This is a genomic window from Nonomuraea sp. B1E8, assembly GCF_039871515.1.
Taxonomy (GTDB): Bacteria; Actinomycetota; Actinomycetes; order Streptosporangiales; family Streptosporangiaceae; genus Nonomuraea.
Window position 1 is genome coordinate 55834 of the sequence record NZ_JBDPLS010000001.1, and the last position, 57671, is coordinate 113504.

The 57671-nt window shown below is 68.0% G+C and carries 54 protein-coding genes, 1 tRNA gene and 1 riboswitch (2 of these 56 only partly in view); of the genes, 34 read left to right on the forward strand and 21 right to left on the reverse strand.

The window, feature by feature from the left end; genetic code table 11:
* The 4 genes from ABGA98_RS00275 to ABGA98_RS00290 form a co-directional block, all read right to left on the reverse strand.
* Window positions 1-2179 carry the 5' portion of a toxin glutamine deamidase domain-containing protein gene (locus ABGA98_RS00275; protein WP_347616109.1) on the reverse strand. Its footprint begins 1955 nt before the window's first position, so the window shows 2179 of its 4134 coding nt (coding positions 1-2179); the start codon lies at window positions 2177-2179; its stop codon lies beyond the left edge, outside the window.
* A 3-nt stretch (window positions 2180-2182) separates the two neighbouring features.
* Window positions 2183-2473, reverse strand: a complete 291-nt coding sequence (locus ABGA98_RS00280; RefSeq protein ID WP_347616110.1) for a hypothetical protein — start codon at window positions 2471-2473, stop codon at window positions 2183-2185.
* Window positions 2474-2697: 224 nt separating this feature from the next.
* Window positions 2698-3192 carry a hypothetical protein gene (locus tag ABGA98_RS00285; protein WP_347616111.1) on the reverse strand — a complete coding sequence of 165 codons (495 nt, stop codon included), beginning with the start codon at window positions 3190-3192 and terminating at the stop codon, window positions 2698-2700.
* Window positions 3193-3812: 620 nt separating this feature from the next.
* Window positions 3813-5321: an alpha/beta fold hydrolase gene (locus ABGA98_RS00290; RefSeq protein WP_347616112.1), complete on the reverse strand. Its 1509-nt coding sequence runs from the start codon at window positions 5319-5321 to the stop codon at window positions 3813-3815.
* A gap of 531 nt (window positions 5322-5852) precedes the next feature.
* On the opposite strand from ABGA98_RS00290, the gene ABGA98_RS00295 reads away from it, so the two are divergent.
* On the forward strand, window positions 5853-7121 hold the full coding sequence (locus ABGA98_RS00295) for an ATP-binding protein (protein WP_347616113.1): 1269 nt from the start codon (window positions 5853-5855) through the stop codon (window positions 7119-7121).
* Between the two features lie 794 nt (window positions 7122-7915).
* Here ABGA98_RS00295 and ABGA98_RS00300 read toward each other — a convergent pair.
* A complete protein-coding gene (locus ABGA98_RS00300; RefSeq protein ID WP_347616114.1) occupies window positions 7916-8185 on the reverse strand; it encodes a dihydrofolate reductase family protein in 270 nt (89 codons plus the stop codon).
* Between the two features lie 563 nt (window positions 8186-8748).
* Window positions 8749-9150 carry a hypothetical protein gene (locus ABGA98_RS00305; protein ID WP_347616115.1) on the reverse strand — a complete coding sequence of 134 codons (402 nt, stop codon included), beginning with the start codon at window positions 9148-9150 and terminating at the stop codon, window positions 8749-8751.
* A 749-nt stretch (window positions 9151-9899) separates the two neighbouring features.
* Here ABGA98_RS00305 and ABGA98_RS00310 point away from each other — a divergent pair.
* The 3 genes from ABGA98_RS00310 to ABGA98_RS00320 all read left to right on the forward strand — a co-directional run bounded on the left by ABGA98_RS00310 (window position 9900) and on the right by ABGA98_RS00320 (window position 13905).
* On the forward strand, window positions 9900-10577 hold the full coding sequence (locus tag ABGA98_RS00310; RefSeq protein ID WP_347616116.1) for a hypothetical protein: 678 nt from the start codon (window positions 9900-9902) through the stop codon (window positions 10575-10577).
* A 71-nt stretch (window positions 10578-10648) separates the two neighbouring features.
* On the forward strand, window positions 10649-12049 hold the full coding sequence (locus ABGA98_RS00315; RefSeq protein ID WP_347616117.1) for a transcriptional regulator: 1401 nt from the start codon (window positions 10649-10651) through the stop codon (window positions 12047-12049).
* A 2-nt stretch (window positions 12050-12051) separates the two neighbouring features.
* On the forward strand, window positions 12052-13905 hold the full coding sequence (locus ABGA98_RS00320) for a DEAD/DEAH box helicase (protein WP_347616118.1): 1854 nt from the start codon (window positions 12052-12054) through the stop codon (window positions 13903-13905).
* Between the two features lie 125 nt (window positions 13906-14030).
* Here the strand turns inward: ABGA98_RS00320 and dcm are convergent, their stop codons facing one another.
* Entirely contained in the window at window positions 14031-15338 is a 1308-nt protein-coding gene (gene dcm, locus ABGA98_RS00325; RefSeq protein WP_347616119.1) for a DNA (cytosine-5-)-methyltransferase, read from the reverse strand.
* A 97-nt stretch (window positions 15339-15435) separates the two neighbouring features.
* On the opposite strand from dcm, the gene ABGA98_RS00330 reads away from it, so the two are divergent.
* Window positions 15436-15915: a very short patch repair endonuclease gene (locus ABGA98_RS00330; protein WP_347616120.1), complete on the forward strand. Its 480-nt coding sequence runs from the start codon at window positions 15436-15438 to the stop codon at window positions 15913-15915.
* A 367-nt stretch (window positions 15916-16282) separates the two neighbouring features.
* Here the strand turns inward: ABGA98_RS00330 and ABGA98_RS00335 are convergent, their stop codons facing one another.
* Window positions 16283-17224, reverse strand: coding sequence for a NaeI family type II restriction endonuclease (locus ABGA98_RS00335; RefSeq protein WP_347617680.1), 942 nt, complete (start codon window positions 17222-17224; stop codon window positions 16283-16285).
* Window positions 17225-17657: 433 nt separating this feature from the next.
* Window positions 17658-17918: a GntR family transcriptional regulator gene (locus tag ABGA98_RS00340; protein WP_347616121.1), complete on the reverse strand. Its 261-nt coding sequence runs from the start codon at window positions 17916-17918 to the stop codon at window positions 17658-17660.
* Window positions 17919-18132: 214 nt separating this feature from the next.
* On the opposite strand from ABGA98_RS00340, the gene ABGA98_RS00345 reads away from it, so the two are divergent.
* The 6 genes from ABGA98_RS00345 (at window position 18133) to ABGA98_RS00370 (ending at window position 23805) form a co-directional block, all read left to right on the forward strand.
* Window positions 18133-18315 (forward strand): hypothetical protein, encoded by a 183-nt coding sequence (locus ABGA98_RS00345; RefSeq protein ID WP_347616122.1) that lies wholly within the window; start codon window positions 18133-18135, stop codon window positions 18313-18315.
* Window positions 18312-18602, forward strand: a complete 291-nt coding sequence (locus ABGA98_RS00350; RefSeq protein ID WP_347616123.1) for a hypothetical protein — start codon at window positions 18312-18314, stop codon at window positions 18600-18602. The genes ABGA98_RS00345 and ABGA98_RS00350 overlap by 4 nt, the downstream gene beginning before the upstream one ends.
* Window positions 18599-18856, forward strand: a complete 258-nt coding sequence (locus ABGA98_RS00355; RefSeq protein WP_347616124.1) for a hypothetical protein — start codon at window positions 18599-18601, stop codon at window positions 18854-18856. The genes ABGA98_RS00350 and ABGA98_RS00355 overlap by 4 nt, the downstream gene beginning before the upstream one ends.
* Window positions 18857-19153: 297 nt before the next feature.
* The gene (locus ABGA98_RS00360; RefSeq protein ID WP_347616125.1) at window positions 19154-21553 is read left to right on the forward strand and encodes a tetratricopeptide repeat protein; all 2400 of its coding nucleotides are present in this window, start codon (window positions 19154-19156) and stop codon (window positions 21551-21553) included.
* Window positions 21554-21694: 141 nt separating this feature from the next.
* On the forward strand, window positions 21695-22543 hold the full coding sequence (locus ABGA98_RS00365; RefSeq protein WP_347616126.1) for an inositol monophosphatase family protein: 849 nt from the start codon (window positions 21695-21697) through the stop codon (window positions 22541-22543).
* Window positions 22544-22575: 32 nt separating this feature from the next.
* Window positions 22576-23805 (forward strand): hypothetical protein, encoded by a 1230-nt coding sequence (locus ABGA98_RS00370; protein ID WP_347616127.1) that lies wholly within the window; start codon window positions 22576-22578, stop codon window positions 23803-23805.
* A gap of 18 nt (window positions 23806-23823) precedes the next feature.
* On the opposite strand, the gene ABGA98_RS00375 is transcribed toward ABGA98_RS00370, so the two are convergent.
* On the reverse strand, window positions 23824-24252 hold the full coding sequence (locus tag ABGA98_RS00375; RefSeq protein WP_347616128.1) for a DUF429 domain-containing protein: 429 nt from the start codon (window positions 24250-24252) through the stop codon (window positions 23824-23826).
* Window positions 24253-24429: 177 nt separating this feature from the next.
* Here ABGA98_RS00375 and ABGA98_RS00380 point away from each other — a divergent pair, with 177 nt between their 5' ends.
* The 8 genes from ABGA98_RS00380 (at window position 24430) to ABGA98_RS00415 (ending at window position 33778) form a co-directional block, all read left to right on the forward strand.
* A complete protein-coding gene (locus ABGA98_RS00380; RefSeq protein ID WP_347616129.1) occupies window positions 24430-26379 on the forward strand; it encodes a hypothetical protein in 1950 nt (649 codons plus the stop codon).
* Window positions 26379-27815 carry a hypothetical protein gene (locus ABGA98_RS00385; protein WP_347616130.1) on the forward strand — a complete coding sequence of 479 codons (1437 nt, stop codon included), beginning with the start codon at window positions 26379-26381 and terminating at the stop codon, window positions 27813-27815. Before ABGA98_RS00380 ends, ABGA98_RS00385 begins: the two co-directional genes overlap by 1 nt.
* 87 nt (window positions 27816-27902) lie before the next feature.
* Window positions 27903-28580 carry an ABC transporter permease gene (locus ABGA98_RS00390; RefSeq protein ID WP_347616131.1) on the forward strand — a complete coding sequence of 226 codons (678 nt, stop codon included), beginning with the start codon at window positions 27903-27905 and terminating at the stop codon, window positions 28578-28580.
* Entirely contained in the window at window positions 28573-29757 is a 1185-nt protein-coding gene (locus tag ABGA98_RS00395) for a betaine/proline/choline family ABC transporter ATP-binding protein (protein WP_347616132.1), read from the forward strand. The genes ABGA98_RS00390 and ABGA98_RS00395 overlap by 8 nt, the downstream gene beginning before the upstream one ends.
* The gene (locus tag ABGA98_RS00400; RefSeq protein ID WP_347616133.1) at window positions 29754-30530 is read left to right on the forward strand and encodes an ABC transporter permease; all 777 of its coding nucleotides are present in this window, start codon (window positions 29754-29756) and stop codon (window positions 30528-30530) included. Before ABGA98_RS00395 ends, ABGA98_RS00400 begins: the two co-directional genes overlap by 4 nt.
* Window positions 30527-31495 (forward strand): glycine betaine ABC transporter substrate-binding protein, encoded by a 969-nt coding sequence (locus ABGA98_RS00405; RefSeq protein WP_347616134.1) that lies wholly within the window; start codon window positions 30527-30529, stop codon window positions 31493-31495. The genes ABGA98_RS00400 and ABGA98_RS00405 overlap by 4 nt, the downstream gene beginning before the upstream one ends.
* Before the next feature lie 38 nt (window positions 31496-31533).
* Window positions 31534-32385, forward strand: coding sequence for an SDR family oxidoreductase (locus tag ABGA98_RS00410; RefSeq protein ID WP_347616135.1), 852 nt, complete (start codon window positions 31534-31536; stop codon window positions 32383-32385).
* 262 nt (window positions 32386-32647) lie between these two features.
* Window positions 32648-33778: a cytochrome P450 gene (locus ABGA98_RS00415; RefSeq protein WP_347616136.1), complete on the forward strand. Its 1131-nt coding sequence runs from the start codon at window positions 32648-32650 to the stop codon at window positions 33776-33778.
* Window positions 33779-33958: 180 nt separating this feature from the next.
* On the opposite strand, the gene thiC is transcribed toward ABGA98_RS00415, so the two are convergent.
* Window positions 33959-35563: a phosphomethylpyrimidine synthase ThiC gene (thiC, locus tag ABGA98_RS00420; protein WP_347616137.1), complete on the reverse strand. Its 1605-nt coding sequence runs from the start codon at window positions 35561-35563 to the stop codon at window positions 33959-33961.
* Window positions 35556-35668, reverse strand: a riboswitch (TPP riboswitch). (Overlaps the previous gene by 8 nt.)
* 51 nt (window positions 35669-35719) lie before the next feature.
* On the opposite strand from thiC, the gene ABGA98_RS00425 reads away from it, so the two are divergent.
* The 5 genes from ABGA98_RS00425 (at window position 35720) to ABGA98_RS00445 (ending at window position 39129) form a co-directional block, all read left to right on the forward strand.
* The gene (locus ABGA98_RS00425) at window positions 35720-35878 is read left to right on the forward strand and encodes a hypothetical protein (protein ID WP_347616138.1); all 159 of its coding nucleotides are present in this window, start codon (window positions 35720-35722) and stop codon (window positions 35876-35878) included.
* A gap of 38 nt (window positions 35879-35916) precedes the next feature.
* Window positions 35917-36264 carry a hypothetical protein gene (locus ABGA98_RS00430; protein WP_347616139.1) on the forward strand — a complete coding sequence of 116 codons (348 nt, stop codon included), beginning with the start codon at window positions 35917-35919 and terminating at the stop codon, window positions 36262-36264.
* Window positions 36265-36277: 13 nt separating this feature from the next.
* Window positions 36278-37111 carry a universal stress protein gene (locus ABGA98_RS00435; RefSeq protein WP_347616140.1) on the forward strand — a complete coding sequence of 278 codons (834 nt, stop codon included), beginning with the start codon at window positions 36278-36280 and terminating at the stop codon, window positions 37109-37111.
* Window positions 37112-37258: 147 nt separating this feature from the next.
* Window positions 37259-38290 carry a cellulose binding domain-containing protein gene (locus tag ABGA98_RS00440; protein WP_347616141.1) on the forward strand — a complete coding sequence of 344 codons (1032 nt, stop codon included), beginning with the start codon at window positions 37259-37261 and terminating at the stop codon, window positions 38288-38290.
* Between the two features lie 107 nt (window positions 38291-38397).
* Complete coding sequence (locus tag ABGA98_RS00445) at window positions 38398-39129, forward strand: hypothetical protein (RefSeq protein ID WP_347616142.1); 732 nt, start codon at window positions 38398-38400, stop codon at window positions 39127-39129.
* On the opposite strand, the gene ABGA98_RS00450 is transcribed toward ABGA98_RS00445, so the two are convergent.
* The 3 genes from ABGA98_RS00450 to ABGA98_RS00460 form a co-directional block, all read right to left on the reverse strand.
* Window positions 39126-39788, reverse strand: a complete 663-nt coding sequence (locus ABGA98_RS00450) for a hypothetical protein (RefSeq protein WP_347616143.1) — start codon at window positions 39786-39788, stop codon at window positions 39126-39128. The genes ABGA98_RS00445 and ABGA98_RS00450 overlap by 4 nt on opposite strands.
* A 153-nt stretch (window positions 39789-39941) precedes the next feature.
* Complete coding sequence (locus ABGA98_RS00455; protein WP_347616144.1) at window positions 39942-40604, reverse strand: AIM24 family protein; 663 nt, start codon at window positions 40602-40604, stop codon at window positions 39942-39944.
* A gap of 135 nt (window positions 40605-40739) precedes the next feature.
* The gene (locus ABGA98_RS00460) at window positions 40740-41159 is read right to left on the reverse strand and encodes a response regulator (protein ID WP_347616145.1); all 420 of its coding nucleotides are present in this window, start codon (window positions 41157-41159) and stop codon (window positions 40740-40742) included.
* Between the two features lie 82 nt (window positions 41160-41241).
* Between ABGA98_RS00460 and ABGA98_RS00465 the strand changes: the two genes are divergently transcribed.
* From ABGA98_RS00465 to ABGA98_RS00510, 10 genes are all read left to right on the forward strand, one after another.
* Window positions 41242-41313 (forward strand) — tRNA-Arg (locus tag ABGA98_RS00465).
* A 649-nt stretch (window positions 41314-41962) separates the two neighbouring features.
* Entirely contained in the window at window positions 41963-42622 is a 660-nt protein-coding gene (locus ABGA98_RS00470; RefSeq protein ID WP_347616146.1) for a methyltransferase, read from the forward strand.
* Complete coding sequence (locus ABGA98_RS00475; RefSeq protein ID WP_347616147.1) at window positions 42619-43899, forward strand: pyridoxal phosphate-dependent aminotransferase; 1281 nt, start codon at window positions 42619-42621, stop codon at window positions 43897-43899. Before ABGA98_RS00470 ends, ABGA98_RS00475 begins: the two co-directional genes overlap by 4 nt.
* Before the next feature lie 222 nt (window positions 43900-44121).
* Window positions 44122-44739, forward strand: a complete 618-nt coding sequence (locus ABGA98_RS00480) for a TetR/AcrR family transcriptional regulator (RefSeq protein ID WP_132630843.1) — start codon at window positions 44122-44124, stop codon at window positions 44737-44739.
* Window positions 44740-45029: 290 nt separating this feature from the next.
* On the forward strand, window positions 45030-45839 hold the full coding sequence (locus ABGA98_RS00485; RefSeq protein WP_347616148.1) for an alpha/beta hydrolase: 810 nt from the start codon (window positions 45030-45032) through the stop codon (window positions 45837-45839).
* A gap of 154 nt (window positions 45840-45993) precedes the next feature.
* Window positions 45994-47142: a DUF3500 domain-containing protein gene (locus ABGA98_RS00490; protein WP_347616149.1), complete on the forward strand. Its 1149-nt coding sequence runs from the start codon at window positions 45994-45996 to the stop codon at window positions 47140-47142.
* Between the two features lie 222 nt (window positions 47143-47364).
* Window positions 47365-47577 carry a hypothetical protein gene (locus ABGA98_RS00495; protein ID WP_347616150.1) on the forward strand — a complete coding sequence of 71 codons (213 nt, stop codon included), beginning with the start codon at window positions 47365-47367 and terminating at the stop codon, window positions 47575-47577.
* A 225-nt stretch (window positions 47578-47802) separates the two neighbouring features.
* A complete protein-coding gene (locus ABGA98_RS00500) occupies window positions 47803-49197 on the forward strand; it encodes an MFS transporter (RefSeq protein WP_347616151.1) in 1395 nt (464 codons plus the stop codon).
* Complete coding sequence (locus ABGA98_RS00505) at window positions 49194-50408, forward strand: FAD-dependent monooxygenase (RefSeq protein WP_347616152.1); 1215 nt, start codon at window positions 49194-49196, stop codon at window positions 50406-50408. Before ABGA98_RS00500 ends, ABGA98_RS00505 begins: the two co-directional genes overlap by 4 nt.
* 120 nt (window positions 50409-50528) lie before the next feature.
* Window positions 50529-50933, forward strand: a complete 405-nt coding sequence (locus ABGA98_RS00510; protein ID WP_347616153.1) for a hypothetical protein — start codon at window positions 50529-50531, stop codon at window positions 50931-50933.
* 305 nt (window positions 50934-51238) lie between these two features.
* On the opposite strand, the gene ABGA98_RS00515 is transcribed toward ABGA98_RS00510, so the two are convergent.
* The 7 genes from ABGA98_RS00515 to ABGA98_RS00545 form a co-directional block, all read right to left on the reverse strand.
* A complete protein-coding gene (locus ABGA98_RS00515) occupies window positions 51239-51943 on the reverse strand; it encodes an IclR family transcriptional regulator (protein WP_347616154.1) in 705 nt (234 codons plus the stop codon).
* Between the two features lie 85 nt (window positions 51944-52028).
* Window positions 52029-53540, reverse strand: coding sequence for an FAD-binding protein (locus ABGA98_RS00520; RefSeq protein ID WP_347616155.1), 1512 nt, complete (start codon window positions 53538-53540; stop codon window positions 52029-52031).
* Between the two features lie 11 nt (window positions 53541-53551).
* Window positions 53552-54421: an amidohydrolase family protein gene (locus ABGA98_RS00525; RefSeq protein WP_347617681.1), complete on the reverse strand. Its 870-nt coding sequence runs from the start codon at window positions 54419-54421 to the stop codon at window positions 53552-53554.
* Window positions 54421-54843, reverse strand: coding sequence for a MaoC/PaaZ C-terminal domain-containing protein (locus ABGA98_RS00530; protein ID WP_347616156.1), 423 nt, complete (start codon window positions 54841-54843; stop codon window positions 54421-54423). Before ABGA98_RS00530 ends, ABGA98_RS00525 begins: the two co-directional genes overlap by 1 nt.
* A complete protein-coding gene (locus tag ABGA98_RS00535; protein WP_347616157.1) occupies window positions 54840-55280 on the reverse strand; it encodes a MaoC family dehydratase N-terminal domain-containing protein in 441 nt (146 codons plus the stop codon). Before ABGA98_RS00535 ends, ABGA98_RS00530 begins: the two co-directional genes overlap by 4 nt.
* Window positions 55277-56911, reverse strand: coding sequence for an AMP-binding protein (locus ABGA98_RS00540; protein ID WP_347616158.1), 1635 nt, complete (start codon window positions 56909-56911; stop codon window positions 55277-55279). Before ABGA98_RS00540 ends, ABGA98_RS00535 begins: the two co-directional genes overlap by 4 nt.
* 16 nt (window positions 56912-56927) lie before the next feature.
* Window positions 56928-57671, reverse strand: partial view of an acyl-CoA dehydrogenase family protein gene (locus ABGA98_RS00545; RefSeq protein WP_347616159.1) — the 3' portion only. 429 nt of this gene lie beyond the right edge of the window; only the last 744 of its 1173 coding nucleotides appear in the window; its start codon lies beyond the right edge, outside the window; its stop codon occupies window positions 56928-56930.

Consider the following 57671-nt stretch of genomic DNA (forward strand, 5'->3'; position numbering starts at 1 on the left):
CGGACGTCCTGACGTGCTCGTTGATGGCGGACGCGTTGAGGTACAGGCCGGAACTGCCGCCCGCCCCGTCCTGGTACGCGAGCAGGTTCGGATCGTACGGGAAGTGGCCGGCGGGGTCCCGCACGCCGACGACCTCCAGCGTCCTGAACTGTGCGGGATAGTCTCGCGCCAGGTCGTGCACGGCTTCCCGTACGCGCTCGGCGGGCACGGCGTCCAAACCCCCAAGATCCACGACCACACCGCCGACCACCTCGACGTCTACGGCGTTCGGACCCGGCGCCGGGACTGCCTCCCCCGCGCGTGAACCCAGCCGCGCGGGTGAAACAGGCCCCGACGCCGGTGCGGCTTCGGCCTGTGAGCCGTCCAGCCTCCTGGCAAGCGACTCCAGGGTCGGCACCTGGTCGATGGATCCGGAACCGCCGCCTGGCCTGCTCGTGGCTGCTGGGCTCGTTCCGGCGTCCTGGCTCCGCCGCACCTGCCCACCGTCTGTCGCGCCGGCTGCCGGGCTCCCCCCGAAGCTCTGCGGCCGCCGCACCTGCCGGCCGCCTGACCCGCCCAGCGGGACGTCGCCCGGTCCCCCGCTGTTCGAGCTGGGACCGGCTGGAGTGTTGTGGACGGCCGGGGGCGTTCCCGTCGTCGCGGGCGACGATGCTCCCTGTGTCTGAGCCGAGGCCGTCGTCGCGGGAGAAGGGGGCGGGGCACCCACGTCGAGCGGCGACGATGCCTGCGCGGCAGGACCGGACGCCGAGGCAGGCGCAGGCTGGGCCGCGAACGCGCTGGAACCCTGCGGTTCGCGGGCAGGCGCGCCGGGCGCCGGCCCGCGGTCTTCGTGTCCCGCGAGGCCGGGTGCCGGAAAGGCCGGGGCGGACGAAGGCGTGGCGGCATCGGCGCCGACCGGAACCGACGCGGAGTCGGCCGGGACCGGCGCGGGATCGGACGAGACCGGCTCGGACCCGGCCGATGGGACCGGCGCGGGGTCGGAGGTGGCGGCCGGAGGTGCGGCGGGTGGGAGAGACGGGTCCGCCGCGGGTGCGGGGCCGGCGGCCCCGGAAACGGGCGCGGCAGCAGGGCCCGCGACCCCGGGAAGCCCGGGAAGCCCGGGAACGGGCGCGGCGGCGAGGCCCGCCACCCTGGGAAGCCCGGAAGGGGGTTCGGCGGTCCCTGAAGGGCTGGGAGGAGGCCCGGAAGGGCTGGGAGGAGGCCCGGAAGCGGGGCCGACGGCCCCCGGAAGGCCGGGGAAAGACCCAGGAGCGGAGCCGGCGGACCCCGAAGGACCAGTCGACGGCGCGGTGGGGGTCGGGCCGGCGTCGAACGGGGTGACCAGCTCGCGGATGCCCGTGGCGGTGCCGATGACGGATTGGGAGACGCCCGCCCGGGCCATGTCCTCGAGCGAGACGGGCTGCCCCGTGATGAAGCCCATCACAGCGGCCGCCGCCGCGCCACCGGTGGCACCGCTGAACGCGCTGTGGCCGGCGGATCGCAGCAGCAACATCCGGCCGGCGTCGGCGATGCCGGTCTCGCCCGGCGCGCCCCTGCGGTTCATGGCGCCCTGGGTGAGGCTCTGCACCACCGACTCCATGGCCTCCTGGAAACCCTCCATGGCGGCCTTGCCGAGATCGATCCGATCGCGGTTGCCCTGGAACGCCTGTATGCCCTGGACCGCCATGGACAGACCGGCGCCCGTCGCGAAGTCGACGGCGGCGTACCGCAGCATGGCCTGCAGCAGTTGCCGGTAGATGAGCGTGATCCGCATGCGCTGCTGAGCCAGCCGGGCCGCGACCGCAGCCGCGGTGATCCCGCCGGCCCAGAGCGCGGTCACGAGCCGCACGATCGACATGACCACCACGGCCAGGGTGGCGAGGATCATCATCTGGGCGTACTCGATCTCGGTGGCGGCGTCCTTGAACTGGGTGCCCATGGCCCGGCAGAGCTGTTCGAGCCGGGCGGCCGACTCGCGCAACTCGGTCGCGCGGCTTGAGAACGCCTCGGACGAGTCGCCCTTGTTGTGCGACCTCACCTGGCCGAGGGCCTCGTCCAGGGCGGGAAGGAGCGCCTTTATGTCGTCCGCGGCGCGCAACCACGCGTCGCCGAGGCGGCGCATGGCCTCCAGGTCGACATCCGGCCACTCGCAGCCGCCGAGCCATCCGGCCGCCCATTCGGCCCAGGCAGGGAACTCCATGGATCAGGCCTTCGGCCCCATGCCGTCGTCGGTCTCCGCCGCGAGGCGACCCATATCCCCGACGCCGTCCGCCGTGCCGGACAGTTGCGTGATCACCTGGCCGAACACCTGCATCGCGACTTCGCCGTTGAGCTTGAGCGATTCAGCGAGCTGCCGGCCCGCCTCGTCGTTCCGCTCCCAGCCCTCGTTGGCGGCGATCTCCCCCTCCAGCATCGACCTGATCGTGTCGAGCTCCCCGGCCAGTGCGTACAGCCGCGCGGCGTCGCCGGACAGCCCTTCAGGCTGCACTTCCATGCGCCTGACGTTCACATTCCGCCTTTCCTCGGGTGCGTTATGGCGCCGATCCAGCGGCTCGTGTTATGTGCGGCTGGATTTCAGGTCGACTACCGGCGAAATAATGTGAACGCAGTTTCGGATTGCGGCATCAGGCCATCGTACTGTCGCTGCGCCGCAGAGCAGAATGCATCAAAAAACTTCGAAATATGGCCCGCGCCTTCGACGGAAGCACGTCCGGCCGGTCATCCCGCCCGTGGTCGGCTTCGCCAGCGGCGCAGGAAAATGATGACCACCGACGTACCGGAGATGAGAAGACCTCCGAGGATGATGATTGGCGGGATGACGTCCATCCGCTCCTCGACGGCGTCAGGAAGCCGGAACATGCCGGGCCCCACCGCGAACGTCCCCGAGTCGTCGATGGCACCGCAGGTGATCGTGTACGTGCCCGGCGGCACCGGATTGTCGGAGGTGAGGGTGACGACCCAGTCCTTGCCACCGACGGTCGTGCTCGGGCCCGGGCTGTGGTCGAGTTCGATCGCCCGGCCCGCGGAGTCCTTCACCTCGCAGAAGGTCGCGTAGTTGGGCGGCTCCCGGAAGATCGCCAGGCCCTCGCGGTCGAGCCGTACGGTCTGCTCCTGCCCCGCCCGCAGATCGGCGACGGGATCCGGCGGCACCTCCAGCAGCCACCAGAGCAGCCACAGGCCGGCCGCGACCACGACCAGAACTCCGACAGGCACCAGATACCAGCGAGCCGACGGCCGCGGAGACCTCTCAGACCGTGGGTATGCCATGCGAGGGAGATTAGCGACGCGACAGGACGGACAGGACCCTTCGCCAAAGCTGGAACACCGGGAAAATGACGTCCTGCGTCGTGCCCGCCCCTTCGACGCCGCGTCGTCCGAGGAGCGGGCCTTCGCCCGTAGCCGGGCGGGCCTACGCGGCGTCGTGCAACGCTCGGATCGCCGCGAGCACCTCGTCCCGGTTACCGGCCGCCACGCGGGCAGCCGTTCCGCTGCGGCGTCCACTCGGCGACGTGGCCGCACGCAGGGCACGTCAGCCGATGCGGCGCCGTAAACCAGCCGACCACGTACGTGTGCCCGTCCCGGTGGTCAGGATGCACGGCCACCAGCGCGCGACCGTCGCACCGCGGGCAACGGACCAGGATCTTCCTGGCGGAATGCCACAGACGGACCCCAGGATCCCGGAACCGGCGCCCGCCGTCCTGCTCACCCTCCATACGGTTCATCCTGCCGCCTGCCCGGGCCGGATGGTCGCGCCCAGGCTGTCCCACCATGCCTGCCGGACCGGCCCGGCAACAGATGTGGGACCGGCGTCAGCCCGGACGCCGGCCCGTCTACTACTGCTTGACCTTGGCGCCGGCTGCCTGGCCCGCCGGGCAGCGCAGGCCCTGGGGAGGCACGGTCAGCGAGATCAGGTACTTGTCCATCGCCGCCGTGGTGCACTCGGTCCTGCCGTAGATGCCGTGGCCCCAGCCCTCGTAGCTGAGCAGCGCGGCCTTGGGGCCGAGCTGGCGGGCCACGTTGGCCGACCACGCGTACGGCGTGGAGGGGTCGTGCCTGGAGGCGCCCACCAGCAGCGGAGCACTGCCCTTGTACCGCAGCCGGTGCTGCGGGTTGTTGACCGGGTGGCCCTGGCACCTCGGCATGTCGCCCATCGGCATCGGGTTGTACCGCATGTCCGGGGCCACCGCGTTGGCGCCGCGCATCACATCGGCGTACTCGGCGTAGTTCCGGAGCGACAGCTTGAAGTCCTCGCAGAGGATCGCGGTGGGGAATTCGGCGAACTTACCGCTCACGGGCCCGTTGCCGGGAGGGCCCGGCATGTCCTTCGGCACCGGCCCGCCGGCCAGGGCGCGCAGCACCTTGGCCTCCAGCGGCCAGTCCGGCCCTTCGTTCATCACCACGCCCAGCCAGAGGAGGTTGTGGGCGCTGACCGGGCGGTCGGTGTGGTCCGGCCAGTACAGCTTGCCGCTGTCCGCCTTCTTGAGCAGTCCCTTCCACAGCGCCCGGACGTCGCGCCCGTGCAGGACGCAGTCGGTGTCCCGCTTGCACCAGGCGACGAACTCGTCGAAGCTGTCCTGGACGGCGGCCGCCTCGCTCACCTGGAACGCCTTGGCGTTCAGGCTGTGGTCCATGTTGCTGTCCAGCACCATGGCCCGGATCCGGTTCGGAAAGAGCTCGGCGTACATCTGCTGGGCGAGCGTGCCGTAGGAGACGCCGTACGAGGTCAGCTTGTCGTCGCCGAGCGCGGCGCGGATGGCGTCCATGTCACGGGCCACGTTGGCCGAGTCGATGTGGTCGTACAGAGGGCCGGTGCGCTTGCGGCAGTCCGCGCGCAGCTTCTTGTTGAAGGCGATCCACTTGTCGTAGTCGGCCTGGCTGGTCATGACCTCGTACGGGATCTTGTTGTACACCGAAGCCGAGCAGGTCACCGAGCCGCTGCGGGCGACGCCCCGGGGATCGTAGCTGACGATGTCGAACCGCCGCTGCACATCCTCGCTGAACCCGGAAGGGCGAAGGATGTCGTTCACGCCGGAGTTGCCGGGTCCACCTGGGTTGGTCAGCAGGGATCCGATCCGCGCGGAGGGGTCGGTGGCCTTGCGCCGCGCAAGGGTCAGGTCGACGGTGGGTCCGTTCGGCTTGGACCAGTCGATCGGTACGGCCAGCGTGCCGCACTCGACGGTGGGTTCTTCCTCACACGGCTTCCAGGCGATGCCGCGTTTCCCGACTTTTTCCGTGGCTTTTCCTACGGGGACTGCCGCGTTGGCCGCCTCCGTCGTCGAGACGGTTAAGAAGGCCGCCATCACCACGAAGGCGGTGGCGAGCGTGGACAAGCTTCTCCGCACATTGCTCCAATCGTCGATCGGCGAACCTGGTCGCGCACACGGAAAGGACCGACCTCGACGTGCGCATCCGCCACCCGCGCAGGCGGGGACGGAGGCTCGTCGATGGTCGGCCCGCAGGCTGCTGAGCTGGCCTTAGCCGCTGCAGGATCGTTGATGCCCGCCTCTTTCGATCTTCCAATTCTCAAATTTAACAGGACGAAATCCTCATTTCGTCCTCGATCTTGCCTTACCGCCTTCGTGCGGCGACGGCGACCGAGCCGGCCGGGTCATCGCGGTGGTAACCCTTGGCGTGCGGAGTGGGCAGGGAGACGCCGGCCCACCGGCGAGAACGCGAAGTGATCATGCGGCCAAGCTGGCGATCCTTCTAAGGCCGCATCGATGCTGGAGGCAAGCATCCCGGGGTAGGGCCAGCCCTACCAAGGACCCTCCGCTACGGGCTTTCGACGCCACCGAGGCAAACCTCATCGACCATTCGAGGCGTTGCACGTAGATGATCTGCAGAGATCGACTTAGAATGGATGCAACCTATGGATGAGAAGGCTTGTGATGCTACTCAGGTTCAGAGGAGCCAACCACAGATCGTTCCGGGACGAGTTCGAGATCTGGCTGGCGGCGAGCAAGTTCAACCAGGGGGCACGGCGTCCCGCCGGCCTCGCCGAGGACCCTGACCTGGCCTACCTACCGGCGACAGCGATCTACGGCTCCAACGCGTCCGGCAAGTCGAACGTTCTGCATGCCATCCGCTGGATGCGCCAGGCCGTCCTCAACTCCGTCCATGGATGGTCCGCGCTCGATGGCATTCCGCGCGAACCGTACGAACTCGACCCGGCCGCCCGTTCGGACGCTTCCCTTTTCGAAGTCGACATCGTTCTCGACGGCGACCGGTACGTCTATGGCTTCGAAGTCTCCGACGAGCGAGTCGAAACCGAGTGGCTGCACGCATACCCCGGTGGACAGGCGCGCCGTCAGATCTGGTTCGAGCGCGACGCGGACGTCAGCGAGTCCTTCGCCTTCCCCGGTGAAGGGCTGAAAGGGCCGAAGGAGGGCCTCGTTTCCCAGACCCGGCCGAACGCGCTGTTCCTGACCGTCGCCGCAGCTTTCAACCAGCCCCATCTCAAACCGATCCACGACTGGTTCCGGCACAACCTCTGGTGGATCAGCCCAGGACGCGACTTCGAAGATCGCCAGAGCTTCACCCGCAAACTGCTGGACGATGCACGGCAGCGGGACCGCATCATCGGGCTGCTCAAGGTCGCGGACCTAGGAATCGTGGGAGCCAAGGTCGATCCGCTGACCGGCGAACTCCGGCTCTCGCACCAGGGGACTCATGGCGCTGTCGCTCTGAGCTATGAACGGCAGGAGTCCATGGGCACCCGATCCTGGTTCGCCTTTCTCGGCCTTCTCCTCACCACGCTGGACCACGGTGCGGCTCTCCTCGTCGACGAACTCGACACCAGCCTGCATCCCCTTTTCGCCGCCGAAGTCCTCAGGCTTTTCCAGGATCCCGCAGCCAACCCCAACAACGCACAACTGTTGTGCACGGTCCACGACGCGACCTTGCTGGGCCGCACGCACATTTTTCAGCCGTTGGAACGGGACCAGGTGCGCATCACCGTCAAGAACCAGGCCGGTGCCTCCGAGATCTATCCGCTGACCGACGCCCGTCCCCGCAAGACCGAAGCCCTCGACCGAAATTACCTGGCCGGCGCGTACGGCGGCGTGCCCAGACTGACCGTCGGCGAGATCGCGGAGACTCTTGCCAGTCCTCTCACGGAGCCGACCACGGAGGTGCGCACCTGATGGCCAAACGCGGAGCCCCTGGCGCAGCCGCACCTCCACGTCCAGGTTCGGGCCCCGCAGAAAGAACAACGTCCTGTTCATCGTCTGCGAGGGACAAACCGAGCGGAGCTACTTCCACCACCTCAACCATCGTTTCGGAGCAGAACACAACTTCCAGATCCACCTCACCCCGCGCAAGATCACCGAAGGTCAGCGCTTCGCGTCAGGCCCACCTGGTCGGCTCGGCGGAAACCGTACAACGATTCCGGCGAAACTTCGACGGACCAAGGAGTTCGCAGACTTTGAAAAGCTCGTCGAACCGCATCACTTCGAACAACTGACCAAAGAAGGCCGACAGGCAGCCGCGGTCAAGCTGGCTCACCGCCTCGTGGCCGAATGCGCGAGCGGACGTTGCGCTCCCGCTCCAGAGCCTGGCGGACCTGGCCACGCTCCTACCTGCGACATTCTTCTACGTGATCCTTCTACTGACATCTATCACATCCTTGAGGTGCTCGGCATCGTCTCCTGATGCCGCGACCTGCCCGTGCCCTCCGGTCAAGCGGCTACCCCGTCATGGCGCGCTCTGAGCAGTGACCAGTTGATCATCGCGTGCACCCTGCCCACGCCCGCTGAGCCGTTATAAGCGCCGATCACTCGCACGTGCCGGACCCCCGGCAACGGCCTTCCCTCGCCATCGCGCTTTTGAGTTACGACTTCACTTCCTCAGCTCAGGACGGTGCTTTCTCGACGCGCTCGCGGGCGGGCTGGGTGATGGGCAGGTGGGTGACGGCGATGGCGGCGGTTGACGGCTCGGCTCAGCGGCGGATGCGGTAGCGGATGTGGGTGGCCTCCGGCGTGTCGATCACACGTACGATCTGCAACTCCATGCGCGACGGCAACACCTCGAAGAGCCGCCGGCCACCGCCGAACAACACCGGGATCTGATGGATCTGCACCTCGTCCAGCACCCCGGCCTCGATCGCCCGCTGCGCCGTGTAAGCGCCGATCACGTGCACGTGCCGGTCCCCCGCCGCGGCCTTCGCCCGCGCCATCGCGCTTTCGATCCCGTCGGTCACGTACGTCACCAGAGGATAGTTCGCGACGGACGGTCGGGCGGCCGATGACTGGCCACGAACATCGGGATGCCCTGGCCGTTGTGATCACCACCCCAGTAATCGACCTAGTAACAGACGAGGTGATCCATAACGCGACTGCAGCGAGCGAGAGCCCGATCAGTGGTACGACGCCAGGGACGATCGCCCAAGGTCAGGATCAAGGAGCCTTGCGGCCTCGATCAAATGCTCCTGTGTGACTCATGATCGTGGTAACGAGCGTGGCCACGGCGATGAATGTGCCGCCGCCCCAGCCCAGCGCTCCCGCAACGGCAAATCCGCTCTCTCTTGCGACTATGAATGCAAATTGCGCGACTACTAGCGAGATGAGCATGATCATAGTCACACAGATTCCGATTCGTGATGCGCTGCTCACTATCCCCCCACTTCGCTCAGCTGATGGATATTGGAAGAACCGAAAGAGTCATGCTTCACTCGATCCCACCTGCACTTGACGAGCACTTGCAAGACGACAGGGAGAAAGAGCGACGGCTGTGAGCCCTATAGAAAAATCAGAAAATCGAACACTGCGACAGCTACTCGGGCACTGCAATTCGCAGTACCAGAGCAGCGTCATCATATAGCTTCGCCTCAATAAGTTGCTTAACAATGCGGAGGACATCACTCGTTACGCGCTCGCCGACATGGAAGAGAACCGCCTCAGCTGCCATCCTCAAACTTGCCTCCCGAAGTCGTTTTAAAATGATCGGGAGCTCGATCGAGGCACACCTCGCGCCGGCCAGATGCAGGAGCAACCGGGCATGAGCAAGATCTTCTGCTTCGATCCTCTCGACGATGTAGTCGGCCAAGCGTCTGCCATCCAGTTGCCGGTCCCCTAGGACAGGGGGGACCGGCAACTCGCGCCCGTACATGGCGTTGATTTTGCCTCCAGTGGCCGCCAACGGCGTCCCGGAAGACTCGCTCGTGTGATCACCCATGCGCATTCCCCTTCTGAGCAGCGCCGCCACCCCGACGCCCGTTGCGCTGGCGGCGGAATGCTGAAGCGTGTGCGCTCTCGAGAGCTTCAGAGTCGAAGGGCATGCCCATGCCCTTCACGACCGCCCGTGCGGATGCGATGTTGTACAGGCGCAGGCATGTCCTAAGTTCAGGGCAGCGATGGCCCCCCAGATAGCGCGAGAGCAGCGAGGGCGAGACGTTCAGATCCCTTCCGAGGTCCGCACAAGGCATCTCAGTGATAAGAGCGCGGAGCTGACGGAGCATGTGCGCCAGCCGCAAACGTTCAGGTGATAGCGACCCGTCATCCAGCTTCTTTAGCTCTCCCAACCTCATTGCATCCTCCTTGAGCTGGCATAACCGACATTTCGGGCAGGCCTGACGACGAAACCACGACACGCTTCTTACTCGCGCCGCCCGGGCCAGCGTCAGCCATCGAGAGAGATCAATACCGACCGGGACAGAGGTTTCTGGACAGGGGGCAGGCAGGAGTGGGCTGGAGGCGTAGCGAGGACTCAAGGTGTACCAGATTACAACTCCCCCGGGAGACGGTATGCCAGACATTCTGGCTAAGTCGCAGATGCCAGGGCATGTTGCCACTTGGCGGAAATATCGCGAACGGCTTGCGCAGCCGCGTCGCGGGAGCTCCAATGGAAGTCCACTTGAGGGGCGACCTAGCCTTCCTGCCCGGTCGCCCCTCCTCACCGTGCTTCCTTAAGAGAGGAGCAGCATTGTGCAGGTTCCGTCATGGAAGAACACAGAGCTGGGAACCATGAAGCGCGCCGCTTTGTGGCTGGTCCAGAGGATCGGCGAGGGCAACACCTTCACCAAGGAGGAACTGCGGAGCGACTTTCACGGGGTGGCACAGATTGACCGCCGAATGCGTGACCTGCGTGACTTCGGCTGGCGAATCGACACCAGCCGGGAGGATGCCGCACTCCGCCAGGACGAACAGCGCTTCGTCTCTGCGGGCGAGCCTGTCTGGGAACCCGGCAAGGCTACGAAGAAGAGGGAGGGACATGCAATCAGCGCAGTCCAGCGACGTGAGCTTCTCGCTAGGGCCAACTACGTCTGCCGCTCCTGCGGCATACCAGCAGGACACACTTACAGCGGCACCTACGAGACCGCTCAACTCGACGTTGCACGGCGAGCGGTTGTCTCCTCCGATGGATCTCGTAGCACTCAACTCGTGGTGGAGTGTGGACGCTGTCGCGTAGGTGGCCGGGCTCTGGAGGTCGACCTCGGCGACCTGACGGCACGTCTCAGCCGCCTCTCCGCTTTCGATCGTCAGATCCTGGCCGGCTGGATGCGCGACGGCGAACGTGAGTTCAGCGAGGTGGAAAAGCTTTGGGGTCTCTACCAGGCGCTGCCGGCGGAGTCCCAAGCTGAACTGATGGGCAGGCTTGGGTGAACTGCACATGGGAGTTGGTTACAGCCATGCCTAACATTGTTAGAGATTAGAAGCCGTTCATCAAGAAGGGAATGCAATTGCCAGTCAACTATGGCACTCCGCACCGCGCCGAGGAAAACCGCGCCTTGGTGCGGCAGCGCCTGAGCGAGGCCCACAACACAGGCGGCCTGCAGGAGACACTGACGATCGAGTGGCGCGGAAAAGCGCGTCATGTCGAGGTCATCGACATGCCTGTCGAAAACCTGGTCTACAACCCCAGCACACATCGGATTCGCGCGCAGCGCAGCTTCGACCCAGCACAAGAACAAGAACTGAACAACAACCCCTGGTCAGAAGAGAGTCAAGGTTACTTGGCGTTCCTGCTTCGAGCGCTTCCGTCAGATCCCTCGAAGCCCGATCCGGACTTTGAGACTCTGAAGGAGAGCCTACGAGAGTTCAAGCAAAACGAGCCGGGGCTAATAACCCAAGACGGCGTCCTCGTCAACGGCAACACACGCTGTGTTGCTCTCAAAGATCTAGGTGTCCAGCACATTCGCGTTGGCGTTCTTCCCGAATCATGTACCTGGGAGGACATCAGCGCTGTCGAACTATCCCTCCAGCTTCGGCGCGAGCACAAGCGAGAATACTCCTATATCAACCGGTTGCTCTCGATCGATGAGCAAGTCAGCATGGGCCGGGCGGTCCCGGACATCGCCCGGGAGTTCCGGATGAAACCAAAATCTGTTGAACGGGATATTTGGATCCTCACCACCCTACGTGATTTGATTGCACGTAGTCGTGAAGGCGATCGCCAGCTCCGCCTCATGGACTTCGAAGATCAACAGGAGAAGCTTTCCGAGCTCCACCGGAGATACCAGCTAGAGTCAGCAGCCAGCAAGGAGAGAGCTGATCTGCTCAAGGAGAATCGCCTCGCAGCAATCACATTGGGATACTCGAAGACTGATGTGCGGCACATCGAGGTTGACTTCCGCACCCGATATCTCGATCGTCATCTTTCTGAAGAACTCAGGACCTCGGCGCCAGATACGCCTACATCAACCGCCATTCCAGGGTTGAACAGAAAAGTGCGTGCCGCCAGCGCTCAGGTTACACAGGCCCGCGCCTTTACAGATATCCTTCTGAAGGCTCGGACAGAGGAAAAGAGCAACAACCAAGCTTCGCCTGTTCTACAGCATGCCAGGGAAGCTCTCGATTCCGCGCTTAAGGCAGCCGGCAAGGACAGCCTCATACGCAAGAAGCAAAGGGCTGTGTCGGATCGGATTGACGAGGCCCGAGCGGAAATTGAGCAAAGCATCACGGATCTAGTGCTGGCGCGAGCCTCGAGCAGCCTTGACGAGGAGGCTTACGACGATGCACTCGCCAGCCTGCGCGACGCGCTGGCAAAGCTGGCGGTGGAATCAGCCCGCACCATCAAAGTACCTGGAGACGGCGTGGCCTGGCTGCTGGAGGCCACCGGCGTGGAAGGCAAGTAAAGGTGGAAGAGCCCTCCCTGAGGATCTCGCTGGATGTCACCAAAACAAGAGCCCTTCTTCGTACCATCCCCAAGCATCAGAACGACTTGGCTCAGTTGGCCGCCCGCTTCACCCTCGGCAGCCGACGAGGACCTCTTGCTGTCGAAGTCGAACTCGACGACTTCTTGGTCGCGGTGGGCGAACTGGCCACGTGGCCGGCGCCGGAGAACGTCGAGTGGGACGAAGAGCTAGCTCAACTCGTCTCTAGCGTCCTTGATGACGCGGAAGCGGCCGAGGAAAAACTCACAGACGGATCCCCCGGCGGGGCCGAGTCCATTGATGCCGAGGAGGTCACCGACCTCCTCGGTCCGGATTGGGTTGCGGACCTGACACCTTTCCAGCTCAGAGACATCGGAAAGCTACTGTCACTACGTCACGGAGCGAACTTCAGTGTGCCCGGGGCGGGAAAAACACGCGTAGCACTTGCTGTGTACAGCGCAATACGCAACCAGAGCCGGATACGCCGAATGCTCGTCGTTTGCCCTAAGTCTGCCTTCGAGTCTTGGCAATATGAGAGCGCCGTCTGTTTTGATGAGCCGCTCAGAACTCAGGTCCTAGACCAGGTCCCGGACCCTGGCACAGAACTCCTGATCGTCAACTACGAGCGGCTCAGCCGCAGCCTAGGAAACCTTGCTTCTTGGCTACGGGCGTCTCCCTCCATGCTCATACTTGACGAAGCCCACCGGATGAAGCTCGGGGCCCGGGGAACGTACGGCTCTGCGTGCCTTGCCCTGGGGCCTCTCGCTCAGCGCCGGCTCGTCCTAACCGGCACACCCGCGCCTAATGGCGCACGCGATCTTGAAAATCTGCTGTCCTTCGTCTGGCCTGGCCATGGGCGGCGAGCGGTTGCGGAGGCTGTAGCCGATGGCGACCTTGCGTACGCTAGTGCCGTTTTACGTCCGTTGTTCACCAGGACAACTAAACGCGAACTCGGCTTGCCGCCATACGAACCCACAATTAGATATGTCAGATTGCCGCCGCTACACCGGGAGATTTATGACGCACTGAGAGGACGCTACTCTGCGCGCGCTGATGCGTCACGCGACCAAATCGACAACCTCGGCAGGGCTATGCTCCGCCTTTTGATGGCCGCAATCACACCGGCCCTGCTCATCGAAGGCACCAGCCGGTATGAGCCGCTCAGCTACCAGGTTCCACCACTCAAGGTCGCGCCTGATGATTCTTTGTACGATCTCCTTAAGCGTCTTCCCAGCTTTGAGATGTCTCCGAAGTACCATGAAGCCCTCACCGTCGTCAGGGAAAACGCTGCAGAGGGCCGGAAGACCATAGTGTGGTCCACCTTCGTGCGCAGCCTAACGACCCTGCAGCGCCTCCTAGCCACCTACAATCCTGCGATGGTTCATGGTGGAACGGTGGAACGTAATGAGGAAATCAGGCGCTTCAGAGAAGATCCGCGGTGCATGGTTCTGCTCTCGAACCCCGCGACCCTCGGTGAGGGCATCAGCCTCCATCAGATTTGCCATGACGCCGTCTATATCGACCGGGACTTCATGGCGGGCCGATTTCTTCAGAGCCTGGATCGTATCCACCGGCTAGGGCTTGCGCCAGATGCCGAGACACGGGTGACGATCTTGGTCACCGAAGGGACCATCGACGAAGCGGTGACCTTGCGCCTCAAGGAAAAGGTCGAGTTCATGGGCCGGATCCTTGACGATCCTGAGCTTCAACAACTCGCCGATCTTGAGGAGGAACCTTCCGCTGCAGGGGGCATGGATATGGCTGACATCCAGGCCCTCATGGATCATCTCAACGGCGCGCCCATTCAGCGGACTCCGCCGTATTCCGGACTTGCTTGAACCCCGCCGCTGACTCAAAAGGTACGCGCAGAATCCTTGCGCGAGATCACTCACAAACCACAGGGCAGGCGCTTAAACCGTCTGCCCTGTGTACACGAATCGCACAGCAGCACCAGAGCCAATCATCAGCTCACCTTAGATGCGCTGGCACGCAAATATTCATTACGAGCATGGTCAACTTGCCCAACAAAGGCCTTGAAACGTTCGAGTCTGTAGGCGAGAAGCCCTTTACTCGTCGCCCTCTTCTCGATTTCAAAGTCTCGGCCGAGCAAGCTGATACGCCTATCTATTTCGGGATCACTGAGCTCTAGCTCTGCCCTTGCCATGATTTCTTCAGCCGTGATGAAATCGTTAGCGTCACGCAGCACTCGATAGATGGGATCATGCGTACGGTCCTCGTACAATTCGCGCTTGTCGCCTGTGTGATTGAGCGCAGCAGCTATGGACTGACCCAAGGCCCTGGCAACAGGCGGAGGAAAGGCGTTACCGATCTGACGGTATTGAGATGTCTTGCCCCCGGTGAAAATCCAGGTGCCGTCATCCCAGCCCTGGAGGCGTGCAACCATTTCGCACGTGAGTTTCGGGCCATACTTAGTCATCGGCCTACGGTCGTAAGGAGGAGTATCGTAGGGAGGAGCGATATCGTGGACACCGTAAGCATCCACGCCCAATGCTTCCCACGCACGCTTGGCACGGGTTGGCCCTAGATCGGCCCCACCGTGCTTCTTCGATCCGCCGACAATCGTCGGAGCAACTTGATTGGCCTTTCTAGCCCACTCTTCGGCGCCCTCCCAGCCTCTCGATGCCATAAGATCCTTGAGTGCTTCTCCGACTGTTGGAGCCGCCACTTCAGACTTCGCCGGCCAACTGAAGTACTTAAACTCTTCCGGACGCATTGCCACCAGCACAAAACGAGGACGGAGCTGCGGAACACCGTAACTAGAGGCGTTCAATAGCGTCCACTCGGCAAGATATCCGAAGTCTTGGAGCCTATCCAGCACGTGTTGGCGATATCCCGCGAAGCGCGGCATGCTCAGTCCGCGCACGTTTTCCAGCAGGAGTGCACGCGGCTGGACTGTTTTAACCTGTTCGATTGCCCATGCGAAAAGATCACGCTCGTCGGTGGCGCCGAGTTGCTTGCCAGCGATTGTGAATGGCGGACAGGGGACCCCACCTGCGAGCAGGTCTATTCCATGGAATTCGTCGGGCTTCCATAGCTCAGGGTCCGCGACATCGCCCTCTACGACCCAGGTTCCGTCCTTGACTTTGCCCGGGTCGCTAATCGTGATGTTGCCCTCGCGAGCGTTCTTGCGAAGAGTAGCGCAAGCGTTCGGGTCAAGTTCAAATGCCAGGCGATGTGTGAAGCCTGCTTGGTGCAAGCCCAAAGCCTGGCCACCGGCTCCGGCGCAGATTTCGACAGCTTCAAGAGCCATGCGTGCACTCCTTGGGTGATCCGAGGTTGGGGCGGTCGAGCTGGCGGTTGTATCTTCCCGGAGAGGGAGTCGCACCGTTGATGGACTTGGACAAGACATGCCAGCAGGCCCCAGAGAACAGGCCCACAAGCGCGGGTTGTACCCAGCGCCCCTCAACGAGGGTCGATCGAGGAACATGCGGGCCAACCGCCGGAGCGACACCAAACCAGAGGTCATGCTCCGCAGCGCGCTGCACCGGCTGGGCTACCGCTACCGGAAGGACCTTCGCCTTGATCTCAAAGGTGTGAAGGTTAGGCCGGACATCGTGTTCACCGCCCGGAAGGTCGCGGTCTTCGTCGACGGCTGCTTCTGGCATGTTTGCCCTGATCACGGCCGGCAGCCTACAACCAATGAGTGGTACTGGACGCCTAAGCTGCGTCGGAACATGGAACGCGACCAGCTCGTAAACACCGCGCTTGAGGCCGCCGGCTGGAAGGTTGTCCGCCTGTGGGAGCACGAACCGTTGACCGCCGCCGTAGAGGCCGTGGTGGTGGCGTTGCACTCCGGAGTCGAACACGAGAGCGAGGTTAGCGAATAGAGGCGACAATGTCTTGAGGTTGGCGTGCGTCGCAGGGCAAGTCGTGGATACGGATCCTCGGAGCCTAGCGCAGGGATGGCATGCACCACGTCCACGCTGCAAGGCATGCCGCCGGAACCACCGGACGGCTGGCTCTCGCGGGACAAGGCATCAGCCGATCCGTCTTCTGCTCGCCCACGCCGCCAGAAGAGACTGACCAGGGCATCATCAGGCGCGTACCTACACGGCAGGCTGTGCAGACGACCTCCTCAGTCAGATCCAGACCGGCGAGCGGAAGATTCGGACCTCTCACGCTCACGTTGGGAGATTACCCGGTCGGCTCTGACTGGGCGCGTGAGCTGGTACGGCTGCGCTGCGCTGTCGGCCGTCAACCCGTTAGCGGTCCGATGTCGGGCAACGACGGAGCGTCCTCGACAGGATCGCCGGCCACCGCCACAACCCAATGCTCGCCGTCGAGTTCAATCGATGGCGCATCCCCGTGGTGCCACTGACGACGAGCAACTCGTACACTCACGAATTCCCCTGGGCCTGGAGCAGGCAGGCCCAACGATACTGCAGCTTGGACGTGGTTCTTATACTGTCCGAAAATGACTATACCTTCGGCGCGGAGAGCGGTACGCGAGCCCCCACGACGGCGCGCACGCCTCATATAGTCTTCCTGCATGGCAACGGTGGCCACAACGTTCCTGCTGACAAGGCGGCGCTGAGCCCGTCGAAACAACTCGTTGAGACGCTTCTGCCCGCTAGTCGACCTGAAAATCGCGTCGATGTCCTCGCTGGAGAGGCGCAGGAGGACGTTGTCCTGCAGTGGCGCGTCCTTGAAGAGCCAACGAATAGCGCTTCTTCCGTGCCTGCTCGGTGTGCGTTTCGAATCCCTGTTGGTCTTAAAGTTGAGGTTTTCCGGGGACGCGCGAAGGAGACCCGCGCTCCACTTCCCCGCCCGGTCGTTCGCCCATAGACCAAGGACAACATGCCCCAGAGCTTCCGGTGGGATCATCCACTCGGCCAGGCTCTGGGAGTACTTACAGTCCACCTCCGTATCGGCGATGCGGTAGTCGAGGAGCTTACCGTCGGCGAAGTCAAACTCACGTTGCAGGTTTATCTCGATCAGGGTACCGCAGTGGGTCTTTTCGGTCTTGTGAAGCTGTTCCCAGTGATAGCGGCCGGTGTGTTGTCCGTCGAGGAGCATGTCGAAGCTGCGCCGTATCGCCTTCCCTATCCTCGAACCGTCGGGATCGAGGGCCTTGAGGTGAGTGAAGACCTCGTCCAACTCCAAGTCGGGCGCAGACATACCCGGCAACGGCTCCATTATCACGGAAGAAATGTAGCCGGTCTCGCGGCCCAGTTGGCACTCCTCATCCAAGAAAGGCCACGCAAAGATGCCGAGGCCCAGGGTAGGGCGGGACCCGTGACTCGCTTCGCATCAGGGCGGAGATCGTGCGAAGCCTGCTGACCAGCAAGAGCACAGCGTCAGCTCCATCCAATGAGGCGATCGAGAGGACACCACCCTGGCTGACGTCTCCCGACGCAAGCTCAGCCGAGCGCTTCAACGCTGTCATGCGGCAACGTCGAGTCAGGGCACGCCCGTATCGCCAGAGCCTGCCGTCGACAGTCTCTGGACGAGCCCAGAAAGGACGTCGCCTCGCCGAGGAGCCGTCGAAATTCATCGACGGATGGATTGTCGGCTTTGACGACTTACGGACGCTAATGAGCCGCGAAGGGTCGCCGAATGAGCGACGCACCTACTCAGGCGATTCTGCCCAAGCCCCCGGATCTGCCACAAAGCTACCCATGCCACGTACGGTGAAGATCAGCCCTCGATCTCTGAGAATTACGGTCGCCTTCCGCGCGGTGTCGCGCGCAACTCCGAACTCTTGCACGAGCCGCACTTCGTAGATGGGATGCTTGGCAGGATATTCGCCAACCCGGATGCGCCTCTCTATCTCGATCGCTATCTGCGCCGACTTCGGGCTTGTCGGGTCAAACTGCCACTCATCCGCCATACACAGAACTATAGAAACCCCCTGTTCCCCGCTGGCTTCTAGGTCTGTCAGTGGACAAGGGTAGACATGGGCCTACATCTCTTCTATGGTTACGGGTCAAGCTGAGGTGTAGGCGTGCCGACAGCGAAGCGCCTGCCTGGCCAGACGACGGTGAACAAGCCAGGGCGTTGGCGCGTTACGGCAGGCTCCAGATCGGGACCCGGAGGTTCAGCCCATGCACAGTTCCATCACCGACCTGCGGTTCACTCCCCTCCTGACGGCAGAGGTCCAGGCCGTACTGGAGAGACACGGCTACCGCCTTCCCCCTGGCAACGGCCACATCCCCGAGCTCGTCATGGCGCGCGTCGACCTCGCGCTCAAGAACCTCGTCGAGATCTTCGAAGGGAGGACCTGGTGACCCGGCGGAACGAGTTCCCCGACTTCCACGGTCCGCACGTCGAGCCGCCCAGGCCGGACCGCGTCACCCTGTCCTGGTACGAGCCGGCCAACCGGGCGCCGCGCATCCGCGTCGTCTCACACACCTGTGAGTGCAAGACGATGACGTACGAGCTGTGCGCCGCCGCCGGCAAGGGCTTCGTGCGCCGTACGGACCGGAAGAAGGACACCGTTCACGAAACCGCGTGGTCGCTGACCTCGGCGGCCAGGCACACCTTCGAGCAGATCCTCCGAGGCGAGGCTCTGTGAAAACCTTCACCGTCACCATCGCGGGCACCGAACGATTCGACGGCGAGGCCCCGTACACCTGGGTGGTCGAAGCCCTCGACGTGACGGCCGCCATGAACAAAGCCCTGGCCTACCACGCGCTCTCCCTGGATCAGCACCTTTCCGAGCTTCAGATCGATTCAGATCACACCTTCGAAGGCCTTCCGCACGGCAACTGCGCATACCACTGGAACGATCTACGAACCGCCGCCCCGACCGGGATGACCCCGCCGTAAGCCATCGGGATTGACCCTCCCCAAAGCCATAATCGCCGCATCAATGCCCTGGAAATTCCCGCAAGCCCGCCCGAAGCCGCGCCGTACGGGCGAGCGACTTCGTACAGTAACGACATGGATCCCGTGAGCGTCGTGGGGGCGTTGGCGGGAGTGGCCGCGGTGCTCATCGCCGCCCTGCAGTTGCGCCGAACCCCCCGTCAGAGCCTGCCTGCACCCGTGGCCCGGACTCCGCCCGCAACGCCTCCGCCCGCAACGCACCCGCCGGCAACGCCTCCGTCTGGAACGCTTCCGCATGAAGTGCGGCCGGGGCCGTGCGCCGTCCCCGTGCTGCGGGCGCCCATCGGGCGGCTGCCTCACGTGCGCGGCAGGGAGGATCTGCTGCTGCACCTGGAGCAGCGCCTGGCCGAGCCGGACGGAACGTGCCACGTGCTGGGCGGCCTTGGAGGGGTCGGCAAGACCACGGTCGCGCTCGCACTCGCCGAGCGGGCGCGGAGAACGGGGCGGCGCGTGTGGTGGATCGCCGCCACGGACGCTCAGACCGTGACGTCGTCCCTGCTGGCCTTGGCCGCCGAGCTGGGCGCGCCGGCGATCGCGATCGGAGAGGCGCGCGCCGGGCGGCGTGATCCGGCCGACGTGCTCTGGACGCGGCTGGAGGAGCAGACCGGCTGGCTCCTCGTCCTCGACAACGCCGACGATCCGCGGGCGCTGGAAGTGGCGGGGGCACCGGTACGCGACGCGACCGGCTGGCTGCGGCCCACGACGTCCGGACTCGTCGTCGTGACCACCCGCGTCGTCGAGCAGCGGGTCTGGGGCCGGTGCGGCCGGGTTCACCAGGTGTTGTGCGTGAACGAGGACGACGGGGCGAGAATGTTGCTCGACCTGGCCGGGGAGGCGGGCACGCTGGAGCAGGCCGGCGCGGTGGCCAGGCGGCTGGGCGGGCTGCCGCTGGCCCTGTCGCACGCCGGTAGCCATCTCAGTTCTCCCTTCTCCAAGGAGAGGACCTTCCCCGACTACCTTCTCGCCCTGGACGACCGCTTCCCCGCCCTCCTCGGCGGCAGCGGTGGAGAGCCGTCGATCACCACCACGTGGGAGATCTCCCTTGACGCCCTCGCCGGGCGCGGGTGCCGGCAGGCCCGCCCCCTGCTGCGGGTGCTGGCCTGCCTCGCTCCCGCGGTGGAGATCGACGCCGCGCTGCTGGACGCCGCGCCGCTGGGTGAGATCTGCGGCGGCGAGCACAACGTACGCCCTGGGCTTGAGGCGCTGAGGTCCATGGGCCTCATCCAGGCCCGCGCGCCTGCCGGGACGCTGGTCGTGCATCCCCTGGTCGCCGAGGCGAGCCGTACGCGTGTCACGCCGGACATCACCACCGTCGCGGTCGCCCTCCTGCGCGGCGCGCTGTCCGGCAGGCGTCACGACGCGCCTGACGACTGGCCCGCCTGGCAGGAGTTGATGCCTCACCTGCGCGCCCTGCTGTCCATCACGTCCTCGGCCCTGGACGAGCGGACGCTGGTCGAGCTGGCCGAGCTGGTGGGCCGCGCGTGTGGAGCGTTCCGGGCGAGCGGCTGTTACGCCGCCGCCGCGGAGCTCGCGACGCTCTCGCTGCGGCAGGCCGGCGGTCTGGGGGCGGACCATCCGGGCGTCCTCGCCCTGCGCCACCAGCGCGGCGCCGCGTGGGCGTGCATGACCCGCGCCGTCGAGGCGGAGGCGGAACTCGCCCAGGTCCTGCGCGCACGGGCCGAGCTGCTGAGCGAGGAGCACCCTGACACGCTGGCGACCCGGCACGACTTCGGGTTCGCCCTCTTCGAGCAGGGACGGTACGCCGAGGCCCACACCTGCTACGAGCAGACGCTGGCCACGAGGACGCGGGTTCTGGGCCCCGACCACCCGGACACCCTCACCACCTGGCACGAGATCGGGCGTGCCCTCGCCATGCGCGCGCTCCTCAACGAGTCGGAGGCGGTGTGCAGAAAGGTGGTGGAGGCGCGCGCCCGTGTCCTCGGCCCTGAGCATCCTGACACGCTGGCCAGCAGGTTCTACCACATCCGGGCCGTCGGCGATCTCGGCGACTACGCCACGGCGGAGAAGGGTTACGCCGACCTCCTCGCCGCTCGCGTCCGCGTCATCGGGCCGGACCACCATCTCACGCTGCGCACACGCTTCAACATGCTGATGAACGTGGCCCTGCAGGGGCGCACCCGCGAGGCCGCACGAGGCATGGCCGACCTGGCGGCCCACCAGGCCCGGGTGCTCGGACCGGCTCACCCCGACATCCTGCTCACCAGGTCGAACAGGGCCTGGATGCTCCGCGACATCGGCCAGGAGACCGAGGCCGAGCAGGAACTCGGCACGATCAGGGAGACGGCCCAGCGGGTGTGGGGTGAGAACCACATCTACACCCTGGACATCCGCTATGAGCTGGCGCGCACGTGGCGGGTCACCGGTGCGCACGATCGGGCGGAGGGCGAGCTGCGCGACGTGCTGCGGCGCCAGGTTCGCGTGCTGGGGCCGGCGCATCCGCAGACGGTCGCGACCCGGTACGAGATCGCCCGCGTCCTGGAGGAACGGAGCCTCTGGGACGAGGCGCGCCGCGAATACCGCGCGGTGCTGGAGTTGTACACGACGATGTACGGCCCCGACCATCCGCAGACCAGACGCGCGGAAGAGCGCCACAAAAGAGCTTCCCTGGAAACCCGGTAACCCTCTGATCCAAAGCACTGACACGTACGGCTGCGAAAAGTGAGCGGCTTAGTGCTTGCAGAGCCACGTCGATGGCGATTTGATCGAGGCGGCACAGTCCGGCCACCCGTACTGACGAACGAGCTCAGGAGCGCATCCCGCATGGGTATCGAATCGCTATGGTCGACGCTTGAGCGACAGCTTCTTCCTGCTTTCGCCGACTATCGTCAACGGCTGGCTGAGCTGCCCGTTCACGTGAAGGATGATCGAACTCTTCTCACCGAAGCAGACATTGCCATCCAGAAGTTGATTATCCAGGACATTCGGGATTGCGAACCTAATGCCGTCATCATTGCCGAGGAGGAGGAAAGGTCAGGCCTCCGTGAGGAGATCTTTCATTCGGACGGTCGCCTCTGGGTGATCGATCCCATCGACGGCACCGCCGAATTCGTCAGAAACGATCGGACCGAATTCTGCTCGGTGGTATGTCTTTTCGAGAACTGGATGCCGAGCGCCGCCTTCATCCTTGCCCCGGAGCTGGGCAGCGGGCGCAGCCCCTTGCTCATCACGGCCGACCACCACACATCAGCGGTCACGCTGAACGGCAGCCCCGCGCCAATGGTGCAGCGCGCACAGAACACGATCTCCGCCACGCGCAGTTCGGGCGGCCCCGGCCGTGAGTTCGACGCGATCGCAGCGGAAAGCACCTACCGCGTGAAGACGCGGACGACCTCCCAGACCATCGACATGCTGCGAACCGTCGTCGATCTACGTGACCACACCGACCCGTCTCTTCATTCCTTCGATCTGTTCTGGCGCAGGCAACAGAAGCTCTGGGACGGCGCAGCCGGTCTTTGTCTAGGCGACATCGCCAAGCTTCGACACTGCGACGAGGACGGTGCTCCACTGCCGGCCGGCCCAGAATTCCTCAGCGCTCCCACACCGGTGTTCGAGTCAACTGTCATGGGACAACCCGAAACAGTGAAGTGGTTTCTGGGCGTGAAACATTGACGCATCAACGTAGCACCGATGTCGTCATCGACGTGACATCGCTGATCAGCGCCGAGAATTTCCTGCTGGCACAGAATCGTGCTGCGAGGCCGGATGACCCCTTCGGCCGCCAGTGCTTTGTCGAGATCGTCCAGTCACTGATCTTCATGTCACGCGTGTACGTGGTGCATCCCATACTGCTCGTGCCCAGCGCCTCCGACTTCGGAGAGCGACCGCTGCTCCTCCAAGCACTGATGCAGGACGGACTGCTGCACCCGCTCCAGTTGGATCCCGACCAGACCGAAGTGGCAGAGCGGCTCGAGTCGGCGGCCATCCAGGATCTCGAAAGCGTACACGGATTCACCAGCATAGCTCGCTTCGTGGAGCAGACTTTCAATTGCGATCAGGCAAGCGAGGGCCAGCAGACCGCCCTGTCCACGCGGCTGCGCGATTGGAGCCTTTTCCACGAAAGAGAGGTACGACTGAAACAAGGGCACCACTCCATGCGCATTCCGACGACGGACGGCATCGAGGAGGACCGCTTCGGCGAATGGGCGCGAGCGGCGGCCGTCGTCATGAGCGGCGCGTTGGAAGGCATCGCAGCCCCGGGCCAGAGCCATTATCTGATGGCGACTCTGGCACGATGCCTGAAATATCGCGCACGGGCGGAAGCGAGCACCAGCAGCTATCAGTCTCATCCAATGAGACGGGATTTCTCACTGACTTTCGATCTGACCCGTAAGGGCGCGGCCGACGCCACGGTGCTGGACCTGATCCAGGCCGTACGCGGCATCCACGATTCGCTGCGGGACGCGGCGGGAGGGGACGAATATCGCCTCCAACTGCTTCAGCTGGAGTTGCCGCTGCTGGGCGGACGACTGTGGTCACGCACCGACGCCGGCCGACGCGACGATCACTCGTGGATCAGATTCGTGTCGGCCCGAATCCAGGAGTATCGCGAACGCGCCACGACCTTACGGCAGGCGGTCGAGCAGTGCGTGACCGATGAAGACAGCATTCGATTAGCCAGGGATATCGAAGACGTCAAGAGGCAGCTCTTGGAGCGGCTGGGGCTGCGCAAGGTCGAGTTGTCCCCGATTGAACACGAGTTCGTGGACACGGTGGCTTCTGTGGCACAGGCCGCGCCCGGCGTCCCGAAGGTGAGTGGCATCTGGCTCGGAGCGAGGTCGTTGAGCAAGCAGTTCGCCTTCTCCGGAGCGCAGCCGTACCAACGGTTCCTCTACCGGGAGTTCGTCGACGCGTGGAAGCGCGCCGGAAGGTGAAGCTCTCGGCTGACGGGCTCAGGTGACGAGGCGGTCCAGGGGCGTGGTCGGCAGGGCGATCCAGCCTTCCGTGGCCGCGGCCCGCGCCTGGTCCCCGTCGGGCATGGTCGCGAGGCCGAGCGCCGTCGGCGTCAGCCCGGTCCGCGCGTGCACCACCTGGTCGGTGACCCGCCAGGCCAGGTCACGCCGCCAGGCCCGGCCGGCGAGCCCGTCCGGCACCTGGACGTGCCCGGCGCGGTGGGCGGTGACGAAGTCGACGAACCGGTCGGGCCAGCCGAGCGGGCAGTCGATCCCCGCCTTGCCCGCCTCCATCGCCGCCTCGACGATCACGCCGTCGTCCGCGCCGGTGCGTACGTCGACGAGCCGCGTGCGGCCACCGGTCCAGTCGAGCCAGGCCACCGCGGTCCGTGCCGCCTCCGCTGCGAGATCGACGCCGATGGTCAGCATTCCTCCACGGTAGAGCCCGGGAAGGCGGAAGGGCGGCGGGAAAACGGACCGGGCAAAATCGCATTTCGGTTGGAATTCGCCCTGGGCCGATATCGAACGACTGCATAACAGCGACACATGCGTCGGACAGGCGGATTAGTCTTCAAGTGATCCCGTCGCAGGAGGGCGCCCTCTCACATGAGCGATGTCAATCCGGAAGAGTTACAACACGTGCGCCGGGTCGACGGCGATGCCAAGCCATCGCGCCCCCCGCCACAACGTCCTCGTGCCGCCCGCGCGCCGGAGCGGAATAGGTCGCAGTTCGCCTCAGCGGTGCAGACGGCGCTGATCGGTGCCCTGGCCGGCGCGTTCGTGACGTGGATCTCCGCGCCGTGGCTCGACCTGTTCCAGCGCCAGCCTTTCCACGTCCAGCTTTGGTTGTCCCTGGTCGCCGGGGTCGCGCTCGGTGCCGTGGCGCTCATTCCGGTGTTGCGCGACCTCATCCAGAAGCATCCGAGCAGGGTCACGACGGCGCTGTGCGTGCTGGCCGGCGGGGCGCTGGCCACCGGGGTGTGGACCGGGGTGCAGACGGTCGCCGCGGACGACCAGTGCCCGGCGCCCGCGGAGCTGCGGCTGGTCACCGCGCCCGAGAACGTGACCGAGCTGACCGCGCGCGCCCAGAGTTACGTGCGCGAGCACCAGACGGAGGACGGCTGCCCCGTGGTCAGGATGACCGTGGGCGTGGCGCCACCGCCCATCCATCTCCGTGACGCCTTCGACAACCGGTGGGAGTGGCAGGAGGACCGTCGCGACCAGCCGTACGCCCGCCTCTACGACCTGCAGCCCGACGTCTGGGTCGCCTCCTCCGCTGCCGAGCCGGACGAGCTCAGGGCGGGTGAGCTCCGGTTGCTCAGCGCCCGGAAACCGGAGGACGCGGTGGGGCGGGACCAGCTGGTGCTGGCGATGACCGGGCAGCGGCGCGAGGAGCTGGGCACGTACATGGACAATCCGGACGGCTACCCGTTCGGCGAGGTGTGGGACACGCTGACGAAGAAGATGGGCATGACCATCGCCCGGCCGTTCCCCGAAACGTCCGTGGCCGCGCTGATCGGCACCCACGACGTGTTCCACGACCGCGGGCTGCCCGAGTCGCGCTATCTGGAGACCGAGCAGGAGCTGGTGGAGAACGGGCTCGGGGCGGACACCGTCACCTCGTTGTTGTGCGAGTTCGACCGGCTGGCCGACAGGTCGGGCGCCGGAAATCCGAAGATCGCGCTGCTGGTTCCCGGGCACAGCGTGGACGACTACAACGCGGGCCGGGTGGAAGGCTGCGAGGGGACGGGTGACAGCGCGCCCCTCGTCGGGGTGCGGCACCACGACCTGAGCACGCTCGACTACCAGTTCGTCAAAGTGTCGTGGCCGGACCAGCGTTCGGCCGAGCGGGAGAAGCTGGTCGACCACTTCGGCGCGTGGCTGCGGGCCCACCCGCTCTTCCCCAACGCGCCGGGGCCGGCCGACGGCGAGCTCGACCACAAGGAGCTCGGGCAGCTGAAGAAGCTGGTGCTGGACGAGCTGCGCCCGAAGCTCGACCTGCGGCTGCTCGTCGACACCTCGGGATCGGCGGACCGCCCGGTGCGGGTCCAGGCCGCCGAGGCGGTGCGGGCCAACAACAGGCTGCTCGGGCCGCGCGACGAGGTCCGGGTGTTCGGCCTGCACGCCCGTACGAGGAACGGGCCCGCCCAGGTCACGAGCATCGCCGGCGAGAGCACCACGGAGGAGCTCGGCGCCGTGGCCGCGGACATCGAGGGCACCGCGTTCGACCACTGGGACGCCCCCACCTCCGCGGGGCTGACCCGGCTGGGCACGGGCGACGAGGCGGTGGCCGCTCCCGTGGTGCTGCTGACCGACGGCAGGTTGTTCGACAACGAGGGCGAGAACGAGGGCGAGGACGACGCCGGGAAGGTGATCGCCCAAGCTCTGGAGCGCGCCTCGACGGTCTCGGGTCTGTACGTCATCGTCTTCGGACAGGACAAGTGCGCCGTGACCGCGCTGCGGGGCACGGGCAAGCCGTACCGCTGCGTGACGGCGGGCGAGGGCGCGGACCAGGCGCTCACCGGGGCCATCATCACGGTGCGGGGGTGGCGATGATGGCGTGGCTCCCGCCGGGCTGGCGCGAACGTGTCGGGCGCAGGAACCTGGTGGCGTTGGGCTGCGGGGCCTTGCTGATGGTGTTGCTCCTGACGTGGCAGTCCGGCCTGTCCGCAGGGCCGTCCCAGCCGGACAGGCCCCGGACGACCACCTCCCCGCCCTCGGTGCCCGCCACGCCGCAGGAGAACTGCGGCGGCAACGACGCCGAGCTCGTCGTGGCCACCGGCGACGATGTCAGCACGGGCAGCGTGCGGCGCGAGGCGATCAAGGAGTGGAACGACCTGATGAAGCCGCCCGAGGATCCGCGGGCCAAGCTGCTGGAGCTGTCCGACAGCACCGACGTGCGGCGGGCCCAGATGGCGGCCCTGGCGCAGGCCGGCAGTTGCGCGTACGACATCCTCGTGCTCGACGTGGCGTGGGTGACCGAGTTCGCCCGGCACGGCTACATCCAGCCGATCGATCTGGCGGATCGCAACGACGAATTCCTGTCCGGCCCGCTGCGGGCCGGGCGGCTCGACGGCGAGCAGTACGGCGTGCCGTTCGCCGCCGACGCGCCGCTGGAGTTCCGGCGGCTGGACCGGCGGTCCGGTGGCTACCTGCTGCAGCTCGACGACAACGAGATGGGCACGATCAACTTCCTGGAGACGATCGAGCTGGGCGGCGGGAAGGTGCTCGACGGCGACGACAGGACCTCCATCGTGCTGGACCGGCGGCGCGACGCCACGTGGGAGGCACTGAGGTCGTTCAGGCGCACGCTGTCCACCACGGGGGAGAACGTCGCCGTGCTGCGCGAGTCGCTCGAGATGGACGAGGACGCGAGCGTCGTGGCCTTCAAGGAGGGCCACGCCGGCGGGCAGCCGGTGACCTGGATGCGCAACTGGCCGATCGCGTTCCACCAGCTGGCGGCAGACCCGCGCATGCGCGTCTCCGGCAAGGACCTGCGCTTCGACGTGCACGCGCCCGCCGCGCGCGGCGGCGTGCTCGGCGGGTCGGTGCTGGCCGTCTCGCAGCACATCAAGCCGGCCAAGCTGGCTCCCGCCAGGCGCCTGATCGACCGGCTCACCAGCCCCGAGGTGCAGGCCAAGCTGTTCGCCTGCGGCGGTTACTCGCCGGTGCTCACCGAGGTGTACGAGCGCTACGAAGGCGGCGGCGGCCCGTCGTGCCCGCGCCAGGACGGCTCCGACATCACCAACCCGAGCCTGGACGAGCTGAAGGAGCTGGCGGCGAAGACCAGGGAGTCGATCGAGCTGGCCCGGCCGCGGCCGAAGTCGCCCTACTACGCCCAGTTCAGCGAACTGTTCCGCCGGTGTGCCAGGGGCGTCTGGGAGGACAAGGTCTCGCGGGAGACGTTCTTCGCGTCCGTGGACGCGCTGGAAGGGGCGCTGAACGGCCGGGTGCAGGACGACCGCCCGCTCTGCGGAAAGGACGGTCCATGACATCTGCCCCTGAGACAGGTGAGACTAAAGGGACAAACGTTTCAGTTGTGAGGTTTGGTACTCCGAATCCCGGTTAGTACGTACTCGATGACCCTGTGGGAGTACGTCGAGGACCGGTGGGACCTCATCCTCTTCGAGACGGCGCAACACGCGAGCATGGTCGCCCAATGTGTCCTGGTGGCGGCCGTCCTCGGCGTGCTCATCGGCGTGGCCACCTACCGCCGCCCGCGGCTGGCGTCGCTGGCCACCGCCTCCTCCGGGGTGTTGTTCACCGTGCCGTCGCTGGCCATGCTGGGCCTGCTGATCCCGGCGCTCGGGCTCGGGGTGGCGCCCAGCGTGACTGCGATCACCCTGTACGCGCTGCTTCCCATCATCCGCAACACCGTCGTCGGCCTGCAGGGCGTCGACCAGCTCGTCGTCGACGCGGCGCGCGGCATCGGGATGGGCCGGGGCCGGTCGCTGACCAGGATCGAGCTGCCGCTGGCCTGGCCGGTGATCCTCACGGGCATCCGGGTGTCCACGCAGCTGGCCATGGGCATCGGCGCGGTGGCCGCGTACGTCTCGGGGCCGGGGCTGGGCGAGCAGATCTTCTCCGGGCTGGCCCGGCTGGGCGGCGCCAACGCGGTCAACTCCACGCTGACCGGCACGATCGGGGTGGCCGTTCTCGCGCTGCTCTTCGACGGCTGCTTCGTGCTGCTCGGGAAGCTGACCAGGCCGGAGGGCCCGCTGAGCCGGCGCCTGACCACAGGAGGTGTCCGTGGCTGACCAGAGCACCTCCGGTGTGCCGATCGAGCTGCGCAAGGTGACCAAGGCCTTCCCCGGCGGCGGCGACCCCGCCGTACGCGAGCTCGACCTGAACATCCCCGCGGGCGAGATCGTGGTGCTGGTCGGGCCGTCCGGGTGCGGCAAGACCACCACCATGCGCATGATCAACCGCCTGATCGAGCCGACCTCCGGCGACATCGTCATCGACGGCCGCAGCTCCCACGACATCGACCCCGACCGGCTCAGGCGCAACATCGGGTACGTCATCCAGCAGGCCGGCCTGTTCCCCCACATGACGGTGGCCGCGAACATCGCCCAGGTGCCGAAAATGCTCGGCTGGGACCGCGCCCGCATCGCCGAGCGGGTCGACGAGCTGCTCACGCTGGTGGGCCTGGACCCGCAGGTCTACCGCGACACCTTCCCGCGGCGCCTGTCCGGCGGCCAGCAGCAGCGCGTCGGCGTCGCCAGGGCGCTGGCCGCCGACCCGCCCGTGCTGCTCATGGACGAGCCGTTCGGCGCGCTCGACCCCATCAGCCGCGAACGCCTCCAGGACGAGCTCCTCGGCCTCCAGGACGACCTGGCCAAGACGATCGTCTTCGTCACGCACGACATCGACGAGGCGCTGAAGATCGGCGACCATATCGCGATCATGAAGGCGCCCGGCCACATCGTGCAGTACGCCACCCCCGCCGAGATCCTCACGAACCCGGCCGACGACTACGTCGAGCAGTTCCTCGGCGCCGGCTCCTCGATGCGGCTGCTGCGCCTGACCAAGGTGGGCGACATCGAGGTGGACCAGGTGCCGTACGCGTCGGAGGACGCCGACGCGGCCGAGGTGCGCGCCGAGATCGAGCGCGACGGCCGGGGCTACGCGCTGATCACGGACGGGATGCGGCGGCCGCTGCGCTGGGTCGGCGCCGAGCACCTCGAGGGAATCGAGGGGCCCGTCGGCTCGGCCGGCGACCCGATCACCGGCACCCTCCACCACCGGATGACGTTGCAGGACGCCCTGGAGTCGCTGCTCAACGCCGACAGCGACGTGGTGCCCGTGGTGGGCAGGCGCCGGGCGTACGCGGGAGCGCTGTCGCTGAGCACCGTGCAGAACGCGATCCAGGCGATCAAGACCAGGGAACGCGAGCGCCGCCTGCACCGCAACCACCTCGGGGGGAGCGGATGACCGCTCCCACGGCCGCCGCCGACGAAGCCGTCCGCCCGGAGCCGCGGCTCGGCCGCTCCTGGCACATCGTGCTGCCGCTCCTCTGCTACCTGGCCGTGGGCGCGGCCATGATCGTCTATACGCAGTCGGTGCCGCTCGACGGCATCGAGCGCGGCTCGCTCAACCTGCCCTACATCTTCGGCCGCACGTGGGAGCACATCCAGCTGGTGTTCTACTCGACCGTGCTGGTGCTGCTGGTGGCGCTGCCGCTGGGCATCCTGCTCACCAGGGGCGCGATGCGCCGGGCGACACCGTTCGTGCTGGCCGTGGTCAACGTGGGCCAGGCCACTCCGGCGGTGGGGATGGTCGTGCTGCTGGCGGTGGTCTTCCAGATCGGCTTCTGGACGGCGGTCGCGGCCCTGTTCGCCTACAGCCTGCTGCCCACGCTGCGCAACACCATGGTCGGGCTGCAACAGGTGGACTGGCGGCTGGTCGACGCCGGCCGGGGCATCGGCATGTCGGCGGCCAGGGTGCTGTTCAAGGTGGAGCTGCCGATGGCCGCGCCGGTCATCCTGTCGGGCGTCAGGACCACGCTGGTGCTGAACGTCGGCACGGCCAGCATCGCCGCCTTCATCGGCGCGGGCGGGCTCGGCGACCTGATCACCACGGGTGTGAGCACGCAGCGCAACCTGGTGCTGGTCACCGGGTGCGTGCTGATCGCGGTGCTGGCGCTGATCATCGACTGGGTGGGCGGGCTCGCGCAGCGGGTCCTCGCCCCGAAGGGGCTGTCGTGAGAGCGTTCCTGGCCCTGCTGCTCGTCCTGGTAGCCGTTGCGGTGACTGCCGGGTGCGGGCTGCAGCCGGCGTCGTCGTTCGTGCCGCCGGTCGAGCCGGCCGGCATCCAGCCCATCGCGTCGCTGGAGGGCACGCGGATACGGGTGACGTCCAAGGAGTTCACCGAGCAGCTCGTGCTCGGCAAGATCGCGGTGCTCGCCCTCACCGCCGCCGGCGCCGACGTGAGCGACCAGACGAACGTGCAGGGCAGCGTCAACGCCCGTGCCTCCCTGACCCGCGGCGACGCCGACCTGATGTGGGAGTACACCGGCACCGGCTGGATCACCTACCTCGGCCAGACCAAGGCGCTGCCCGACCCGCAGGCGCAGTACGTCGCGGTCCGCGACCTCGACCTGCGCGAGAACGGCATCGTCTGGCTGCCGCCCGCGCCGCTGAACAACAGCTACGCCATGGGCGTCACCCGGGCCACGTCGCAGAAGTGGGGCGTGAAGACGATTTCGGACATCACGAAGATCCCGGTGAACGAGCGTACGTTCTGCGTCGACCACGAGACCTTCGGCCGCGACGACGGCTTCCTCGGCATGATCAAGGCGTACGGCATGACCTACGGCAAGGAGATCCCGAGGGCGAACGTGCGCCGGGTGTCGGTGGGCGTGCTCTACAACTCCGTCGCCAGCGGCCAGTGCGCCGTCGGCATGGTGACCACGACCGACGGCCGGGTCCAGGCGCTCGACCTGGTGCTGCTCGAGGACGACAAGAAGTTCTTCCCCAGCTACAACGCCGCGGTGACCATGCGGCGCGAGCTGGCCGACGCGCACCCCGAGATCGCGAAGATCTTCGCGCCCATCAGCTCCAAGCTGACCGACGACGTGATGCGCGGCCTCAACGCCCAGGTCGACGTGGACGGCGACGTGCCCGCCCTGGTGGCGCGCGAGTGGCTGCGGGACGAGGGGTTCGTTCGGTAAGGGCGTTAACCCGGCCCGTGCGAGGGCAGCCGCTGGGCATGTCGCAAACACCACCCGCCCAGAACCAGCCGTACCCGGGCCGTACGGAAGAGATGGCCCCTGAGCCGCGCGACGAGATGCGCGACTACGTGGGCCGTGACCTGCTGAACGGCAAGAAGGCGCTGATCACCGGCGGCGACTCGGGCATCGGCCGGGCGGTCGCCGTGGCCTTCGCCAAGGAGGGCGCCGACGTCGCGATCGCGTACCTCAGCGAGCACGAGGACGCCGCGCACACCCGCAAGCTGGTGGAGGCGACCGGGCGGCGCTGCGTGCTCCTGCCCGGCGACCTGGGCGACCGCGACCACTGCGCGTCCGTCGTCGAGCAGACCGTGGCCGAGCTGGGCGGCCTGGACGTCCTGGTGAACAACGTGGCCTACCAGGCGCCCGTCGACGGCCTGGAGGAGCTGACCGACGAGCAGTGGGAGCACACGTTCGCGGTCAACATCCACAGCTACTTCCGCGTCATGAAGGCCGCGCTCCCCCACCTGCGCGAGGGGAGCGCGATCATCAACACCTCCTCGATCAACGGCCTGCGCGGCAACAAGACGCTCATCGACTACTCCGCCACCAAGGGCGCCATCAACGCCTTCACCTACTCCATGGCCCAGAACCTGGTCGATCGCGGCATCCGGATCAACGCCGTGGCGCCGGGCCCGGTCTGGACGCCGCTGATCCCGGCGACCATGCCGGAGGAGAAGGTCGGCTCGTTCGGCGGGCACGTCCCGATGGGCCGGCCCGCCGACCCGGACGAGATCGCCCCCTCGTACGTGTTCTTCGCCTCCGACCGGATGTCGTCGTACTACACGGGCGAGGTGCTGGCCCCGATCGGCGGCGAGACGCTGCCCGGTTAGGTCCTTGGCCTGGGCCACCTCCGTGAGCCCGCAACCGCGGGCCAGGGGCCGGCCGACATCGCCGCATCGAGGACGTGCAGGTGGGTCTCGCGGGACAGCCCGGCGTCCAGCGGGCCGAGCGGCGTCCCGGGCCGTCACGACGCGGGTGATGCTGGTAGAACAGCAGGCGTAGGTTCCGGTTCCTGACCGGTTGATGCAGGTGGTCAACCTGTCAGGACGCGGTTGCGCAACGGCCCCCGGGCAGGCGACGTCAGGAGATGCAGTGACCCCCAACCCTCGCCATGGTGTCGAGGCGATCCCGCTACCCGACGGCACGTCGGCCTGGCTGGTCACCGGCTATGAGGAGGCTCGGCAGGCGCTGTCGGACCAGCGTCTGACCAAGGTGCTCAAGGCTGAGGAACTCGGCCTGACGCCGGAGCTCACCAGTGCGATGTTGCGCATGATGATGTTCCTCGACCCTCCGGACCACACGCGCCTGCGCCGGCTGGTCTCGGCCGCGTTCACCGCCCGCCGCGTCGAGGCGCTGCGCCCGCGCATCGAGCAGATCACCGCCGGTCTGCTCGATGCGATGGCCGCCCACGAGACAGTCGATCTGATCGAGACGTTCGCCCATCCGCTGCCCCTGCAGGTCATCTGCGAGCTGCTTGGTGTGCCGGCCGAGAACCGTGCCGAGTTCCGCGAGTGGGCCGCTGTCGTGGCCGCCGGTCCGGCCCGGCACCACGAGATGCCCGAGGTGCTGGCGAGCGTGCTGGTGCGCATCCGGGCCATGCTGGCCGACCGGGCCGCACAACCCGGAGACGACCTGCTGAGCGCTCTGCTCGCCGTGCGTGAGGACGGCGACCGGTTGTCCGAGGACGAGCTGACGTCAATGGTGTTCATGCTGCTGGTGGCCGGCCATGAAACCACTGTCCACCTGATCGGCAACGGGACGTTCCTGCTGCTGCAGGAGCGGGGCCGATGGAGCCGGCTACGCGCCGAGCCCGAGCTGCTGCCGGCCGCCATCGAGGAGTTCATCCGGTACGAGCCGCCGGTCGCGAGGACGACGCAGCGAACCGCCACCACGGCGATCGAGCTCGGCGGCCGGACCATTCCCGCCGGCTCCCGGGTGGTGGTCAGCCTGGCGGAGGCCAACCGTGACCGGGCCCGCTTCACGCACGCCGGCGAAGTGCGGCTGGACCGTGCGCAGAACCCGCATCTGGGTTTCGGGCACGGCCTCCACTACTGCCTGGGCGCGCCGCTGGCCCGTCTGCAGGCGCAGATCGCCTTCGCCGCGCTGATGACGCGGTTCCCCCGGCTGGACCTGGAGGTGCCGGCCGACCAGGTCGGCTGGCGATCCGACTTTCAGCGCGGCGTGACCCGGCTACCCGTCCGGCTTCTCGGCAGCGGTCACTGAGCCACCGTGGTGGATCTGGAAGGGCTGCCGGCTCTTCGATCTCTCGCTCGACCTCACCCAGATCCTCGCCCACGCCAAGAATGAACCCGACTCCATCCTTCCGTGGTGGTGCGACCCCAGATCTTCTGATTCGTGCCCCGCAGGGCCAGCCAGCGGCCGGTCAGTCCTGGTTAGTCCTGGTCAGTCGGCCATCGGCAGGTAGACCCTGCCGCCGCGCCTGGTGAACTCAGCCGCTTTCTCCGCCATGCCGGCCTCGATCGCCTCCTGCGTGTCCAGCCCGTGCTCGTCGGCGTAGCGCCGCACGTCGTGGCTGATGCGCATGGAGCAGAACTTGGGGCCGCACATGGAGCAGAAATGGGCGGTCTTGGCCGGCGCGGCGGGCAGGGTCTCGTCGTGGAACGCCCGCGCCGTGTCAGGGTCGAGCGACAGGTCGAACTGGTCCTCCCAGCGGAACTCGAACCGCGCGTCCGACAGCGCGTCGTCCCACGCCTGAGCCCCGGGGTGGCCCTTGGCGAGGTCCGCGGCGTGGGCGGCGATCTTGTACGTGATCACGCCGGTCTTGACGTCGTCCTTGTTCGGCAGGCCGAGGTGCTCCTTGGGGGTGACGTAGCAGAGCATGGCCGTGCCGTACCAGCCGATCATGGCGGCGCCGATGCCCGAGGTGATGTGGTCGTATCCGGGGGCGACGTCCGTGACGAGCGGGCCGAGGGTGTAGAACGGCGCGTCGTCGCAGAGCTCGCGCTGCAGGTCGACGTTCTCCTTGATCTTGTGCATGGGCACGTGCCCCGGGCCCTCGATCATCACCTGGACGTCGTGCGCCCGCGCGATCGTGGTCAGCTCGCCGAGCGTGCGCAACTCGGCGAACTGGGCCTCGTCGTTGGCGTCCGCGATCGAGCCGGGGCGCAGCCCGTCGCCGAGGGAGAACGACACGTCGTAGCGGGCCAGGAGCTCGCACATCTCGTCGAAGTGCTCGTACAGGAAGCTCTCGCGGTGGTGCGCCAGGCACCAGGCGGCCATGATCGAGCCCCCGCGCGAGACGATCCCGGTCTTGCGGCGGGCCGTGAGCGGCACGTACGCCAGCCGCACCCCCGCGTGCACGGTCACGTAGTCGACGCCCTGCTCGCACTGCTCGATCAGGGTGTCGCGGAAGACCTCCCACGACAGCGCCTCCGGGCGGCCCTTGACCTTCTCCAGCGCCTGGTAGATGGGCACGGTCCCGACCGGCACCGGCGAGTTGCGGATGATCCACTCGCGGGTCTCGTGGATGTCGGGTCCGGTGGACAGGTCCATGATCGTGTCGGCGCCCCACCGGGTGGCCCAGGTCATCTTCTCGACCTCCTCCTCGATGGAGGAGGTCACGGCGGAGTTGCCGATGTTGGCGTTGATCTTGACGAGGAAGTTGCGGCCGATGATCATCGGCTCGGTCTCGGGGTGGTTGACGTTGGCGGGGATGATGGCCCGGCCGGCGGCGACCTCCTGGCGTACGAACTCGGGGGTGACACCCTCCCGCACGGCCACGAACTCCATCTCCCTGGTGACGATCCCCCGTTTGGCGCAGGCCACCTGGGTCACGGGCTCGCCCGCCGCGCGGCGCGCGGCGACCCACGGCTCGCGCAGGCGCGCCAGCCCGCGCCGCACGTCGGTCTCGACGTACGGGTCGGTGTACGGGCCCGAGGTGTCGTAGAGCGTCACCGACGAGCCGTCGGAGAGGTTGACCTGGCGCTTGGGCACGCGGAGGTCGCTTTCGTAGATCTTGGTAAAGGTGGGGACACGCGCGTCGGTCATCGCGCAAACTCCCTTCGCCGGCATTACCCGGAGCAGGTTCTGGCGGTCGGCGGCTCGCAGCCGTCCTCTCAGCCCGGTCCGCACCGGGCTCCCGCGTTGGACGGCGATGATCGTACCCACGCCCATGCCAGGACGAAACATGACATCATCCGCAAAATGGAAGATCCCACGTCAACGACCGCAGCCACCTTCCACCGCGACCCCGGCACGCTCCTGCGCCTCCTCCGCGCGGCCGGATTCGACACCGTCGAGCACGGCCTGAACACCGCCGGGCGCACGTGGCTGAGCGTCCTGGCGATCAAGCGCGAGGTTTGACAGCCCTCTCCAGCGGTACCAACCCCATCAGGGGGACTATGAAAAAGATCGCCGCTGTCGCAGGACTCGTGCTGCTGGCCACGTTCGGCGCTCCCGCCGCCCACGGCGACGGGACGGACCAGCACGAGGTGAGCGAGGAGCAATACCGGACGCTGCTCGCCCAGTGCCGCTACTCCGACACGGGCAGGGCTCGTTGCCGCTCGACGGTCAAGGAGATCTTCCGCATCGGCGCGAGGGACGCCGATCTCGACTGCCGTACGTACGCCGGCGTGACCGTGTGCGGCACGCTCCAGCTCAGCGAGGCCGAGCGCGCCTGCATCCGCGACTCCGAGGAGCACGGCATCACGTTCCGCCGCGCCGAAGTGGAGTGCTACGCCTTCTCCTGAGGGGGCAGACGCCATGATCATCGTTGGGGTCGACGGCTCGCGCGCCGGGCTGGAGGCCGCCGGCTGGGCGGCCACCGAGGCGGCGCTGCGCCGTACCCGGCTGACCGTGGCCCACGCGGTGCCTCGGTGGGTGTGCGAGGAACTGTCCGCCCGCTACGCCGAGGTCGCCCGGTGGATGCGCGACGAGGCGAACTCGGTGCTCACCGCCGCACGCGACCGGGCGCTGCGCGAACGCCCCGCGATCATCGTCAAGACCACCCTGCTGCCCGGCGACCCCCGCTCCGCGCTGATCAAGGCCGCCGAACAGGCCGACCTGCTGGTCGTCGGCGGCCACGGCATCGGCGGCGTACGCGGGCTGCTGGTCGGATCCGTCGCCCACGGGGTCGCCGCCCACGCCCGTACGAACGTCGTCGTGGTCGGCGAGCGGCCAGCGGCGCCCCGCGGCGAGATCGTGGCCGGCACCGACGGCTCGCCTCACGGCCTGCGGGCACTCGGCTTCGCCTTCGCCGAAGCGGAGCTGCGCGAGGCGCGGCTGCGGGTCGTACAGGCGTGGGCGTGGCCGCGGCCCGGCGGCTTCGTCCCCGCCGACCCCGAGAACGAGCAGCACACCCTGCACCAGCTGAAAGACCTGCTGGCCGAGCGCCAGGAGCGGCACCCGGACGTGGAGGTGCTGCCCGAGGTCGTGCACGGCCACCCCGTCGAGGTGCTGAAGGAGGCGGCCGGGGGCGCCGACCTGCTCGTCGTCGGCTCGCGCGGGCACGGGCAGCTCGCCGGCATGTTGCTCGGCTCGATCAGCCAGGCCCTGCTGCACCACTCCCCCTGCCCCCTCGCCGTGGTGCGGACCTGACCCCCGCAGTGGTGTGACCTTCGGCGCGGTGCGGGTCTGAAAGTTACATCCGTCGCCGCAGGTCACCGGGGCGGGCGTGCACGCTTGCTTCCCGCCGCGGACCGGCGCTTCCTACCATCTGCGCAGGCGACGACGGGAGAGCAGACGATGCGCAGGATCAGCGCCGTGCTGGCGGCGATGCTGGCCGCGGCCGCCGCGGTGTTATTCGCGACGACCGCGCCCGCCGGCGCCGCCGCGACCAGGATCATGCCCCTGGGCGACTCGATCACCGGCTCCCCCGGCTGCTGGCGGGCGCTGCTCTGGAACAGGCTCCAGAACGCCGGCCACACGAACATCGACTTCGTCGGCACCCTCCCGCCCCAGGGTTGCGGCGTCGCCCACGACGGCGACAACGAGGGCCACGGCGGCTTCCTGGCCACCAACGTCGCCGCCCAGAACCAGCTGCCCGGCTGGCTCTCCGCGACCCGGCCCGACGTCGTGCTCATGCACTTCGGCACGAACGACGTGTGGAGCAACATCGCTCCGGCGACGATCCTGGGCGCGTTCACCACGCTGGTGAACCAGATGCGGGCGAGCAACCCCGCCATGAAGATCCTCGTCGCCAAGATCATCCCGATGAACCCGTCCAGCTGCCCCGACTGCGCCCAGCGGGCCGTGGCCTTCAACAACGCCATCCCCTCCTGGGCCGCCGCCACCACCACCGAGCAGTCGCCGATCACGGTCGTCGACCAGTGGACGGGGTTCAGCACGGCCACGGACACCTACGACGGGGTGCACCCCAACGCCGCAGGCGACCAGAAGATGGCCGACACGTGGTATCCGGCGCTGGTGGACGCCCTGGCCGGCGCCGACCCCGACCCCGATCCCACCGACCCGCCTCCGGGTGACTGCGCGGCCGCGTACAAGAACGCCGGCCAGTGGCAGGGCGGCTTCCAGGGCGAGGTCACCGTCACGAACACCGGCACGGCGCCCATGAACGGGTGGGAGGTGCGGTGGACGTTCGCCGACGGGCAGCGGATCAACCAGATCTGGAACGGCACGCTGAGCGCCAGTGGCTCGTCGGTGATCGTGCGCGACGTCGGCTGGAACGGCACGCTCGCGCCCGGCGCCTCGGCCACGTTCGGCTTCCTGGCCTCGTGGAACGGAGCCAACACCGCGCCCGTACCCACCTGCTCCTAGTCCTGCTTCGCGCCGATCGCGGCCCGCTCCGCGAGGCGTACGCGGCCGGCGCCGTCTCCCTCCGCAGGGGGAGGCTCCGCACGCGCGCCGGCCATAGCGTGTCGGCCATGAGACCACATGCCCGGCCAGCCCTGCTGACCGCGGGTTTCGCAGGAGCCGCCGCGCTGGCGCTGGTGGCGCCGGGAAACCTCGTCATGCGGCTGGCGTTCGGCAAGCTCGATGATCCGGCACTCGGCCGGCAACTCCTGCTCACCACCCTGGGCGTGCTGCTCGCCCTGGCCACCGTGCGCTACGGCACCCGCCCCTTCTCCCGCGACCCCGACGGGATGGTACGGCCCGCGCGCTGGGCCAGGGCGGCCACCTGGGCGGCGGCCGGCGTGCCGGTGCTGGGGTTCTCCGTACCGCACCTGCTGTGGGGGCTCGGCGTGCCGTTCGGCGTGGCGGGACCCTCCGCGGCGGGGCTCGCGGCGCTTCGCGGCTCGCCGGTGTACTGGGGGCTGCTGGTCGCAGGGCCGGTGGCCGGCGGCCTGCTCACCCTCGGGCTGATCAGCCGATGGGGGCAGATCGTGCCCGCATGGGTGCCGTGGCTCGGCGGCCGGCGCGTGCCGACCGGCCTCGCCGCCGTCCCAGCCCTGGCAGTCGGGCTGCTCGTCGGCCAGTACGGGGCGATGATGACGAGTTGCCTGGCCTTCGGCATCACCCGCACGTGCGCACCCGAGGGTGGCGCTGATGTTCTCGACGGCAGCTGGGCGTTCGCCGGGACGTACCCGGTCTTCCTGGCGTGGGGGGTGTGCCTGCTCGGCGCCGCGGTCGGATACATCCACACCCGGCGTTCTTAGGGGGTGTCACCGTGTTGCCTGCTGAGCGACAGACCGTGCTCGTCGGCGAAGGCCCTCCGGCACAGGCCGTGGCAGAAGCCGTACAAGGTGCCCTGGTGAACGAGGGTGAGAGGAGTGTCGAGATCCACGCTCATGCCGCAGATCGGGTCGATCAGCTTGTCGTCCACCTGGGGCGGCGCCTCACGCTCGGACGCGCCGTCGCGGTACGGGCGTGAGACGAGCTCGGTGAGATCCATGCTGTCCATGACCCTCCCGTGGATCCCGATGCCGCCCTCGGTGATGCCCTCGACGAGGATCACCGCGTGGGGCTCGCGTCGCACGCGTTCGGGATCGCGGCCGGCCTCCCGCTCGATCTCGGCCAGGACGGCGGTGACGGATTGCACCATGTGCTCGCACACCTCCTTGCGCCACGACGCCGGGACGGTGACGCGTACGAGATAGCGCGGCGGAGCCGCGGGATCCGCCGTCGGCCGCTGACCGAGCACCCAGGTGGCCGGCTCGTGCACGAGGACCTGCGTGATCAGACGTTGCGCATCGATGATCTCCATGGCGTGGCTGTCGTCCTCGACCATCAGCGTGTCGATGAGCCGGCGCCCCAGCGTCTGGCGTTCGTCCTCGCTCAGAGCTCCCCTGGGAACGTACACATCGATCAGCAACATCGCGCTCACCCGACCCTTCGGAACAGACGTCTCCGCACACCTCCACAATGCCCGGGAGGGGTATACGAAGCATCCGACGGGAGGAGCGTCTCTTCCTTACTACGGAGGAAGTAGGCCGAGGCGAGCACCCCCACCGACCTGCGCCGGAACCGGTCAGGAAGCCTGCACCACGGGAGCGCCTTCACTGGCCTGCACCAGCACGAACCCCTGCCCGTTGAACGCCAGCTGCATGGCCTCGCCGCTCCCCCGGCCGATCAGCGCCCCCGCCTTCATCGTCCGGTTCACCCCCACCTGCAGGGTGGTGCTCCAGCACACGGCGGACTGCCCATCGGCGAACGTCGGCATCTGCGCGGCGTCGAGCAACACCGGCGTGCCGTGCGTCGTCACCGCCACCCACCCGGTGCCGGTGACCGTCGTGTTGAACAGCCCGCCCGCCGCGACACCCGCGCCCTGAACGCGCTGGATGTCCCACGACAACTGCGGCTGGAAGGCCAGCAGGTTGCGCCCGTTGACCGTGAGCCCTTCGTTCTCCAGGTAGAACAGGTGGATGTCGTCGGCGTTGTCGGCGAGATAGAGCAGCCCTTCGCCGCGCACCCGCATCAGCGACGCGCCCTCGCCCGTCATGGCCTTCTTGAACAGCTTGCCGAGGCCGCCCGAACCTTCGTAGTCGAAATCCATCTTTCCCTGGAAGGCGACCATCGAGCCCTGCTTGGCCAGCACTTCGGGCAACTGCACCCGGAGCATCTTGCCGTTCTGGAGGGCGAAGCCGGGGGGCAGCGGCTGGGCGTCGAGGTTTCCGAAGATCGAGCTGCGCACGTTGTCCACCTTTCGAGAAGCCGTGCCCGCCAGCGTACGGAAAATACCCCACAACCGCGTACGCGCCCGGCCGCCCGCCACGGGCGCACGCTCCTTCACGCCGCCCGTTCGCCCGTGAACGCCGGCCCGTTCAGCTCATCCCTGAACGCCTGCCGCCAGATCCCGCACGACCTGGATCAACTCCGCCGGATCGAACGGCTTGGTCAGATAGGCGTCCACCCCGATGCCCAGCCCGCGCGCCCGATCGTCGTCCTGCGCCCGCGCCGTGATCAGCACCACCTTGATGTGCCTGGTGGCCTCGTCGGTGCGCAACTTCTCCGCCGTCGTCCATCCGTCCAGGCAGGGCATCATCACGTCGAGCGTGATGACGTCCGGCATGACCTCGAGCACGCGATCAAGGCAATCCTGCCCATCGGTGGCGGTCGTCACCTCGAACCCCTCCAGGTTCAGGTTGACCGCGATGAGCTGCCGGATGACCTCGTCATCGTCCACGACCAGTACTTTCCCAAGAACCTCGCCCACGGGCGTCAAGTTAACCTGTAGTGGGGTGGTCACGCCGGGTTTTCGCGGGATGTGTTCAAGGAGCGTTATCCGGTGCCGAGTGGTATCGGGATGCTGATAGCCTTGTCACTCGTCAGCCCCCTTAGCTCAGGGGATAGAGCACCGGCCTCCGGAGCCGGGTGCGCAGGTTCGAATCCTGCAGGGGGCACACGATCCTGGTCAGCGGTTCCGGCCGCTGACCAGGGCGAACGGCATAGAAACGGGCGGGTCTCCAGTCTCACGGAGTCCCGCCCGTTCTCGTTGACGCTCACTGTTCGTGGGCCAGACGTGGGCCATGATCGAGAGGCCGTCGGTGTCATGCTCGGCCCTCCGCCTGACCATGGCGTCGCCTGGCCCGCGCGGGGCTCTATGACGACCGGATCGTTCTCGTCTGCTCACCAACGGCCCGCTACTGGCCCGAGTTCGCGGCGAACGGCCCAGTTCACCGGCGTCGACGAGGAGGAGAGCAGCCAGACTGGTCACCGTCTTCGTGATCGACCACGTATTGGTGATCGTGTGGCCGCGGACGCGTTGGACGTCCCGACGTATTGACCGGTGACTGGCCGCGATCCGCTCGACCGGCACTGGGGCGGCGTCAACAGCAGGTGGCATCGGGGGCGTCGGGGCAGGGGCACGCGCGGGAGCGGACCAACCCCCCCGCCACGACATCGCGATCTGGCTCTGAATCGGAATCCTCAGCCTGTCACTGCAGCGGTCAGCCGCGCAGGCCGGGCCGCGGCGGCATTGTAGGTCGACACCGCAGGGGCTACGATCGCTTCAACTGATAAAGCTATCTCATTTGAGATTGGAGAATCGTCTTGTTCATTGCTGCGGCGACGGACAGCGTGTCCATCGCTCCGAGCTGGGATCGCGTGGTGGCGGAGGAGACTCACCGCCTGAGGGAGGTGCCGGCCGCCAACGTCGGCGACGCGCTGCAGCGGATGACCGTCATGGACGGCGGCATCCGGCTGGTCACCGAGCGCGCCACGCTGGTCGGAAACGCCCTCACCGTGGACGTGCGGTCGGGTGACAACCTCGCCATCCACCGGGCGCTCGACGAAGCCCGGCCGGGCGACGTCCTGGTCGTCAACGGGCACGGAGACCTGACCCGTGCGCTGGTCGGCGACCTCATCGGCGAGATCATGGTGAACGCCGGGGTGACCGGCGCGGTGGTCGACGGCGCCGTACGCGACGTCCGGGCGCTGTCGGGGATGGGCTTGACCGTCTACGCACGGGCGGTCACCCCCGCGGGACCTTTCAAGGACGGACCCGGGGCCATCGGTGTACCGGTGGCGGTCGGCGGCGTGGTGGTGGCGGCCGGTGACGTGCTCGTCGGCGACGCCGACGGGGTCGTCGTCATCCCCCGCCACCGCGTGCGGGAGGTCGTGGACGCGGTCTCCGGGATCGTCGAGAAGGAGGAGGTGCTGCGGCGGCGCATCCTCGCCGCGCGCGCCGGCCGGCCGGCGGTGTCCCGATGACCGACCCGCGGACCAGCCCGACGACCGGTCCGACGACCAGCTCGTTGACCGGCCCGACGACCGACCCGACAACCGGCCCGCGGACCAGCCCGACGACCGACCCGCTGACCAGCTCGTTGACCGGCCCGTTGGCCGGCCTGCCGGCCGCCTCCCGGATCGGGGACCTGCGCCGCCAGTCGCGGCGCCCGGCCCTGACCCCGGCCCCGCCGGGCGCCGTCTCCCTCGCCATGGGCGAACCGGACTTCCCGACACCGCCGCCGGTGATCGAGGCCGCCGCGGCCGCCCTGCGTGCGGGACACACCCACTACGCCGACCAGAAGGGCCTGCCGGAGTTGCGCGCCGCGCTCGCCTCGCGATTGCCCGCGCACCCCGCCCGGAACTGGACCGCCGACGACATTCTGATCACCCACGGCGCCACCGCCGCGCTGGCGGCCGTCGTACTCGCGATGATCGGCCCCGGCGACCGCGTGGTCATCCCCGAGCCCGCCTACTCGCTCTACGCCGACCTGGTCGTGCTGGCCGGGGGTAGCGTGGACTTCGTTCCGCTCGCCCCGGACCTGCACTGGGACCTCGACGCCTTGGCCGCGGCCCTCCCCGGGGCCGCGATGGTGATCTTCTCGAATCCCGCGAACCCGACCGGTATCGTCCACCGCGAGCAGGAGCTCAAGGCCCTCGGGGACCTTCTCGACGGCTCAGGTGTCCTGGTCGTCAGCGATGAGGCGTACCACCGGCTGGTCTACCCGGGGCACGTGCTGACCTCGGCGCTGGAGGTCGAGTCGCTGCGCGACCGCACGGTGTACGTGCAGACGTTCTCCAAGACGTACGCGATGACCGGCTGGCGGGTCGGGTACCTGACCGGGCCGCGCGAGGTGGTGGACGCGGCCGCCCACGTGCACCGGACCCACAACGGCTCGTTGAACACGGCGGTCCAGCACGCGGCACTCGCAGCGCTCGATCTGCCGGGCAGCGTCGTGGACGCCATGGCCGAAAGGTACCGGCAGCGTCGCGAGCTCGTGGTCGCGCACCTGTCCGGCGTTCCCGGCCTGCACCTGGTCCCACCGGAGGGAGCGTTCTACGGGTTCCTCCGCTACGACGCGGACCGGCCCTCCGAGGTGGTCGCCCGCGAGCTCGCCGAGCGGAAGGTGATGGTTCGGGCCGGGGCCGAGTACGGTCCCTCGGGCGAGGGCCACGTCCGGATCTCGTTCGCGGCCTCGGAGGACGATCTGCGGACCGGGCTGACCCGCGTCGTCCGCCACCTCGGCGGCGGACGACGCTGACGAGGCCGGGCGGACGATGGTGACGAGGCCGGGCGGACGATGGTGACGAGGCCGGGCGGACGATGGTGACGAGGCCGGGCGGACGATGGTGACGAGGCCGGGCGGACGATGGTGACGAGGCCGGGCGGGCGGCGCCTCGTGCCGCGCAGGTCCGGGCGGCCGGACGCGAGTCGCTCACAAGGGATATCCTTCGCCTGCACGTGGATGTGGGTGGAGTAGCCCGTGACCGGCCGGCAGGGCGCCCGACGTGGGGAGGACAAGCTGCGTAGTGACACCCGCCGCAACCGCCGGCGCCTTCTCGAGGCCGTCGGCGAGCTTGCCCGGGAAGCACCCGACCAGCTCACCATGCATGCCGTCGCGTCCCGCGCGGAGATCGGCCCGGCCACCGCCTACCGCTACTACTCCACGGTGGACGACGTGCTCGCCGCCTACGTGCTCAGCGTCGTCGAAGAGCTCCGCGATTTCAGCGCGGCGTCGACGGCGGAAGGGCAACCGCTGTTCGATTCCGTCGTGGACAAGTGGATGGACCTGCTCGACGAGTACGGCCCGGCGTTGGTGCAGATTCGATCCCGGCAGGGTTACCTGAAGCGGCTGCACAACGGGAACGAGATCATCGTCGCCATGCGGGATGCCTGGGCCAGGCCGGTGCGGGGGCTGCTCGACGACCTCGGTCTCCCCGACGACATGCTCGAGTACGCCCTGTTCCTCAACAACATCATGTACGACCCGCGGGAGATCCAGGACCTGCTGCGAGAGACGGGCCTGTCCCGCCGGGAGATCGTCATTCGGCTGGCCGAGGCCTACCGCGGCGCGTTGCGCGGGTGGGCGCGGGCGGGCTGATCACCTCCTGACGCCGGGCCGGAGGCGGGCGCGCGTCAGGTTCCGCCGCTGCGTCCGCGCGTCAGGTTCCGCCGCTGCGTCCGCACGTCAGGTTCCGCCGCGCCAGGGCAGTTCGCACCATAACGGCGATGAACAGCAAGGATGTACCGTTCCGGGCAGGAGTGCGTCGTAAACGCCTGGCTCGACATCAGATCGTGTGTGATGCGGGTCTCCCTAAGCAGGGACCGAACTGATACAGTTCTCTCAATTCAGAGGGATGTCCATCTAGGCTTCGACAAAGGGGGCCAGCAATGGCCATGCATCAGGTAGCGGACGAGTCGGCCGAGCCGGCCACGACCATTCGGGCCGGCGATCTCGAAGTCGGAATCATCGACGATGGCGGCAGCGGCGTGCCGCTCGTGCTCGTCCATGGCGGCGAGAGCGACCGTACGCAGTACGCCACGCTCCGCTCGCACCTCGACCCAGGCATACGGGCGATCTCCTACGATCAACGCGACTCGGGGATCACGGTGAACCCGCCGGTCCCGTACACGATGGGCGACCTCGCCGACGACCTCGCCGCCTTGCTGGATGCGCTGGGGCTCCAGCGTGCGCACCTGCTCGGCACCTCCTTCGGCGGCGCGGTCGTACAGCACACCGCGCTCCGGCATCCCGAGCGGGTCGCCTCCCTCGTCCTGATCGCCACCACGCCGAGCTTCGCGCTGTGCCCGCGGAACGTCGGGGAACTGTTCGACATGTCCCACGACGACCGGCAGAAGGCGGTCAAGGACTTCTTCGTCACGCCCGAAGGCCAGGCCGAGCTCCACAACCGGGCCGCCCAGACGCTCACCCACCGTGACCCCGACAAGGCCGACCGCCGCCACGACGCCGCCCGGCCGCACGAGGTCCGCGACCGCCTGGGGGAGATCACCGCACCCACGCTGATCGTGCACGGCACGGAGGACCTGCTGGCGCCCTACTCCGCCGCCCTCCTGATGCAGGAGCGGATTCCGAACGCCCGGCTGCGTTCGATCGAGAATGGGCGCCACGCGATCGCGATGGAGTTCGCGAAACCGATCGCCGGTTACATCGGCGAGTTCCTCGGAGTGGCGGCAACGTGAGCGACGCGACGCACGCCCGCCGCCGGCAGACGCTGCGCGAGTCTCGCCGGGCGGGTCGCAGCCTCCCTGCCGCCCCGCTCCGGTCGGCACATGACGCGCGGAGAGGGCGTACGGCCACGTCACGCCGGCCGGTTCGCTCTTCGCCCTCGTGTCCGTGGCGGTGTTCGAGCCGTACGCGGTCCGCCGGGCGACAGCGATGACCGACGCCGGCCGCGAGGTCGCGAACCGGATGGCCGAAGCGGCCCTGGCCTGGCTGGACAGCCTCGACGCCGACCAGCGCAGGATGGCGGTCGCGCCGCCACCGGGCGCCGGCGCCGAGGACGAACGCACCCGCTGGTTCTACACGCCCACCGACCATGGCGGCCTCACCTTCCACCAGCAGCGCCCCGCCCAGCACCGGCTGGTGATGCGGCTGGTCGCGAGCGGACTGTCCGAAGCCGGGTACACCACCGTCGCCACCGTGCTCGGCCTGGAGAACGTGCTCGACCGCGTCGAGGGCTTCTCGGTGAACTGGGGGCGGGAACGTACCCGCGACCCCGGCATGTACTACCTGCGCGTCTTCGGCGAGCCCGGCGGACCGCGGCCCTGGGGATGGCGGTTCGGCGGCCACCATGTCTCGCTCAACCACCTCGTGGTGGACGGGCGCGTCGCCGCCACCACGCCGTGCTTCCTGGGCGCCGACCCTGCCGCGTCGCCGCTGCTGGGCGGGGCGACGCTGCGCCCGCTGGGGGCGGCAGAGGACCTCGCCCGCGAGCTGGTCCGCTCCTTGCACCCCGAGCTCGCCGCCCGCGCGGTGCTGCTGGCGCGCCCCCCGGACGACGTCGTGGCGGGCAACAGCGCGCGGATCGACGACCGCGTACTGACCCGCCGTGAACTCTGGCGCCGCGGGGGGCACACCCCGGACCGTGCCGATCAGCCGGCCACCGGCCTGTACGGTGCGGACCGGCAGGCGCTGGCCCTCACTCCGACGCCCAAGGGCGTGCCGGGCGCGGAGCTCGACACCGCACAGCGGGAACTGCTGCGCGCCCTGCTCGGCACCTACCTCGGCCGGGTCCCGGACGGGGTGTCCCCGCTCCCCCGCTACGACGACCCGGCGGCGCTCGACGCCGTGCGCCTCGCCTGGGCCGGCTCCACCACGGCGGGCGAGCCGCACTACTACCGCCTGCAGGGACCACGGCTGCTCGTCGAGTGGACCAACGTCCACCGCGGCGCCGACCACGCCCACGCCGTATGGCGGGACCCGGAGACCGACTTCGGCGGCGACGTCCTCGCCGCTCACCACGCCACCCACCACGTGCCATAGAACGGGATGTGAACGACATGGCCCGTCGACAGCCGTCACCGACCGACGATCCTCTCCACACGACGTGCCCCAGGCCGCGGCGATCCTCCGGTGGCCGCTCCGGCACTCGGCTGAACGACCCGCTGTGCGACGGCATGTGACCCCGCTCGGTCCGATGCTCGCCCTCACCTTCGTGACGGGCTGCCGGGTGCTGCGCGCTGCCGCCCCGGGCTGGAGCCGCCGGTGTACGGGTCCGCTGGGCGGCGTCGGATCGCCTCCGTCGCTCTCATCACCGTCGGAGCAGCCGCCGGCGCGCTGTGCCAGGTGCACCCAGGTCTCGCCGTGCTGGTGGCAGCGGTCGTCGTGCCGGCCGTGACCAGTCCCGGCCACGCGTCCGTACGCGTCGTGCCGGCGGCCACGACCGAACCGATCCCCTTCCTGGCGAGCTGTTCGTAGGCGTCGGCCACGGCACCGCCCCCCACCCGGCTGCGGCGTGACGACGCGCCCTCCGGCGGCGACTGCTTCACCGCCGGCGCCACCACCCTGACCGCGTTCGCGGCGATCGCCGACGGAGCCCTGTGATGGAGCCCTCCACGAAGCTCGCCGCCACGATCGACGACCGGCCCCCGCCTATCGCGTACGCCGACGACCTACTCGCCCGGCCACGAGGAGAGGACGTTCATGAGCACCACTGAAGTTTCCCCGGTCCGCATCGGGAAGGCCGCCGTCGCGGCTCTCGGCTTGCTGGCCACCTCCACCGGCGCCCTGGAGTCGGCGGTGTCGCCGACGCTGCCGCTGTTGCAGCGGGAACTGTCGCTGACACCTGCCGAAGGAGCGCTGCTGAGCATCGCGATGCTCATCACCGGTGCCCTCCTCCTGCCCATCACGGGCAACCTCGGTGACCGTTTCGGCGGGAAACGGGTCATGATCCGGCTGATGGGGGTGGTGGTGGCCGGTGGCCTGGTGTCCTCGCTCGCGCCGAGCCTGCCGGTGCTGCTGGCCGGTCAGGTGCTGCAGGGCGCGATGCTGGGCGCGATGCCGCTCTCGTTCATCCTGGTGCGCAAGTACCTTTCCGAGGGAGAGTCCTCGGTGGCCATCGGGGTGGTCAGCGGGTCGTTCCTGGCCGGCGGCATGCTGGGCACGCTGATCGCCGGGCCGATCGCGGAGGGGCTGTCCCGGCACTGGATGTTCGCGATCCCGACGATCGGGACCGCCGTGGCGACCCTGCTCCTCCACAGGCTGATGCCGGACGACCCGCCGGGCCGGCCGGACTCCAGGATCGACTGGCCCGGCCTGCTTCTCATGAGCGGCATCCTGCTGACACTTATGCTGGTGCTCGCGATCGTGCCCGAGGCCGGCAGCCAGCCGATCGCGCTCGGCGCCCTCGTCGTGTTGCTGGGCGTCCTCGTGGCCGGATGGGTCGCCGTCGAACGCCGGTCCCGGGCGCCGATGGTCGATCTGCGCCTGCTCGCGCAGCCGGCGGTCTGGAGCTCCTACGCGATCACCTTCGCCGTCTGCCTGGGCACCTCGCTGTCGATGTATCTCGTTCCGCAGCTGCTCGCGGTGACCGGCGACGGGTACGGCTTCGGCGCCAGCGCCACCGACATCGGCTTCTACCTGTTGCCCGGGGCCGTGGCGGCGGCGGTCGCCGGGCCGGTCGCCGGGGTCGCGGTGCGGCGTTTCGGCTCGCGTCCCGCGGTCACCGTCGGAGTCATCTGCATGATCACGGCGCTGATCGCCCTGGTGTTCCTCCACGGGGAGATCTGGCACCTCGTCGTCGGCAAGGTGCTGGTCGCCCTGGCCAGCGGCGTCTGCGTCACGGCGGTGGTCGTCAAGACCGCCACCGCGGTCAGCCACGGCGACACCGGCACCGCCACCAGCCTGCTTCTGGTGATTCGCGTGGTCGCCTTCGCCGCGGGCGCGCAGATCGGCGGCGCCTTCCTGACCGCCGGGATCCCCGCCGGATCGGACATCCCCACCGAATCGGCCTTCATCACCGGCTTCGTCATCGGCGGCGCCATCGCGGTGCTGTCCCTGTTGACCGTCCGAAAGCTGGACAAAGGAGTCAAAGAATGACGTATAACCGTATCGCGCCGAGGCGCACGGTCCTGGTGTCGGGCGCCAGCATCGCCGGCCCCACGCTCGCGTTCTGGCTGAACCGCTATGGATACGACGTCACGGTGGTGGAGAGGGCGGGCACGGTTCGTGCCGGCGGCTACCCCATCGACGTGCGCGGCACCGCGCTGGAGGTCATCCGGAGGATGGGCATCCTGCCGCGGCTGCAGGACGCGCACATCGACCTGCGGCGGCTCACCTTCCTGAACGAGGACGGCAGCGAGGTGGCCTCGATCCACCCCCACAACGTCACCGGCGGCGTCGCGGGGCGGGACCTGGAGGTGTGGCGCGGCGACCTGACCGAGGCGCTCTACGCCGCGGTCCGTGACGACGTGGAGTTCCTGTTCAACGACTCCGTCGAGACCTTCGACCAGTCCGGCGACGGGGTCGACGTCACCTTCCACGGGGGCGGCGGCCGCAGGTTCGACATGGTGCTCAGCGCGGAGGGCATGCACTCCCGTACGCGGGAGATGCTGTTCGGCCGCGAGGAGCAGTTCCACCGGTACCTCGGCTACTGCTTCGCCGTGTTCACGATGCGCAACACCTTCGGGCTCTCCCATGAGACCGTGATGTGGAACACCCCGGGCCGGGCCGCGGCTCTGTACGCCACGAGGGACGACGGCAGAGTGCACGCCTTCCTGAACTTCGCCCGCCCGGAACCGCCGTTCGACGCCTTCCCCAACCCGGAGGCCCAGCACAAACTGCTCGCCGAGGTCTTCGCCGACGCGGGATGGGAGGTCCCGGGCATGCTGGCCGCCATGCGCGACGCGGACGACGTGTTCTTCGACGCCGTCGCCCAGATCCGCATGCCCCGCTGGTCCAGCGGCAGGGTCGCACTGGTGGGCGACGCCGCGCACGCACCCTCCTTCCTCACCGGACAGGGCACCAGCCTCGCGCTCGTCGGCGCGTACATGCTCGCCCACTCCCTGGCCGGCCGGGACCACACCGCGGGCTTCGCCGCCTACGAACAAGGAACCCGCGCGTTCGTGACCCTGAACCAAGGGCTGGTCGGCGAGGGCGGCGCAACGCTCTTCCCCACCACCGCCGAGGCTCTGGAGCAGCGCAACGACAGGCTGCGCAAGCTCACCGCCATCCCCTCCTCAGCGGGGCGACCGGCCCATTCGGCCCTCACCTTGCCCGAACCGCCCGTGATGCCCGGGCACTCGCGCTGATGGCGGGCGTCACCGGCGGCGGTGGCGTTCTCAGACGCCGAACGGCTCATCCTCAATCGGCGACTTCGGCCGCCCACGCGCGTAGCCCGCCACCATCCGCCGGGCCCTGGGCGTCGGGCAGTGCTGGGCTGGACCGCGGCGGCGGTGACGGTCGGGGTGGTGTGGGCCGCCCTGGCCACGGGCGTGACACCGCTATTGGTGCCCACCCTGTGCGTCCTGGGGGCAGTGATGCTGACCGCGCTGATCGCGTGGAATCATTACGACTACCAGCCGTGGCGGCGGTTCGTGACACCTGCCGGTGAGGACATTCTTGAGGCGGCCGTGCGGGACAACCCCCGTAACACCGCCGAAGGCCCCGTCGCGATCGCCCTGTACGGTTCGCGCCGCGAGGAACTGAAAACCGTGCTCGGCCTGCGGCCGCGGTATGAGTACTCGTACTACAACACACGCGCCTCAGGCGGCGGTGGTTGCGGCAGTGGCGGCGACGGCGGAGGGGGCGGCGGTGGTTGCGGCGGCGGCCCCTGACCGCCTCAGCGACCCTTCCACCGCGCCGCCACGCTGCACACCCAGGCCGGACAGGTGGAGCGGCAGGCGGGCATCCGCCTGCGCTCCGAACCCGTCGCGGTCGGCCATCGCGCAAGCGCACCGATTTCGAGCCGGGGCCGATCAGCGTGGGGTAGCGAACGACACAGCGGATTTCGGTATATCAATCTCAGTCATTTGATGGAGAGAGTCCGGTCGTTCAGAATCGCCATTGCGCCAATTAAGTCGCCGTTCTTCAGTGTCTCCGGACTCGTCCGCGGGCCGCCCCGCGGATCCGGCTCGGACCGCTACACGCGGGCGGTGATCTGCTCCGCGGTGGCGAGCAGGCGTTTGGCGGTGCGCTCGACGTCCAGGTCGACCATCGACACTATGCCGAGACTCGCCTCCAGCGACTGCCCGTCACGGTCGTAGAGGGGCACCGCTATGCCGACCGCGCCCGGTGTCAGGTTTCCGCGTGACACCGCATATCCGCGCTCCCGCGCCTCGACCACCCCGGCCGGGTCGTCGGTCTCGGGCGGTCTGGCCAGCATGATGGCCAGACCGCTGGCCCCCTGGTCGAGCGGATGGCGGGCGCCGCTGCGCTGGGACAGGTGGAAGACCGCGTCGGACGGCTCGACCACCGCCAGCACCACGGCGTCGGCGCCCTCCGACACGACGCACTGCGTGGTGACGCCGAGCTCCTCGGCCAGCGTCCGCAGGTAGGGGACGACCGCGCGCCGCAGCTGCGGGTTGGCCTGTCTGGCCAGCTGGATCACGCCCAGCCCGAGCCGGTAGCGGCCCGAGCTGCCCTCGGCGGCGAGGCGGTGGTTGCGGAGCGTGGTGAGCAGCCGATAGACCGCCTGGCGGTGCATGCCCAACGACGTGGCCAGCTCCGCGACGGTCATGTCACGGTCTTCCACGGCGAGCAGCTCCAACAGTTTCAGACCCCGATCCAAGGTCTGGGACCCGCTGCCCTGACTCCCGCTGTCGCCGGCGCGATCACCAGTGCTCACGTCAAGCCATCCCTACCGCTGTCGGTTTTCACAACGCGCATTATGCCGATATTGATCAGGCCTGATTTTACTCGTCGCATGAGGGTCAACATCCGACAGTCCGGTCTGCTGCGGCATTACGCCCAGCAATCCGGCCGAAGGCGAGACATTCGGCGATACTGCCGCCACCCGTCGGATAAAGCAGGCCGTGCAATGATCCTAGCTCACCGGCGGAGTACAGATTGTCTATCCAACCTCCGCGAATCGAGGCCACCCGCGCTTTCGCGTCACGGCGCGGCCCGCCGACGGTATGCGAGCCGCCCGGCCATAGCGGAACCGCGAAATAGCGATCACCGCTGATCGGCGTGAGCGTGCCGGGGTCGCGGCCGAAGTCGGCGTCGACGCCCGCCGCGCAGTGCTCGTTGTAGCGGGAGACCGTCCGCTCCAGCGCGTCCGGGTCGAGCCCGCAGGCGCGGGCCAGCTCGGGGATCGACTCGGCTGACTGGATCCAGCCGCGCCGCAGTTCGGCCACGTTGTCCGCGCTCCAGGTGTAGTCCTGGACCGGTCCGGCGGGGCCCGAGTAGGTGGGGACCAGCGTCGCCCGCTCGAAACGGGCCTGATCGAATATCCACCACGTCGGAATCCGGGGGTAAGTGAGCTGGTCGGGGTCCATCGCCAAAAGCGCCAGATGGGCGGCGTGCTGCTTGCCCGGCTCGCGGATGAATCGCCGGCCCGACCCGTCGACGAAGATCGAACCGGGTGCCGTCACACCCTCGGCCGGCCCGAACCGGCCCGATCCCCACAGGTCGACGGCCGTTCCCCCGGTGTATCCGGCATCGGGGAATCTCGCCACGAAATGACCTGGCCAGACATTCATGTGCCACAGCTCCGCGCCGATATCGGCCGCCATGGTGATGCCGTCCCCGGTGTTGTGCTCGGTGCCGTAGAAATGCACCGGAGTGACCGGCAGGTAGTGCTTTTTGAGCCGTTCGCTGGCCTCGTAGCCGCCGACCGCCAGCACGACGCCGCGACGCACGCCGATCCGCTGGGCTCCGCCCGCGCCTTCGGTCTCCACCCCGACGACCGCGCCGCGGTCGTCGGTGAGCAGCCTCTTGGCCGCCGTGGCGTACCGGACCTCGATCCCGCGCTCGGCCACCAGGCTCCGCAGGAAGCCGTGCATCGGGCAGCCGGTGTAGCCGTCGGGGCCGCTCGTGGGCTGCGCCTTGTAGACCCTGATCGACTCGTGACCGGGCAGAGAGGGGTGCTCGCCACGGATGTTCAGCTTCTGGTACGTGCCGCCGTGCGCGTCGAGCCAGGCCGGGTTGGCCGCCGTCTCCTCTGCCCAGGTGCGGATCAGGCCGGGATCGATCAGGGGCAGCTCGCCGTTGACCGCGTACATCGCGGACAGGTACTCCACCGCGCCGTCCACGTCCTCCGGCACGAGGAAGAAGCCGGCGGCGTAGCGGCTGTTGGGCCGGTGGTCGTCGGCCCGCTGCTTCTCGATGACGAGCACCTCGGCGCCCTCGTCGTGCGCGGTCACCGCGGCGACCGCACCCGCGTCGCCCAGACCGAGCACGGCCACGTCGACGGTCCTGTCGAAGGGACCGGTGCAATGCATCGCGACCTCCCCTAACCGAGCCCGAACAGTCTGGCCGCGTTCTCCTTGAGGATCTTCGGGCGGATCTCGTCCCGGATGGCGATCTTGGCGAAGTCGGCCAGCCAGCGCTCCGGGGTGATCATCGGGAAGTCCGAGCCGAAGAGAACCTTGTCCTTGAGCAGCGTGTTCGCGTACTGCACCAGCTGTGGCGGGAAGTACTTCGGCGACCACCCGGACAGGTCGATGTACACCTTCGGCTTGTGCATGGCGACCGACAGCGCCTCGTCCTGCCAGGGGAACGACGGGTGCGCGAGGATGATCTGCAGGTCGGGGAAGTCGACGGCCACGTCGTCGATGTGCATCGGGTTGGAGTACTTCAACCGCAGCCCGCCGCCGCCCGGGGTGCCCGCGCCCGCGCCGGTCTGGCCGGTGTGGAAGAGCGCGGTCAGCCCGTGCTCGGCGATGACCTCGTAGAGCGGATAGGCCATCCGGTCGTTCGGGAAGAAGCCCTGCGAGGTGGGATGGAACTTGAAGCCGCGGACGCCGTACTCCTCGATCAGCCGCCGCGCCGCCCGCACGCCCGCCGCGCCGCGATGCGGATCGATGCTCGCGAACGGGATGAGCACGTCGCTGTGGAGTGCCGCCTGCTCGGCGATCTCCTCGTTGCCGGGAGACTGCTCCTTGCCGCTGACGTGCATGGAGTCGACGCCGAAGACGATCGCCGCCATGTTCCGCTCGCGGTAGTACTCGGCGATCATGGGCACGGTGAACGTCCGGACCGCACCGGCCTTGAAGTAGTCGGCCATCGCCGAGAACCTGTCGTCACCGGACCCCGGAGTGTCGTGGACGGAGATCTGCACGTGGGTGTGCACGTCGATCGCGTCGAGCGCGGTGATGTCCATCACGCCGTCTCTCCCTGGCCGGCGACGATCGCGGTGGCGCTGCCGGACAGCACTTCCACGCCCGCCGCGTTCACCGCCGAGATGGTGAGCTCGGCGCGCCGCTGCCCGTCGACCGTGTCCACCGAGGTGACGGTCGCCGTCGCGGTGATGGTGTCGCCGGGCCAGACGGGCGCCTTGAACCGGGCCCGGTAACGCCGGATGTTCTCGTGCCCGAACCAGTCGGTCAGCACGCGGCCGGCCAGGCCCATGGTGAGCATCCCATGGGCCATGACGGTCGGGTGGCCGGCGATCCGGGTGGCGAACGGCTCGTCGGTGTGCAGTGGGTTGAAGTCTCCGCCGGCGCCGGCGTACATCACGATCTGCGTGCGTTTGAGGTCCGTCACGACGACCTGACGTACTTCCTGGTCGGTTGTCACGGTCATCGGCCTGCCTCCGGGGTGTCGTCGTCGGTCTTGGGGGTGACCGTGACCGAGACCGTGGTCGAGCGGGCGACCAGCTCTTCGCCGGCGTCGAAGAAGTCGACGTGCCGCTCGGCGAAGTTGAGGACGCCGCGCCCGCCGGTCTTGCTCCACGTCCGGCCCTCGCGCCTGCGGGCCGTCAGCGTCTCGCCGACCCGGATCGGGCGGAAGTACTCGAACTCCTGCTCGGCGTGCAGGCCGCCGCCTCCGCCGGATGACACGCCGGGGCCGGCCCCGGAGCCGTTCCAGGGCGCGCCGGGGCGCATCCGCAGCCCCCAGTCCGGGTCGAACTGGGCGAAGGCGATCGGGAAGGTGGGCGGGAGCACGTCGGCGTCCTCGCCCAGGGCGCGGGCGAAGGCCCGCACGTGGCCCTGCTCGATCGGGAACGGTATGCCGGTCACGACGCTGTCTCCTCTGCTTGCAGGTAGCGGGTGGCCACATCACGGGCCGACGCGCGGTTGATCTTGCCTGCCGGGCTCCGGGGGAGCGAGTCGACCCGGACGATCCGGCGCGGGCGCTTGTATCCGGCGAGCCGCCCGGCCACGAGGCCGCTCAGCTCCTTGTCCTCGATGTCGGCGAGCGCGCTCGCCGGGGCGACGACGGCCACCACGATCTGGCCCCAGCGCGGGTCCGGGACGCCGACGATGACCGCGTCGGTGATCTTCGGGTGGGTCAGCAGCGCCTCTTCGACCTCCTCCGGGAAGACCTTCTCGCCCCCGGTGTTGATCACGCCGTCCCCCCGGCCGAGCAGGATCAGCTTCCCGTCCGCGTCCAGCGAGGCGAGGTCCCCCGGCACCGAGTAGCGGACGCCGTCGATGACCCGCCAGACCCTGGCCGTCCGCTCCGGGTCCTTGAGGTACCCGACCGGCTGCGGTCCGGCGCTGGCCAGGATGCCGATCTGACCGGTGCCCGGCTTGATGTCCTGATCGTTCTCGTCGAGGATCCGGGCCACGGGGGCCAACGTGAACCGCCCGTCCGCCAGGTCGGCCTCCGAGCGCGCCACGGCCATCCCGAACGGGCCGCCTTCTGAGGCGGAGATGTTGTCGATCAGGGTCAGGTCGTTGCCGTGCCGCAGCAGCCGGCGCTTGACGTCGGCACTCCAGATGACGCCGGAGCTGGTCATGGTACGCAGGCTGCTGATGTCGTACGGCTTCCCGGAGCTCTCGGCGGCGGCCAGGGAGTCCACCAGGGGGCGGCCGAACGCGTCGCCGACGATGACCATGTCGGTGACCGCGTGCTGCTGGACGGTCTGCCACACCTCGTCCGCGTTGAGGGACTTGGAGGTGCAGAAGCAGATCGTGCCACCGCCGTACAGGCTGCGCAGCGTCTGCAGCAGGCCGGTGCCGTGGATGAGCGGCGACATCGGCAGCACGGTGGGGGCGAGGCCCCTTTCGTGCAGCTCGCGGACCCGCGCCCGCACGTCGCTCGGCGTCTCCGGCGCCGGGAGACCGTGCTGGCGGAAGACCGAGGCGATGATGCCCAGCAGCCCGTCACGGTCCCAGATGACGCCCTTCGGCCGGCCGGTCGTGCCGCCGGTGAGCAGGATGATGCCGTGCGGCGAGTCGGTGTCGATCTCCTCGTGGACCGGACCGTGCTCGGCCGCCCACTCGAAGGACACCGCCGGTGCGAGCGGCTCGGCGGCCGATCCGGCTTCCACGAACAGGCCCAGCTTGGGGAGGTCGCCGTCTATCTGCTGAACCTGGGCGGCCAGGCTGGTGTCATAGACGAAAGCGGCCGCATCGGTGTAGTCGAGCACGTAGTGCAGCTCTGGGGCGAGATAGCGGTAATTGATGTTGACCGGCTGCGCGCCCAGCTTGAACACGGCGTACATGATCTCCAGGTACGCGAACGAGTTGTACAGGGAGATCGCGACGGTCGAGCCGGGGCCGACCCCGCGCTCCGCCAGCACCCCGGCGAGCCGCGAAGAGCGGGCGTGCAATTCGGCGTAGCCGACGGACCGGTCACCCTGGATCACCGCGGGCCGGTCGCCCACCACTTCGGCCGCGGCGCGCAGGGCCGTGGCAACGCTCATTGTGCGATCGGTGGAGTCAGGCAAGGTGGCCTCCGATTCGGGTATGGCCGCGCAACAGGTCGCGCGAAAGGATGAGCCGCTGCACCTCATCGGTGCCTTCGAAGATGCGCATCGCGCGGACGGCGCGATACCAGCCTTCGAGGGGAAGCTCCTTGGTGTAGCCCATCCCGCCGTGGATCTGGAGTGCCCGATCCACGACCCGGCCAACCATCGCGGTGCAGAAGAGCTTCGCCATGGCCGACGCGTGTCTGGCGTCGGCCCCCCGGTCAACGTCCCAGGCGGCCCGGAGGGCCAGCCAGCGGGCCGCTTCGAGCTCGGTCTCGGAGTCGGCGATCATCCATTGGATCGCCTGGTTCTGGCCTATCTTGCGGCCGAATGTCTCGCGCAGGCCGGCGTAGTCCACCGCCATCCGCAGACAGCGCTCGGCGATGCCGACACACTGCGCGGAGATCACGTAGCGGCCCTTGCCGACCCACCGCATGGCCAGCTGGAACCCGCCGCCGACCTCGCCGAGGACCTTGCCGGCCGGCACCCGTACGTCGTCGAAGGACAGCGACGCGGGCTGGTGCCAGCTGCCCATCGTGCTGATCGGCGAGGAGGTCCAGCCGGCCTCCCGGTCGACGAGAAACGCGGTCGCGCCGTGGCGGGCGCCCTTGTCCCTGTCGGTGAGCGCGATGACGATCGCGTAGTCGGCCTCGTGGCCGTTGCTGATGAAGGTCTTCTCGCCGTTGATCAGCCAGTCGTCGCCGTCCCGCCGCGC

Coding starts and splice junctions, on each gene's coding strand:
- ABGA98_RS00410 (WP_347616135.1), top strand. CDS start 31,534: ATGTCGCAAACACCACCCGCCCAGAACCAGCCGTACCCGGGCCGTACG.
- ABGA98_RS00400 (WP_347616133.1), top strand. CDS start 29,754: ATGACCGCTCCCACGGCCGCCGCCGACGAAGCCGTCCGCCCGGAGCCG.
- ABGA98_RS00365 (WP_347616126.1), top strand. CDS start 21,695: ATGGGTATCGAATCGCTATGGTCGACGCTTGAGCGACAGCTTCTTCCT.
- ABGA98_RS00380 (WP_347616129.1), top strand. CDS start 24,430: ATGAGCGATGTCAATCCGGAAGAGTTACAACACGTGCGCCGGGTCGAC.
- ABGA98_RS00440 (WP_347616141.1), top strand. CDS start 37,259: ATGCGCAGGATCAGCGCCGTGCTGGCGGCGATGCTGGCCGCGGCCGCC.
- ABGA98_RS00445 (WP_347616142.1), top strand. CDS start 38,398: ATGAGACCACATGCCCGGCCAGCCCTGCTGACCGCGGGTTTCGCAGGA.
- ABGA98_RS00520 (WP_347616155.1), bottom strand. CDS start 53,540: ATGCATTGCACCGGTCCCTTCGACAGGACCGTCGACGTGGCCGTGCTC.
- ABGA98_RS00475 (WP_347616147.1), top strand. CDS start 42,619: ATGACCGACCCGCGGACCAGCCCGACGACCGGTCCGACGACCAGCTCG.
- ABGA98_RS00500 (WP_347616151.1), top strand. CDS start 47,803: ATGAGCACCACTGAAGTTTCCCCGGTCCGCATCGGGAAGGCCGCCGTC.
- thiC (WP_347616137.1), bottom strand. CDS start 35,563: ATGACCGACGCGCGTGTCCCCACCTTTACCAAGATCTACGAAAGCGAC.
- ABGA98_RS00390 (WP_347616131.1), top strand. CDS start 27,903: ATGACCCTGTGGGAGTACGTCGAGGACCGGTGGGACCTCATCCTCTTC.
- ABGA98_RS00450 (WP_347616143.1), bottom strand. CDS start 39,788: ATGTTGCTGATCGATGTGTACGTTCCCAGGGGAGCTCTGAGCGAGGAC.
- ABGA98_RS00485 (WP_347616148.1), top strand. CDS start 45,030: ATGGCCATGCATCAGGTAGCGGACGAGTCGGCCGAGCCGGCCACGACC.
- ABGA98_RS00305 (WP_347616115.1), bottom strand. CDS start 9,150: ATGGGTGATCACACGAGCGAGTCTTCCGGGACGCCGTTGGCGGCCACT.
- ABGA98_RS00505 (WP_347616152.1), top strand. CDS start 49,194: ATGACGTATAACCGTATCGCGCCGAGGCGCACGGTCCTGGTGTCGGGC.
- ABGA98_RS00525 (WP_347617681.1), bottom strand. CDS start 54,421: ATGGACATCACCGCGCTCGACGCGATCGACGTGCACACCCACGTGCAG.
- ABGA98_RS00340 (WP_347616121.1), bottom strand. CDS start 17,918: ATGGCGGATGAGTGGCAGTTTGACCCGACAAGCCCGAAGTCGGCGCAG.
- ABGA98_RS00540 (WP_347616158.1), bottom strand. CDS start 56,911: ATGAGCGTTGCCACGGCCCTGCGCGCCGCGGCCGAAGTGGTGGGCGAC.
- ABGA98_RS00315 (WP_347616117.1), top strand. CDS start 10,649: ATGCAATTGCCAGTCAACTATGGCACTCCGCACCGCGCCGAGGAAAAC.
- ABGA98_RS00295 (WP_347616113.1), top strand. CDS start 5,853: ATGAGAAGGCTTGTGATGCTACTCAGGTTCAGAGGAGCCAACCACAGA.
- ABGA98_RS00280 (WP_347616110.1), bottom strand. CDS start 2,473: ATGGAAGTGCAGCCTGAAGGGCTGTCCGGCGACGCCGCGCGGCTGTAC.
- ABGA98_RS00375 (WP_347616128.1), bottom strand. CDS start 24,252: ATGCTGACCATCGGCGTCGATCTCGCAGCGGAGGCGGCACGGACCGCG.
- ABGA98_RS00530 (WP_347616156.1), bottom strand. CDS start 54,843: ATGACCGTGACAACCGACCAGGAAGTACGTCAGGTCGTCGTGACGGAC.
- ABGA98_RS00330 (WP_347616120.1), top strand. CDS start 15,436: ATGCCAGCAGGCCCCAGAGAACAGGCCCACAAGCGCGGGTTGTACCCA.
- ABGA98_RS00345 (WP_347616122.1), top strand. CDS start 18,133: ATGCACAGTTCCATCACCGACCTGCGGTTCACTCCCCTCCTGACGGCA.
- ABGA98_RS00335 (WP_347617680.1), bottom strand. CDS start 17,224: ATGGAGCCGTTGCCGGGTATGTCTGCGCCCGACTTGGAGTTGGACGAG.
- ABGA98_RS00435 (WP_347616140.1), top strand. CDS start 36,278: ATGATCATCGTTGGGGTCGACGGCTCGCGCGCCGGGCTGGAGGCCGCC.
- dcm (WP_347616119.1), bottom strand. CDS start 15,338: ATGGCTCTTGAAGCTGTCGAAATCTGCGCCGGAGCCGGTGGCCAGGCT.
- ABGA98_RS00430 (WP_347616139.1), top strand. CDS start 35,917: ATGAAAAAGATCGCCGCTGTCGCAGGACTCGTGCTGCTGGCCACGTTC.
- ABGA98_RS00425 (WP_347616138.1), top strand. CDS start 35,720: ATGGAAGATCCCACGTCAACGACCGCAGCCACCTTCCACCGCGACCCC.
- ABGA98_RS00385 (WP_347616130.1), top strand. CDS start 26,379: ATGGCGTGGCTCCCGCCGGGCTGGCGCGAACGTGTCGGGCGCAGGAAC.